Genomic DNA, 55,958 nt, shown 5'->3' on the forward strand with positions numbered 1-55,958 from the left:
AAGCGCGTTCCGCGGTGATATCTCGAACGGTCCCGACGTAGGCGTCGCGATCGCTGCCGGATTCCTTGACCGCGTTGATGCTCACCTTCACCCAGGCGAGATGCCCGTCGCCATGGCGGATCGGCGTTTCGTAGTCGGCCCTGCCGTGGTTCAGCACCAGGCCGATCTGCTCGGCCGCCGTCTTGGTGTCGACCAGCCACGGGTGCGGCCACCGGTAGGGCAAACCCTCGCTGGGAAACCCGATGATGTCGATGAAAGCGCTGTTCATCTCGATCACGGAGCCCTCGTGGTCGGCGACGAAGAACCCCTCCTGCAGCGAATTCACCAGCGCGTTGCGGAATTTGTCGCGATCGGCCAGCCCCTCGGCGCGAGCCCGCTGTTCCGCGTAGCGCCTGTTGCCGTCGATGAAGCCGCGCATGGCCACGTCGAGGGGAGCCAGCAGCTGCAGCAGGAACTCCAGCGCGATCGGCCCGTCGATGCGCACGTCCTTCGCGATCTCGAAAACCAGGCGGACGTGGTTCTCGACGATTTCGAGCAGGCTGACCTGATTCTGCAGGGCCGTGCGGCCGAGCTCATTGCCGATCGACAAGTTGGCGTCATCGGGTGAGTCCAGATAGTTGCGCAACGCGGCGGCGTAGCGATCGTGGAAGTCGTCGTTGCCGCTCATGTCGAGATCCCCCTGTGCCGCGCCGTCAGCACCATCGCGTCATCGGTTTCCTTGGCGCCCTTACCGAGAATCTCTTCCGCGATGGCGACAGCGTGGGCCGAGAAGTCGACGTGATCCAGGTAATCTTCCCCGATCCCGTCGGTGCTCATCACGAGGAGGTCACCGGGGCGGATCGAAACCGCCTGTGCCGGGCGGATTTCCGGGATCCGGTAGCCGACGATGCCCGCGGTGAGACGGGCACTGGACCGGACATGGATGCCGCTGGGTGCCTTGGCCACCAGATCGGCGGTGACGTTGCCGACCCCCGTCCACGTCAGCGTGTTCGCGGCGAAATCCACCCGCACCAACGTCATCGCGACCCCTCTGGTTCCTGTGAGCAGCCGGTGGCAAAGCTGGATCAGGACTTCGAGCCGCTCGGAACTGTTGTTCTTGACCGCATCGATCGCGCGCAGTGCAGCCTCCGCGGCGGCCGGCCCGTGGCCGAGGCCATCCACCAGACCGAACAGCGCGGCCTCGCCGCCGATGTCGACTGAGATACCCCGGTCGCCGGAGGTGTACTCGCTGGGCAAGGGCCGGCCCGCCCTGGCCCACTCGATGGGTCCGAACCGGCCGCTTTCATGCACGGGGAGGGACCCATTTCCACATCTCGATGACGGTCCCCTGACCGACCGTGGACTCGACGACCAACCGGTCCATCAGGCGGCGCGCGCCCGGCAATCCCATCCCCAGCCCGCGGCCGGTCGAATATCCGTCTTCCATCGCGCGTTCGATGTCGGCGATCCCGGGCCCCTGATCCTCCGCGCGCACCACCAGGGCCTTGCGCCCCTCCCGGTCGGCCACCCCGACCCGGACGGAGCCGCGGCCGGCGTAGCTGGTGATGTTGCGCGCTATTTCGGAGATCGCGGTGGCGATCATGGTGACGTCCGTCAGCGAGAATCCCAGATCAAGGGCGAGCTGGTGTCCCGCCTTGCGGGCGTCGACGATGTCGTCGGGATGGTCGATGGCGACGACGATATCAGCCGCCACCATCGCGCCCGATCGTCGGTTTCCGCTGCGCCAGTTGACGATTCAGAAGGGAAAGGCCCTCTTCCAGGTCCAGCGCGGTGTTCATGTCGTCGAACGCCAGACCAAGCTGGACCATCGCGAACGCCACCTCGGGCTGCAGGCCGACGATCACCGTGTCCGCGCCACGCAGCCGGGTCATGTGCGCGATCGTGCGCAGCGAGCGGGCCGCAAAGGAATCCATGACGTCGATGGCGGTGACGTCGACGATGATGCCCTGCGCGCGGAACCGGCTGACGCGCTCCATGAGGTCGTAGCGCAGCCGTTCGGCGTCGGAGTCTGAGAGCGCGGCCTGCACCGAGGCGATGAGGATCGAACCCTGTTTCAGGATCGGTACTGGCATGCGGCGCTCGCGTTCCTCACTGTCACCCGGTCTGCTCGCCGGTGCGAGTCACCTCGTAACCCAGCAGCCGCTCGGCTTCCTCGATGCCGCCCTGCAGGTCGCCGACCGCGTTCATCTTCGACAGGTCCAGGCCGATCGTCACCAGCGTCAGCGCGATCTCCGAGGACAGGCCGGTGATGATCACGCTGGCACCCATCAGCCCCGACGCGTCGACGGTCTGCACCAGGTGGTTGGCCACGGTCGAGTCGATGGTCGGCACACCGGTGATGTCGATGACCACCACTTTCGCGCGGTTGGCGCGGATGGCGCGCAACAGCTGTTCGGTGACCTGGCGGGCGCGCTGGCTGTCCAGCACACCGATGATCGGCAGGATCAGCAACTGCTCACGCACCTGCAGCACCGGCGTCGAGAGCTCCCGGATCGCCTCCTGCTGCTGGCGGATGATGCGCTCACGTTCCTGCACGAAGCTGACCGCCACGGTGTTCGCGATCCGGTTGGCCGCCGGCTCGTAGGCGTCCAGCACCCGGTTGAGCATCTCGAACTCGGTCTGGTACTTCTCGAACAGCGAGCGGGCCAGCACGTCGCGGAGCAGCAGGACGATGCCGACGACCTCGTCGGTTTCCACGCCCCGCGGGATGATGCGTTCGGACAGGTCGCGGGCGTAGGCCTGCAGCGCCTCGACGCTACCGGTCTCGAGCACCTCGACGTAGTTGTCGTAGACGGCCGTGGCCTCGGAGAAGAGCTCCTCGGGGGTCATCGCGGTGAGCAGCTCGGCCTCGGTGATGCGGCGGGCCCATTCCTCCCGCAAAACGGTCCGATTCTGCCGCAGGTGCTGAACGAGCTGAGGCAACAGCCCCTCGCTGGAAATGCCGACGACTTGCGCTGCGGTGCCGGTACTGCTGAAATCCGACGTCGAATCTGACATATGGCCTCCCCAGGCCTCCCGAGTACATGTCACGCACTGCGGTCTGCAGTTCCTTTTTGCGAGACTAGCCTGGGTTGTCGCGGGCCACGTGTAGAGGGCATATTCTTCTCGCAGTTCATAACGCAGGCTAGGGTTGAACCACGCTTAAGGCACTCGAGGCCCAGGACAAAGGATTGCCATTGTCAGCTCCTGATTCGATTACCACGTTGGTTGAGGACCACGACGGCGTTTCCGTGGTCAGTGTCAGCGGCGAAATCGATTTGGTCACGGCTCCTGCCCTGGAACAGGCCATCGGCGCGGTCGTCGCGGAGAGTCCCACCGCACTGGTCATCGATCTCTCGGCGGTGGAGTTCCTGGGCTCGGTGGGGCTGAAGATCCTGGCCGCGACGTACGAGAAGCTGGGCAAGGACACCGGGTTCGGCGTGGTCGCGCGCGGCCCGGCCACCAGGCGGCCGATTCATCTGACCGGTCTGGACAAGACCTTCCCGCTGTATCCGACGCTCGACGACGCGCTGACCGCGGTGCGGGACGGCAAACTCAACGGCTAGCAACCGGGGCGCCGGCAGCCATGGGTGTCGATCATCCGGAAGACGACCAGCAATGGGACCGCAGCCAGCGCGGTGAAACCGAAATCGAACGGCTGGACCGCAATTGGAACAGCCTGCTGCAGGAGTTGCGCGTGGTGCAGACCGGCGTGCAGCTGCTCACCGGGTTCTTGTTGACGCTGCCGTTCCAGCAGCGCTTCGACGTGCTCAGCGGACCGATGCGGATCGTGTACCTGGTGACGGTGGGGTGTTCGGTGGGCGCAACGGTGCTGCTGATCGCGCCGGTCGCCATTCACCGGCTGCTGTTCCGGCGACACCGCCTCCAGGCGCTGGTGTCGGCCGCGCACCGGTGTGCCTACGCCGGGCTGGCGTTGCTGGGCGCGGCGCTGACCGGGGTGACGGTCATAATCTTTGTGGCGGTGGCCGGGGCGACGGTGGGGTTCATCGCCGGAGCGTGCGCCCTGGCGCTGTTTGCCATCTTCTGGTGGGCGTTACCCCTGACGCTGCGCACGCACGGAATGTAGTCAGCGGCCGGGCGACAACTCCGCGATCCGGGTGGTTTGCAGATGGTCGAGCAGGTCCTGCGGATCGGCGAAGATCGGGGCGGCCCCGGCCCCCTGCAACTCCGCGCGGGAGATGCCGCCGCTGAGCAGCCCGATGCACGGCACTCCGGCGGCCGCCGCGGCGTGCGCGTCCCAGACGGCGTCCCCGACGAAGACGGCGTGCCGGGCATCCACCCGGGCCCGGTCCAGCGCCACGTGCACGATGCCCGGTTCGGGTTTGGCGGTGTCGACGTCACGGGACGAGGTCGTCTCGGAGATGACGTCATCGCAATCGAGCACCTTGCGCAAGATCGCCAATTCGTCCTCGGGCGCCGAGCTGGCGAGCACGACCTGCAGTCCCAGGTCCGCGACGCGGCGCAGCAGGGCGCGGGCTCCGGGCAGCGGTTCTGACAGGGCGGTGATCTCGCGGTAGTAGTGGCTGTGCTTGTCGCTGAGCCGCTCCTGCACGTCGTCGGGCGCGTCGTCGGACAGCGTCCGCACCAGCGCTGAGCCGTCCATGCCGATGCGGCGGTGGATCTGCCACGACGCCACCACGATGCCTTCGGCGTCGAACGCGCGCCGCCACGCGTGGACGTGCAGGTAGTTGGAATCCACCAGGGTGCCGTCGACGTCGAACAGGACGGCGGGGGCGCCCGCATCGGGTCGCAACGTCATGTGGTGGGCATACCCACGCCGGGCCGGGCTGACACCGGCCGGCGGCTGAGCGGCGTGGCGGCGGCGACCCGAGCCGCCGCTCCGTTGCGAATAACGCTGGCATTCAACGGATCTCGCGAGCGACCGCGTTGGGTTGCCCCGGCGGCGTCCGGTCGGCGACGCCGGGACGCCGGGGGGACCCGCTGGCGCGTAAGCGGATGCGTGCGGCGGCCGAAATTCTTGCCCCAGATCGGTGTAGGGCGCGCGTGAACGGGGTACTGCCTGCGCCACGGGTGAGTACAGCAAAGTGCGTCAGCCCGTCTGAGAGCAGGGAGGAACTCCGATGGCGACCACCACTGACTACGACGCACGCCGTGTATCCGACAACGACACCCAGGACAAGTCCTCGCTGCGCGAGCTGGCACCGACCCTGCGCGGGGCCGGCACCACCGTGGCCGACGAGGATCCCAACGATGTCCACTTCTTCGAGCTGCCCGGCGCCGACCTGTCCGGGGAGGAGCTGACGGTGACCGTGATCCCCCAGCGGGCCGACGAGTTCACCTGCTCGAGTTGCTTTTTGGTGCAGCACCGCAGCCGGTTGCGTCGCTCCAGCTCCGGCCTGCCGGTCTGCGCCGACTGCGCGTAACGCGCCGATAGCGCCCCGGCCGCGGCGTGGCGCCGTCTCGCGCCTGCGCCGAAATGTCACAGGCTTGAACTAGGTTCATCGGACAAGTCTGCGTCGGCGCGAACGGCACGTTGAGGAGTCATGGAGAAGGTTCTCGGGTTGCTCCTCCTGCTGGGGTTAGCTCTCCCTTGGTATTTCACGCAGCAGGCCACCGGCAGCCCGCCGGCGGGGTTTTTGGCCGGCCTCGGCGGGCTCGCGCTCGCGGTCGCCGTGCTGTGGTGGCTTTCGGTGCAGCGGGACCGCCGTCAGGCCGACGCCCACCGCCGCCGCGACCTCAAACACGCGAAATCCCGGCTGCGGGCCATCGACCGCATGTCCGGTACCGAATTCGAGGAATTCGTCGCCGCCCAGCTGCGCGTCGCGGGTTACACCGTCACGCCGACCGCGAGCACCGGCGACTACGGGGTGGACCTCATCGCCAAAAGGGGCGGCGTCCGCATGGCGGTGCAGTGCAAAAGGCTGGCCAAGGCCGTCGGCGTCGCCGCGGTGCAACAGGTCGTTTCCGGGTCGCGCCACCACGGCTGCAATCGGGCGGTCGTGGTGACCAACCAGACGTTCACGAAGGCGGCCCGCCAATTGGCCGGCACCCATCAATGCCGGCTGGTCGGGCGCACCCAGCTGCAGAACTGGACGCGGGTGGCGCCCCTTCCCGTGCGGGGGAACTAACGGCCGCGAGATGCCCTGGGCCGCAGCGCGTTCGGACGGCGCGCCTCAGCGCCGGGTGGTGTCCTCGATGACCCGGCGCGCGATCTCGCGCAGCGGGGTGTTCGTGCTCTGCGACAGTTTGATCAGCGTGTTGAACGCCGTGTGGTCATCGAGGTCGTAGCGCTCCATCAGAATGCCTTTGGCCTGCCCGATGGTGTCGCGGGTGCTCAGGGCCTCCCTGAACTGTTGGGTGCGGACGACGTTGCTCCACGCCAGGGCGCCCAGCGCGGCGAAGACGGCGGCCACCCGGCGGGAATCGTCGGAAAAGGCGTGCGGGCGTTCGGCATAGAAATTCAGCGCCCCCATGCTGAGCTCGTCGGCGTACATCGGCAGTGACAGGACGCTGCGCACCGGCGTGTACGCGAGGGCGTCGGCCTGATACTTCGGCCAGCGCGAGTCGCTCCCGAGGTCGTCGATGACGACGACTTTGCGGGTCCACGCGGCGTGCACGCACGGCCCCTCGAGGTGGCGTTGCTGGAACTCGTCGAGCAACCTGGCGCAGTCGTCGGTGACCGAGGGGGTGCTGACGTCGTTCTGCCGGCTGGTGACCGTGATCCCCGCCTCCTGCGCCCCGGGCACCCAGCGCGCCGCCGCCCTGGTCAGCTCGTCCAGCACCTGAGGGAAGTCGGCCGCGTCCGCCGAATAGATGGCCCGCAGAACGTCGGTGAGCAGGGTGAGATCGTCGAAATTGGTCACTGAATGTCGCCTTCGTGCGTCGAGACCGGTTCCAGGCAAAAACCCGCGCCGTTTTCTCCCAGCCTGCGGTCTCGCGAGGCGATCATTTGTCAGTTATGACGGCGACGAATGTCAATGCTGTCTGCTCAGCATTACGGTGAGATCCACTATATCGGCCGGGTTTTGGGTGATTGCGACCGACACCGGACGAGCAAAACCTAAGTGGTCGGGGTGGCGGGATTCGAACCCACGGCCTCTTCGTCCCGAACGAAGCGCGCTACCAAGCTGCGCCACACCCCGCCTGAAGCTCCGACAGCCTATCGCACCGGGCTAGCGGCTCGCCAAACCGCGGTGCGCCACGTCACTCCCACGAGCACGAACGCTCGAACTTGACCAGCGCCCGGGCCGGGCCCGTCGGGTCCAGTCCCTGCGCCGCGACCCACTCGTCGCTGAAGTAGGTGTCGCGGTAGCGGTCGCCGCTGTCGGCGAGCAGGGTCACCACCGAACCGCTGCGGCCTTCGGCGACCATCTCGGCGAGCAGCCCGAACGCGCCCCACACGTTGGTGCCGGTGGACGGCCCCACCCGGCGCCCCAACACGGCGCTGACGTGGCGCGCGGCCGCGATCGAGGCCGCGTCCGGGACGGCCACCATGCGGTCGACCACGCCGGGGAGAAACGACGGCTCCACCCGCGGGCGGCCGATGCCCTCGATGCGCGACGAGGTGGGCATCAGAACGTCGTCGCGGTCCTCGGCGTAGGCGGGAAAGAAGGCGGAGTTCTCCGGGTCGACGACGCACAACCGGGTGGCGTGGCGGCGATAGCGGATGTAGCGCCCGATCGTGGCGCTGGTCCCGCCGGTGCCGGCGCCGACCACGATCCATTCCGGGACGGGGAAGCGCTCCTCGCCCATCTGCTCGAAGATCGACTCGGCGATGTTGTTGTTCCCCCGCCAGTCGGTGGCGCGTTCGGCGTTGGTGAACTGGTCCAGGTAGTGCCCGCCGGTTTCGCGGGCGACGCGCTCGGCTTCGGCATACACCTCGCTGGAACTCTGCACGAAATGGCAACGGCCGCCGTGGGCTTCGATCAGCGCGACCTTCGATGCGCTCGTCGCCGCCGGCATCACCGCGACGAAAGGTAGCCCCAGCAGGGCCGCGAAATAGGCCTCCGACACCGCCGTCGAACCCGACGACGCCTCGACCACCGTGGTGCCCTCGTCGATCCAGCCGTTGCACAGGGCGTAGAGGAACAACGAGCGGGCCAGCCGGTGCTTGAGGCTGCCGGTGATGTGGGTGGTCTCGTCCTTGAGGTACAGCGCTACGTCGACGTCGGTGCTCCACGCCGACGGCAGCGGATAGCGCAGCAGGTGGGTGTCGGCGCTGCGGCGGGCGTCGGCGTGGATCAGCCGGATCGCGTTGTCGGTCCAGCATCGTGAGCGGCTGCGGACCGCGATCCGGGTCCGGTCGGTCAACGCACCGAAGCTGTTGGCTGCGAACGGCTCAGGTCGCTGGCCGCGTCGCGGTCGCCCATCGGGGTGGAGATCAGCGTCAGCATGGTCGCCTCGGGCCGGCAGCAGAATCGCACCGGCGCGAACGGCGAGGTGCCCATCCCCGCGGAGACGTGCAACTGCATGTGCGCGCCCCACCGCGACGGCCCCTTCGCGCGCGAGCGGTCCAGGCCGCAGTTGGTCACCAGGGCGCCGTAGAACGGCAGGCAGACCTGTCCGCCGTGGGTGTGCCCGGCCATCACCAGTTGATAGCCGTCGGCGGCGAAGCGGTCCAGCACCCTGGGCTCCGGGGAGTGGGTCAGTCCCAGCCGCAGGTTCGCCGCGGGGCTGGCCGGGCCCGCGATGGTGTCGTAGCGGTCCCGGTCGAGGTGCGGGTCGTCCACGCCCGCGGCGGCGACGTGCAGACCCGCCACCTCGAACTCGCGCCGGGTGTGGGTGAGGTCGAGCCAGCCGCGCTCGGTGAACGCCGCCCGCAGGTCCTGCCAGGGCAGCGGCTCGCCGCGGACCCGGTGCGACGGGTTGGTCACGTAGTTCAGCGGGTTCTTCAGGCGCGGCCCGAAGTAGTCGTTGCTGCCGAACACGAAGACACCCGGCCGCGACAGCAGGTCGCCCAGGGCCTGGACGACCGCCGGGACGGCCTTCGGGTGGGCCAGGTTGTCGCCGGTGTTGACCACCAGGTCCGGCTCCCAGCCGGCCAGCTCCCGCAGCCACGCCTGCTTGCGCCGCTGGCCGGGCGTCATGTGGAGATCGCTGATGTGGAGCACGCGCAACGGTGTGGAACCCGGGCTCAACACGGGCATGGTGATCTCGCGCAGGACGAAGGCGTTGCGCTCGATGATCGCGGCATAGCCGAGGCCGGCGACGCTCGAACCGAGCGCCGCGGCACCGGCACGTATCAGGACGGGCATAACGTTCGCCATGATGGCAGCCTACTGCCGGTCGCGGACGGGCAGCGTATCTCGTGCGTCACGACGCAATCAGATTTACGGGGGCGGCGCACCGGGCGGGGCCGGCGGTGGCGGCGCCATCAACGGGATGGTGATCGGCGGCAGCCCCGGAATCTCGACGACCTGCGAGCCGACCGGCACCGGCGCCCCTTCGGGCGGCGGCGGCGGGGCGGGCGGGATGCCGTTGCTGACCTGAATGGTGATGATCGAGCCCGGAATCGTCGCGCCGCTCGGTGTCGTGCCGACCACCTCGCCCTGCTTCGCGCTGCTGTTGACGAAGTTGTTCTGGTCGGCGACCTGGAAGCCGGCCTCCTTGATGCGCGCGCGTGCCGCGTCGATGTCCAGGCCCGCCACGCTCGGCACCCGCGACCCGGGGGAGCCGTCGACGTAGCGCGGGTCGGTGGGCGGCAGTTGCACCGGGCCGAAGTTGGTGGCGATCGGTTTCATCGCGGTGAACCACGTGCGCGCGGGCTCGTTACCGCCGTAGAGGTCGCCCTCGCCGCAGTGCCGCAACGGGGACGAACACAAGTCCGTGGGGTTGGTGGAGTCATCGTAGATGTAGTTGGCCGCCGCGTAGTGGTTGGTGAATCCGACGAAGCCCGAGGAGCGGTGGGCTTCGGTGGTGCCCGTCTTACCGGACATCGGCAGGTCCCAGCCCGCCGCGCCGGCCGAACCGGACGCCGTGCCGCCGCCCAACGCGTCCTTGCTCATCGCGTTGGCCAGTGTGTTGGCCAGCCCCTCGGGGACCACCTGATCGCAGGTCTCGGTCGTCACCGCGACTTCGTTGCCCTTGCGGTCGACCACCTTGTCGATCGGGTTCGGCGGGCACCAGGTGCCCCCCGAGGCGAGCGTGGCCGCGACGTTGGACAGCTCCAGCGCGTTCACCTCGATCGGGCCCAGGGTGAACGATCCGATGTTCTGCCGTTTGACGAAGTCGGCGAGGCTCTCGTTGCTGTCGGGGTTGTAGTCGCGGGCGGTGCCGGGGTCGGCGTAGGACCGCAGCCCGAGTTTGATCGCCATGTCCACCGTGCGCGTCACCCCGACCTGCTGGATCAGCTTGGCGAACGCGGTGTTGGGTGAGGTGGCCAACGCGTCGGTCACGTTCATCGACCCGCGGTAGTTACCGGCGTTGACCACGCACCAGTTGTCCTTCGGGCAGCCCTTGGCCCCGCCGCTACCCATGCCCTTGGCCTGGAACCGGCCGGGCACCTCGAGGGTGGCGTTGATGCCCATCCCCATGTCCAGGGCCGCGGCCGTGGTGAAGATCTTGAAGACGGATCCCGCGCCGTCGCCGACCAGGGAGAAGGGTTGCGGGCGCATGGTCTGACCGGCGTCGACGTCCAGCCCGTAGGTGCGGTTGCTGGCCATCGCCATCACCTTGTGCGACGTCTTGCCGGGCTGGATCACGCTCATCACGCTCGAGATGCCCGGCAGCGTCGGGCTGGCGAACTTGTCGATCGCCGCCTTGACCGGCAGCTGCACGTCCGGGTCCAACGTCGTCTTGATCAGGTAGCCGCCCCGGGCCACCTGTTCCTTGCTGATCCCGGCCCGGGAGAGGTACTCCTGCACGTAGTCGCAGAAGAACGCCCGATCGCCCGCCGCGATGCAGCCGCGGGGCAACTCGTTGGGCTGCGGCAGGATGCCCAGCGGCGCGGCCTTGGCGGCCTGCAGCGCCTCGGCCTCCTGCGGGATGTTCTCGATCATGGTGTCCAGCACCAGGTTCCGCCGCGCGAGAGCGCCCTCGGGGTTGGTGTACGGGTTGAGCGCGCTGGTCGATTGCACCATGCCCGCCAGCAGCGCCGCCTGCTGCCAGTTCAGGTCGGAGGCGTTGATGCCGAAGTAGGTCTGGGCGGCGTCCTGCACGCCGAACGAGTTGTTGCCGAACGAGACCAGGTTCAAATACCGCGTCAGGATCTCGGGCTTGGTGAAGGTCTTGTCCAGCGTCAGCGCCATCCGGATCTCGCGCAGCTTGCGCGCCGGGGTGGTTTCCACCGCCGCGCGCTTCTCCGCGTCGGTCTTCGCGGTGACCAGCAGCTGGTAGTTCTTGATGTACTGCTGCTCGATGGTCGACCCGCCGCGCGTGTCCACGTCACCGCGCGCGTAGCCCGCCAGCCCGGTCAGGGTGCCCTTCCAGTCCACCCCGTTGTGGTCGGCGAACCGCTTGTCCTCGATGGAGACGATCGCCAGCTTCATCGTGTTGGCGATCTTGTCGCTGGGCACCTCGAACCGGCGCTGCGAATACAGCCACGCGATGGTGTTGCCCTTGGCGTCGACCATCGTCGTCACCGCCGGCACCTCGCCCTCGAGCAGCTGCGCGGAGCCGTTGGCGACCACTTCGGAGGCCCGATTGGACACCAGCCCTATGCCGCCGGCGACGGGAAACAGGAGTGCGGTGGCGACGACGCTGGCCAACAAACAGAACCCCGCGAGCTTCAAGATCGTGAGCGCGGCCGGGGGGCGGTCTGACATGGCTACTACAGTAGCGGCCCCCAGTCACGCCGCCACGCTGCAACTTCGCCCAAAAATTTCGGCGCCCGGGCCCCTCGGGTGCGCACCCAGAATTTGCGATTGCGTCACAGGTCAGACGGGTAGCCCAGTGTGCAAGATCACTTTCCCGCCGGATTTTTTGGACGAGACGGCACGCTCGTCCCAAAAAAAGCGTTATCGGACTGTTGCGCAATTGGCACCTGACCACCTAACTTAGACACACGGTGAGATTCAGGTAACACCGATGTACATGGTGAGGCGTAGATCGCAGGGTTGGATCTGCACCCAAGGAGGGCGGCCGTGACGGGCGGCCGGTAGGGAAAGGGAACGATTCGTGTCACCAATACGGCCGGCGGCGCGTAGGACAAACATCGCAGCCGCACAAGGTGTACTCCGCAGCGTCGATGCTGAAGAACGGATCGCTTGGGTCTCGAAGGCGCTCTGCCGCACGACCGATCCCGACGAACTGTTTGTCCGTGGCGCGGCCCAGCGCAAGGCGGCAGTGATCTGCCGGCACTGCCCGGTGATGCAGGAATGCGCGGCAGACGCGCTGGACAACAAGGTCGAGTTCGGGGTGTGGGGCGGCATGACCGAGCGGCAACGCCGCGCGCTGCTCAAGCAGCACCCCGAGGTGGTGTCCTGGGCGGACTTCTTCGACAAGAGCAGAAGCCGCACCGCGGGCTGACCGAGTGGGGCCCTAGGCGACCGACGTGATCTGGTCGGCGAGGGCCCGCAGCGCTTCCAGATCCGACACGTCAAACGGCAGCGAAGGAACGCCGATGACCGGCACGTGCGGATTGGCTCCGGTGAATCGGGAGAGCAATCTGACTTCCCGCTTGGCGGTCTGCGCGCGGTCGGCATGAATCCGCAGCACGGCCGCGGCCAGCGACGCGGCTTCGGAATCGGTGTCGTGCTCCAGCATCTCGGTGGCGTCGATCGCCCGCTCGGCCGGTAGCGAGCACAACGTCGGATGCGTGCGGTTCAAGACCAGCCCGGCGAGCGGCATGCCTTCCTGCGACAGCCGGTCGACGAAGAAGGACGCCTCGCGCAACGCGTCGGGCTCGGCCGCCGACACCACGACGAATTGCGTGCCACGCCTTTTCAGCAGCGCGTACGTGCGGTCCGCCTTTTCCCGGAAGCCGCCGAAGGTGGCGTCCAGCGATTGCACGAACGCGGCGGCGTCGCCGAGCATCTGTGAGCCCAGGATGGTCGACATTGCCTTCATGGCCAAACCCATTGCGCCGGTGACCAACCGGCCGATGCCGCGGCCCGGCGCCAGCAGCAGCCGCCACAACCGGCTGTCCATGAAGCTGCCCAGCCGCTTCGGCGCGTCCAGGAAGTCCAGCGCGTTGCGCGACGGCGGGGTGTCGACGACCACCAGGTCCCAGCGATCCTCGGCCAGCAGCTGGCCCAGCTTCTCCATCGCCATGTATTCCTGCGTGCCCGCAAGCGAACTGGCGACGGTCTGATAGAACTGGTTGTCCAGAATCGCTTGTGCGCGACCGGGTCCGGAGTATTGGACCACCATTTCGTCGAAGGTGCGACGCATGTCGAGCATCATCGCGTGCAGCTCGCCTTCAACCTCCGCCGCCAGCGGGACGCGCTGCGGCGTGTTGCCGAGGTCGTTGACCCCCAGCGCCTGGGCCAGCCGCTTGGCCGGATCGATCGTCAAGACGCAGACGTTGCGGCCGTATTCGGCGGCGCGCAGGGCGATCGCGGCCGCGGTGGTCGTCTTGCCCACGCCGCCCGCGCCGCAGCACACCACCACCCGGTTCGACGTGTCGGCCAGGATAGCGGCCATATCAAGCGGTTTCGGCGTGGTGCTCATCGAACTCCTTGCTGTGCAAGCGATTCCGACAGTTCGTAAAGGCTGCCCAAATCGACCCCGTCGGAGATCGCCGGAAGTTGTAGCCGCGGGACTTTCAGCGCGTCGAGCTGTTGCGCGATCTCGGAGCGGGTGGCGATCACGGTCGCGTGCTCGATGGTCTCGGTCAACAGGCCGGCGAAGTCGTTGTCGTTCAACGTGATTCCGGACTTTTCCAGCCCGGCCCGCACCGAGTCGGCGTCGACGTCCCCCTCGGCGGCCTTCGCCAGATCGGCCGGTTGCAGGTAGGAGGGGATGTTGCGGTTGACGATCACGCTGCCGATCGGCAGCTGCATGTCGGCGAGCTCCTCGATGGCCTCGAGCGTTTCCTGGACGGGCAGCGCCTCCAGCAGGGTGACCAGGTGAATGGCGGTCTGCTCGGAGTGCAGCAGCTTCACGACGCCGTCGGCCTGCGAGTGCACGGGGCCGCCCTTGGCCAGATCGGAGACGGCCTTGGTGACATCGAGAAACCGCGCGATCCGTCCCGTCGGGGGCGCGTCGACGACGATCGCGTCATACACCGGGAGCCGGTTCTTGTCGACGCGGATCACCGTCTCTTTGATCTTCCCGGTGAGCAGCACGTCGCGCAGGCCGGGCGCGATGGTCGTCGCGAACTCGATCGCACCGATGCGGCGCATCGCGCGGCCGGCGATGCCCAAGTTGTAGAACATGTCGAGGTATTCCAGGAATGCGGCCTCGATGTCGATCGCCAGGGCGTTGACCTGGCCGCCGCGTTCGGCGGTCGCGATCTTCACCTCCTGATAGGGCAGGGGTGGGACGTCGAAGAGTTGCGCAATCCCTTGGCGGCCCTCGACTTCCACGAGGAGGACTTTGCGGCCGCCGGCCGCCAGCGTGAGCGCCAGCGCCGCCGCGATCGTCGACTTGCCGGTACCGCCTTTGCCGGTCACAAAATGCAAGCGGGCCTTGGTCAGGCGCGCCGGCCAGCCGACGGCGCTGCCGCCGCTCGAAGTGGTTGCCACCTTCGCATGCTAGCCCGGCCGGGCTGGCCGGAGCGGTTCACCTCCGACCGATAAGCTCGCCGCATGAGCCAACCGACCGCCTGGGAGTACGTCACCGTCCCGTTGCTGACGCACGCCACCAAACAGATCCTCGACCAGTGGGGCGCCGACGGCTGGGAGCTGGTGTCCGTGCTGAACGGCCCGACCGGCGAACAGCACGTCGCCTACCTCAAGCGCCCCAAGTAGAGATGAGCGCCCAGCCTTCCTGGAAGGCCCGACTGGCCGAGCTCGATCTCGCGCTGCCGGAGGTGGTCGCGCCCCTGGCCTCTTATGTGCCGGCGGTGCGCACGGGCGACCTGGTCTACACCGCCGGCCAGCTGCCGATGCGGGCCGGGAAGCTGGCGGGCACCGGCAAGCTCGGCGCGGAGGTCACCCCGGACGAGGGCAAGGCGCTGGCGCGGATCTGCGCGCTCAACGCGTTGGCGGCGGTCGATTCCCTGGTGGGCATCGACTCGGTGACCCGAGTGGTGAAGGTGGTCGGCTTCGTCGCATCGGCTCCCGGGTTCAACGGCCAGCCCAGCGTCATCAACGGCGCCTCCGACCTGCTCGGCGAGGTCTTCGGCGACCGGGGCGCGCACGCGCGCTCGGCGGTCGGCGTCTCCGAGCTGCCACTGGACGCGCCGGTGGAAGTGGAGCTGATCGTCGAGGTCGGCTGACGGTCGTGACCGAGGTTGCCGAGCCGCCGACTCACCCCGCATACGGCAGGTTGCGGGCAGTCACCGACACGGTCTCGGTCCTGTTGGCCGACAACCCGGGCCTGATGACGCTGGAGGGCACCAACACCTGGGTGCTGCGCGGGCCGCGGAGCGACGAGCTGGTCATCGTGGATCCCGGCCCCGACGACGACGAGCACATCGCGCGGGTCGCCGCGCTGGGGCGCATCGGTTTGGTGCTGATCAGCCACCGGCACGGCGACCACACCGACGGCATCGACAAGCTCGTCGAGCGCACCGGCGCGACGGTCCGGTCGGCGGGCAGTGGCTTTCTGCGTGGGCTGGGCGGCGAGCTGGTCGACGGCGAGGTCATCGATGCGGCCGGACTCAGGATCAAGGTCATGGCCACCCCCGGCCACACCGCCGATTCGCTGTCCTTCGTCCTCGACGATGCCGTGCTGACCGCCGATACGATCCTGGGCCGCGGCACCACGGTGATGGACTCCGAAGACGGCAGTCTCACCGACTATTTGGAATCGCTGCACCGGTTGCGGGGGCTGGGCCGCCGCGCCGTGCTGCCCGGGCACGGGCCGGAGCTGTCCGACCTGGAGGCCGTCGCGCGCGGATACATTGCGCACCGGCATGAGCGGCTGGAGCAGGTGCGATCCGCGCTGCGCGAGCTCGGCGAGGACGCGGGGGCCCGCCAGATCGTCGAGCACGTCTACGTCGACGTCGACGAGAAGCTGTGGGATGCCGCCGAATGGTCGGTGCAGGTGCAGCTGAACCACCTGCGCGGCTAGCGCGGAGTCGCCCCGGCGAGCGTTCGCGAGCGTAACGCCATTGCGAAATTGAGCGCCGCAAATTGCAGCCACGAAGCGCTCGCAGACCAGGATTGCGCGCGCGCTTCGCGCGCGCTTACCTCGCTCGGGGTGGGATTCTCGCTCGGTTGCGCCCGCGCTTCGCGCGCGCTTACCTCGCTCGGCGCGCGAGCCTCTCGGAGTCGGAGATCAGCACGCTCTTGCCCTCGAGGCGGATCCAGCCGCGGTGGGCGAAGTCGGCCAGCGCCTTGTTCACCGTCTCGCGGGAAGCCCCCACCAGCTGGGCGATCTCCTCCTGCGTCAGGTCGTGGGTGACCCGCATGGCGCCACCTTCCTGGGTGCCGAAACGCTGGGCGAGCTGCAGCAGCTGCTTGGCCACCCGGCCGGGCACGTCGGTGAAGATGAGGTCGGCCAGGTTGTTGTTGGTGCGGCGCAGCCGTCGGGCCAGCACCCGCAACAACTGCTCGGCGATCTCGGGGCGATCGGCGATCCACGCCCGCAGCGCGTCGCGGTCCATCGACACCGCACGCACCTCGGTGATGGTGGTGGCGCTGGAAGTCCGCGGACCCGGGTCGAAGATCGACAATTCGCCGAACATGTCCGACGGGCCCATGATCGTCAGCAGGTTCTCGCGTCCATCGGGCGAGCGGCGACCGATCTTCACCTTCCCCGCGACGATGATGTAGAGCCGATCCCCCGGTTCCCCCTCAGCGAAGACTGTGTGTCCGCGGGGGAAGTCGACGGGTTGCAGCTGCTTGGTCAGCGCCGTGACCGCGCCGGGCTCAACCCCTTGGAAGATTCCTGCCCTTGCCAGGATCTCGTCCACGTTGCCTCTTCAACTTTCCCAGAAAATTAATGTATACGGGCAGGCTGATCCCTTGCTCGCGTGACGAGTCTAGAGGAACGCCATTGTGTCTAACGTGCCAACGCTACACACGATTGGCGTGTCGAGGTGCCCTAAATTGCGGATTGACGTGCGAATGGCCGTGGATTCGCGTCGGCAGAGTCATCTCGTCGCGGTCGACGAAGCCGACGGCGAATGACGGCGCGGCGTGGCGCGGCCCGTCGTTGCGCGCCGTCAACGCGGGGCCGGGCAGCTGCCTTGCCTCGCGTCGATGCAGGTATTCGAGCGCCTCGGGCATGCCCTCGGAGGCCAGCGTCCGCATGTCGACACCGCCCGCGCGCTCGAGAAACTCGTCGACATCGGCCACCGCCAGGGGGGCACGGGTGAGCTCGGATTCGAGCCGCCCCAGACCCAGCGCCGCGAGCATCAGCAGCACCGGAACCCCGGCCACCAGCAACCATGACACACGAAGAGTAAACATGGCCTTGCATCAACACGAGGTCTCGGCGAGATCACGAAATCAGTACTCTGTCGTAGGTGACAGTGGCAAAGTCGTCCGGGCGTTCGAAGTCGACGCCGGCCCAGCCCGATGGCGTCGACGCGGGGCGCTGGTCGCAGGAATCCCGAGTGGCCCTGGTGCGGCGGGCGCGGCGGATGAATCGTGCGCTGGCACAAGCGTTTCCCGATGCGCACTGCGAGCTTGACTTCACCACGCCGCTGGAACTGACCGTCGCCACCATCCTGTCCGCGCAGAGCACCGACAAGCGGGTCAATCTGACGACGCCGGCGCTGTTCAAGCGGTATCCGTCGGCGCTGGATTACGCCCAAGCCGACCGCGCCGAACTGGAAAACCTGATCCGCCCGACCGGGTTCTTCCGCAATAAGGCGTCCTCGCTGATCGGGCTGGGGCAGGCCCTGGTCGAACGGTTCGACGGCGAGGTGCCGCCGACGATGGCCGAACTGGTCACCCTGCCCGGCGTGGGCCGCAAGACCGCCAACGTCATCCTGGGCAACGCCTTCGGGATCCCCGGCATCACCGTCGACACCCACTTCGCGCGGCTCGTGCACCGGTGGCGCTGGACCACGGACAAGGACCCGGTCAAAATCGAGCACTCGGTCGGCGAGCTCATCGAGCGCAGCGAGTGGACGATGCTGAGCCACCGGGTGATCTTCCACGGCCGCCGGGTGTGCCACGCGCGCAAACCCGCATGCGGCGTCTGCCTGATCGCCAAGGATTGCCCCTCCTTCGGGCTGGGTCCCACCGAGGCGCCGCTGGCCGCGCCGCTGGTGAAGGGCCCGGAAACCGAGCACCTGCTGGCGCTGGCCGGGCTCTAAGCACCCGGGGCAGGAGACGTTGAGCCGGACGACCCGCTGGACCATCGCGATTCTGGCGGTGGTGGTGGCGCTGATCGCGGCGCTGGTGGCCCAGCTGCGCGACAACTCCGCCACGCCGGGGACGCCGGCGACCGATCGTGCGGCGGCGAACCGGGAACACCGCGACGCCGACACCCCCGCCGCGCTGGCGGGTCCGCGGCAACGCGCCGGCCTGGCGCCCTGTCCTGCCGCCGCAAGCGGTCCCGGTCCCGAGGCGCTGCGCGGCGTGACCGCCGAATGCGCCGCCGACGGTTCGGTTGTCGACGTCGCGCGCGCGGTCGCCGGGCGCCGGGTGGTCCTCAACTTGTGGGCATATTGGTGCGCGCCGTGCGCCGCCGAACTGCCCGCGATGGCCGAGTATCAACGACGGGTCGGTTCGGACGTGACGGTGGTGACGGTGCATCAAGACGAGAACGAGACCGCCGCGTTGCTGCGGCTGGCCGAGCTCGGCGTTCGGCTGCCGACCCTGCAGGACGGCCGGCGCCGGGTCGCGGCCGCGCTGCGGGTGGTAAATGTGATGCCCGCGACGGTGGTCCTGCGGCCGGACGGTAGCGTTGCGCAGACGCTGCCGCGCGCTTTCACCACTGCCGACGAGATCGCCGCGGCGATCGGAACCGACAGGGGATAAGCGGAAAAATTGAACCGACTGGAGGGGCCGTGAGTGCTGGGGGTTCGCCCCTGCGGAATGGGGACCCCGCCCCCGCGCGCGGGACCGTTCCGCTGACACCTGACGCCTGCCCGTCCTGGCTGCGTCCGCTGGTCGACCACGTCGACGACGTCCCCGACGCGGCCCGGCGCCGCCTGCCGGCCGACGTGCTGGCGATGATCACCACCAAGGCCGCGTCGGCGGTCACCACCCTGCGCGGAGCCGCCCGCGACGCCGCGGTCCTGGTGTTGTTCTCCGGCCCGCAATCCGGCCCGCCCGGTGGCGGCCCGCCCGACGACGCCGACCTGTTGCTCACCGTGCGGGCGTCGACCTTGCGCCACCACGCCGGCCAGGCGGCATTCCCCGGCGGCGCCGCCGATCCCACCGACGACGGCCCCGTGGCCACCGCCCTGCGCGAGGCCCATGAGGAAACCGGAATCGACGTCAGCAGGCTTCATCCCCTGGCCACCATGGAGCGGATGTTCATCGCGCCCTCGCAGTTTCACGTCGTGCCGGTGTTGGCGTACTCGCCGGACCCCGGTTCGGTGGCCGTCGTCAACGAGGCCGAGACGGCGATCGTCGCGCGAGTTCCGGTGCGCGCCTTCATCAATCCGGAAAACCGGTTGATGGTGTACCGCGGCGACCTCGGCCGCCGATGGGCCGGCCCGGCGTTTCTGCTGAACGAGATGCTGGTCTGGGGATTCACTGGCCAGGTGATCTCCGCACTGCTCGACGTCGCCGGCTGGGCGCAGCCATGGGACACCGCCGACGAGCGGGAGTTGGACGCGGCGATGGCGCTGGTCGGTGACCGGGGTGAGCCCCGCCGATGAACATGAATTCGATGACCCCGTCGCAGTGGTTGGATATCGCCGTGCTGGCGGTCGCCTTCATCGCGGCGGTCTCGGGCTGGCGGTCCGGGGCGTTGGGGTCGCTGCTGTCGTTCGTGGGGGTGTTGCTCGGTGCCATCGCGGGGGTGTTGCTGGCGCCCCACCTCGTCAGCCACATCGCCGCGCCGCGCGCGAAATTGTTTGCGGCACTGTTCTTGATCCTCGCGCTGGTCGTCATCGGCGAGGTCGCCGGCGTGGTGTTGGGACGCGCCGTCCGGGGCGCGATCCGCAGCCGCTCGATCCGAACCCTCGACTCGGTGATCGGCGTTGGGGTGCAGCTCGTCGTGGTGCTGACGGCCGCGTGGCTGTTGGCGACGCCGCTGACCCAGTCGAAGGACCAGCCCGAGCTGGCCGCAGCGGTCCGGGGTTCGCGAGTGTTGGCTCAGGTCAACGAGGTAGCGCCGCCGTGGCTCAAGACGGTGCCCAAGCGGCTGTCCGCGCTGCTGAACACCTCCGGGTTGCCCGCGGTGTTGGAGCCGTTCAGCCGCACTCCGGTCATCCCGGTCGCCTCGCCCGACCCCGAGCTGGCCCGCAACCCGGTGGTGCAGGCCACCGCTCCGAGCGTGGTCAAGGTGCGCAGCCTGGCCCCCAGCTGCCAGAAGGTGTTGGAGGGCAGCGGATTCGTGATCGCGCCCGACCGGGTGATGACCAATGCGCACGTGGTGGCCGGCTCCAACAGCGTTCAGATCTACGCCAGCGGCAATCCCCTCGACGCCACCGTGGTGTCCTACGATCCGTCGGTCGACGTCGCGATCCTGGCGGTTCCCAACCTGCCGCCGCCACCGTTGCCGTTCGCGCAGACCGAGGCGAAGACGGGTGCCAGCGTCGTCGTGCTGGGTTATCCGGGCGGGGGCAACTTCACCGCGACCCCGGCCAGGATCCGGGAGCTGATCAAGTTGAGCGGGCCCGACATCTACCGGGACCCGGCGCCGGTCACCCGCGACGTCTACACGATCAGAGCCGGTGTGGAGCAAGGCAATTCGGGCGGACCGTTGATCGACCTCGACGGCCACGTGCTCGGGGTGGTGTTCGGCGCGGCCGTCGACGACCCCGACACCGGCTTTGTGCTGACCGCCGATGAGGTGGCCGGTCAGCTCGCCAAAATCGGTGACACGCAGACGGTGGGCACCGGGTCCTGCGTCAGTTGATGCCGGCCCGGGAGCCGTGCACCTGTTCGAGGAACCTCATCAGGTGCCTGTTGACTTCCTCGGGGGCCTCTTCGTGGCTGAAATGCCCTGCGCCCGCGATGGATACATAGCGCCCCTGCGGCGCGTAACGTCGCGTCCGATCGACCGGGTCGGCCAGCACATAGGGATCCGCCTCACCGCGTAGGTGCAACAGCGGCACACTGAGCCGCTGGCACATCGATTTCATGAACCGCCTGCCTTCGTCGCGCAGCTGGCTGCGCGCCGCCCAGCGCTGGTATTCCAGCGCGCAGTGCGCGGCGCCCGGGATCTGTATCACCGTCCGCAGGTGGCCGATGGTCTCGGAAAAGTCCTCGGATGCAAGCCATTTCGCGCAGCTGCGGCTTCGGACCAGGCGTTCGATCTCGGCCGCGTCGTCGCGGGTCAGCAGGCGCTCGGGCCACAACGGCACCTGGTAGGGGAGCAGGGTCTGCAACAGCGCATAACCCTGGTCGCGGCGCGTCAACGTGGAGCGCCGCAATGCCGCCGGGTGCGGCGAGCTGATCAGCGCGATGGCCGACACCAGCCGCGAATGCAGCAGCGCGGTGGCCCAGCAGGCCAATCCGCCGTCGGCGTGGCCCACCAACGTCGCCGAGGAGTGCCCCAGCGCCCGGATGAGCCCGGCCGTGTCCCCGGCCAGCGTCCACCCGTCGTAGCCACGGGGCGGCTTGTCGCTGCCGCCGTAGCCGCGCAGGTCGACGGCCACCACGCGGGCGCCGGTCAGGCCGCGCAGCTGATGACGCCAGGACCACCAGAACGAGCCGAATCCGTGCAAGAGCATCACCAACGGCCGCGCCGTCGGCGGCAGTCCACCGGCGTCGCGGGCGCTGACAGCCTCGACGACGTGAAAGCGGATGCCGTTGGCGTGCACATCCAGGTGGCGCCACGGCCCGTCGATGCGGGTTACCGACGGATCGGGCGGCGGCATCTACCCACCCGAGGGATCGCCGGCGGCGTCGCGCTTCGCGTGCCTGCCGTGGCTCCCGGTGAGTTGCTTGTCATGGCCCGGGGTGAGCGCGGTGCGGGTCTCCTTGACCGATTCGATCGTCTCGCGCGGCCCCCGAATCCGGCGGACCTTGAGGAAGCCCAGCAGGGCCAGCACGGCGCCGACCACCACCATGATCCCGAAGACGATCAGATACGCCACCCAGCGCCACAGCCAGGTGTCGAGCAGTTCGGCGACGAAGAAGAAGAAAAAGAAGGTGGAGTAAAACAGCACCGCCAGCGCGGCGATGAAGAAGACGCTACCGGTGAGGCCCTTTTTGACGTCGCGGGTAATTTCGGCGCGGGCCAGTTCGACTTCGGCGCGCACCAGCGTGGAGACCTGGGTCGTCGCGTCCTTGATCAGGTCGCCGATCGACGACTCGGCGGGCTTGGCGTGCGGGTCGGTCAACGGGATCGTGGTCAGCGTGCTGGGCACGCCGTTCTTGCCATCGGCTTTGCTCACAGACCGTCCTCTTTCGTCGTCGCCAGGCTCGCTGTCGTCGCGGTTTATGTTGCCATGTGGCGCCTGGACAGGAGAAGGCAGACGAGGCCGGCCGAACCCCGTGACCGCCCGGTGGCCAGTTGGGTTCGGCCAGAACGCGGTCCGCACAGACGCGCGGCAGGAGCGAACCTGGCTGCCCGGCCGATTACACTCGTCCACGCCGGTCGCGATGTCCGGCCGACCGATGGGAGTGAGGCTGTGCGGAGGGCGCACCGGTGCTTCTTGGTGGCGATGGTTTCCCTGCTGGTGGCCGTGCTCGGTTCACATGCCCACGCCGCCGCCGCTGATGTCAGGATCCCGCTGGGGGGCGGCGCGGGCATCGTCGTCAACGGCGACACCATGTGCACGCTGACCACCATCGGCGGGGACGCCGCGGGTGAGCTCATCGGTTTCACCTCCGCGCACTGCGGGGGTCCGGGCGCTCAGGTCGCCGCCGAGGGCGCGGAAAACGCGGGCGTCTTGGGCACCATGGTCGCCGGCAACGACAACCTCGACTACGCGGTGATCAAGTTCGATCCGGCCAAGGTGACCCCGGTGGCGAACTTCAACGGCTTTTTGATCAGCGGCATCGGTCCGGACCCGGCCTTCGGTGAGATCGCCTGCAAACAGGGCCGCACCACCGGCAATTCGTGCGGCGTCACCTGGGGGGCGGGCCAGACGCCGGGCACCATCGTGATGCAGGTCTGCGGCCAGCCCGGCGATTCCGGCGCGCCGGTGACCGTCAACAACGAACTGGTCGGGATGATCCACGGCGCGTTCAGCGACAACTTGCCGACGTGCATCGTCAAGTACATCCCGTTGCACACCCCGGCGGTGGTCCAGTCCTTCAACGCGATCCTGGGCGACATCAACGCCAAGCACCGCCCCGGTGCGGGGTTCAGCCCGCTGCCGGCCTGATCGTCACCGGCTACTTCGCCGCCCTGATCGCGTCGAACACGCCGGGATCGAGCAGCGTTGACGTGTCGCCCAATTCGCGGTTTTCGGCGATGTCCCGCAACAGCCTGCGCATGATCTTGCCGCTGCGGGTCTTGGGTAGCTCGGGCACCACGTGCACCTCGCGCGGGCGGGCGATGGGGGAGATCTCCCGGGCCACCTCGACGCGCAGGTCGTCGACGATCCCGTCATGCACCTCGAAATCCGCGCACAAGACGACGAACGCGCAGATGGCCTGGCCTGTCGTCTCGTCGGTCGCGCCGACCACCGCCGCCTCGGCCACCGCGGCGTGGCCGACCAGCGCCGACTCCACCTCGGCCGTGGAGAGCCGATGCCCCGACACGTTCATCACGTCGTCGATGCGGCCGACCACCCAGATGTCGCCCTCGGTGTCGTAATAGGCGCTGTCACCGGCGAAATACCAGCCTTGCTCGGCGAATCGGGACCAGTAGGTCTCGACATAACGTTGCGGATCGCCCCAAATGCCGCGCAGCATCGACGGCCACGGCTGGTCCAGCACCAGGTAGCCGGTGACGTGCTCGCCCTTGTCCTCGCCCGGTGGGGGCAGCTCCTCGCCGTGGTCGTCGACGATCTTCGCCGAGACACCCGGCAGCGGCCGCATCGCCGAACCCGGTTTGGCCGCAGCGATTCCGGGCAACGGGGAGATCATCGTGGCGCCGGTCTCGGTCTGCCACCAGGTGTCGACGATCGGAAGGCTGTCGGCGCCGATCACCTTGCGGTACCAGCGCCATGCTTCGGGGTTGATCGGCTCGCCGACCGATCCCAGCAGCCGCAGGCTGGTCAGGTCGTGGGCGTCGGGAATCTCGCGGCCCCACTTCATGAACGTGCGGATCAGCGTGGGCGCGGTGTAATAGATTGTCACGCCGTATTTTTCGATGATCTCGAAATGCCGGTGCTGCGACGGGCTGTCGGGTGTGCCTTCGTAGAGAACCTCGGTGACGCCGTTGGCCAGCGGGCCGTAGACGCCGTAGGTGTGTCCGGTGACCCAGCCGATGTCGGCGGTGCACCAGAACACGTCGCTGTCGGCCTTGATGTCGAAGACGTAGTGGTGCGTGTAGGCGGCGTGGGTCAGGTAGCCGCCGCTGGTGTGCACGATGCCCTTGGGCTTGCCGGTGGTTCCCGAGGTGTACAGCAGGAACAACGGTTGTTCGGCGTCGAACGGTTGCGGGGTGTGTTCGGGGGAGGCTGCGTCGACGACGTCGTGCCACCACAGATCGCGGTCGTCGTTCCAGGACACGTCAATTCCGGTGCGCCGCACCACAACAACGTGCTCGATGGGGCTGTCCGGGTCCGAGACCGCCTCGTCGGCGGCGTCCTTGAGGGGCGCGGGCTTGCCGCGGCGGAACTGCCCGTCGCTGGTGATCAGCAGCTTGGCATCGGCGTCGGCGATGCGGGCCTGCAGCGCTTTGGCGGTGAAGCCGGCGAACACCACGCTGTGCATGATGCCGAGGCGCGCGCAGGCCAGCATCGCGATCACGGCCTCCGGGATCAGCGGCAGGTAGATGGCGACGCGGTCACCGGCCACCAGGCCGAGATCGGTCAGCGCGTTGGCGGCCTTGCAGACCTCGGTTTGCAGCTGCGAGTAGGTCAGGCTGCGGTGGTCACCGACGGGCTCGCCCTCCCAATGGATTGCGACCCGATCCCCGTGGCCCGCCTCCACGTGGCGGTCCACGCAGTTGTATGCGACGTTGAGCTTGCCGTCGCCGAACCATTTGGCGAACGGCGCGTCAGACCAGTCCAGCACCTCGGTGAACGGCGTCGCCCAGGACAACCGGTTGGCCTGCTCGGCCCAAAAGGCCAGCCGGTCCCGCTCGGCGTCGCGGTACAGCTCCTCGCCCGCATTGGCTTGTTCGGCGAATCGCGCCGACGGGGGATACGACGAGGGGCCCGCAGAGTTGGTGGCGGTCACTGGCTTCTCTCCTGTGTCGAGGCTGCGCCGTTCGGTGGCGAGCCTAGCCCGGCGACGGCGAGCGCCGCATGGCGCGAGTGAGGAGCCGGGCAATCGGGCCTAGCCGGGCGACGGCGAGCGCCGCATGGCGCGAGTGAGGAGCCGGGCAATCAGGGCTAGCGGTGTGCGGCCCGGCCGTCTGCGGCGTAGCTGTGCGAGCGGGAATTGCGCGGCCGAATCCGGGGTCAAAGGGTGCCCTCGGGGCGGATAATCACCGTGTGCCGGGTCATGGGCGGAGCATCCGCCGACTAGCCCCCAGCTTTGCCGCGGCCGCAACGACTTACGCCGCCGCCACAGTGCTGGGGTGGCCCGCGTCGGCCATGCCGGCCGACACCGTCGACGCGCCGACACCGTGCTGGTCGGACCAGATCGCCGTATCCGCCTCCCCGACGGAGGGTGCGGTGGGGCACCGCGCGGTGACCCTGATCTTCACCCTCGCCGGCGGCGCGGAGCCCTGCACCATCGCCGGATACGCCGGGGTCGACTCCGGCGCCGGCGGCCCATTGGTGCACGCCCGGCCCACCCCGCGCGGATATCTGGGCGGCCTGCCGGCCGGCGTCAACGTCGCGCCCGCCGTCATCCTGTCCATCTCGACCCAGGGCCAGGCGATCGTCGAGGGCATCGCCGTCGACGGCGAGGGAAAGCCGTGCCCCACCTACACGGACCTGCTCGTCAATCCGCCCGGCACCACCAACGTCGTGACGGTGTCGGCCACCATCGAGGCCTGCGAGTTGCAGGTGCATCCCGTCACCGCGGTCTGAGCGACTCAGCCGGCCCTGGCCAGGCAGTAGACCCGCGCGGGGCTGGGGTAGGAATTCGCCTTAGTCCCTGCAGGGCACTGGGTTTCGTCCACGCTGCCGTCGATGCGCTTGAAAACCTTGAACGTGGCTAAGCGCGGGTTGTCACAGTCGGCCGGCGTCCAGGTGGCCGTCGTGGTGGGATCCGTCTGCAGGTAACAGTGCCCTTCGATGAGGTTGGCGATGAAACACAACGTGTGGGCGTTGTTGGCGAGGCGTGAATAGACGGAGCCATCGCGCTTGCCGTCCGGGCAGGTCGCCGTCGGTCCCTCGCCGGCGGCGAGCTCGAACGTCGCCACGGGGTTGGCGCAGTCAGACGGTGACTTCAACGAACCCATGCGCACCTCGAACTCCGAGAAGCACTGGCCGATCTTGGGCACCGCGGCCGAGCCCGACGTTGATGCCTGGCCGATGGTGTGCGATCCCCGCCGGTCGTCGTGCGACGCGAACCGGGCGATTTTCCCCAGAATGGCCAGGCCGCTCAGCGCCAGCAGGACGGCGCCGACGGCGATCAGCGCGGTGCCCGACTTCCCCGCCGCCGGCCGTGGCGGGTAGCCCGGATACGGCGGCGGGGTCGGGTACGGGCCCGGATATCCGGGCGGGGGCGGCGGATAGGGATAGCCGGGGTGATAGGGCGGCGGGAGCTGCGGGGTCTGCCGACGGGCGCGGGAGCGCCGCCCAAGTCCGATGATGAGAAGCGTCAAGCCCGTCGCGGGAAGCCCGAGCAAGAACATCAGCCGGCCGACCAGCACGGCGGGGGATTCGTCGAGGGCCAGGTACGCGACGACCACCCGAGGATTCTAGGTCGCAGACGCGGCCACGGCACTTCACCGCCCGCACGACTTCAGGCCCTAGGGTCGGGTGTCATGCGTGCGATGCGGACCCCGCCGGCCTTGCTGGCCCCGGTCGTCGCCGCGATGCTCGTGGTCGCTTCGCTTGCCGGATGCGGCGGCGGTGTGCTGAGCCCGGATCTGGTGGTGGTCAACGGCGGCGAACCGCCCAACCCGCTGATCCCCACCGGCACCAATGACAGCCAAGGCGGGCGAATCCTCGACCGGCTCTTCGCCGGGCTGATGTCCTACGATGCCACCGGCCATCCGTCGCCCGAGGTCGCCCAGTCGATCGACACCACCGACAACGTCAACTACCGCGTCGTCCTCAAACCCGGCTGGACGTTCACCGACGGATCGCCGGTGACGGCCCATTCGTTCGTCGACGCCTGGAACTATGGGGCGCTGAGCACCAATGGCCAACTGCAGCAAAGCTTCTTCAGCCCGATCGACGGATTCGACGCGGTCGCCGGCCTCACCGGCGACGGCAAGCCGACCGCCACCACGATGTCGGGGCTGCGGGTGATCAACGACCTGGAGTTCACCGTCCGGCTCAAGGCGCCGACCATCGACTTCAGGATGCGGTTGGGACACAGCGCCTTCTATCCGCTGCCGCGGGCCGCCTTTCGGGACAGGAGCGCGTTCGGGCAGCACCCGATCGGCAACGGGCCGTACCAGCTCGCCGAGGGCCCCGACGGGCCGGCGTGGGAGCACAACGTCCGAATCGACTTGCGGCCCAACCCCGGATATCGCGGCAACCGCCGACCACACAACAAGGGCTTGAGGTTCGAGTTCTACGCCAACCTGGACACCGCCTACGCCGACCTGCTGTCGGGCAACCTCGACGTGCTGGACACCATCCCGCCCAGCGCCCTTCCGGTCTACAAGCGCGACCTCGGCGACAAGGTCACCAGCGGTCCGGCCGCGATAAACCTGAGCCTGGACACCCCGTTGCGGCTACCGCACTTCGGCGGTGAGGAAGGACGGCTGCGCCGTCTGGCGCTATCGGCCGCCATCAACCGGGCGCAGATCTCGCGGCAGATCTTCGTCGACACCCGCAGTCCCGCACGCGATTTCACCGCCCGATCGCTCCCGGGTTTCGACCCGAACATCGCCGGTAACGACGCGTTGGACTTCAATCCCGGGCGAGCGCGGCAGCTCTGGGCGCAAGCCGATGCGATCTCGGCGTGGAGCGGACGCTACGCGATCGCCTACAACGCCGATGCGGGACACCAGGACTGGGTGGACGCGGTGGCCAACAGCATCAAGAACGTGCTGGGCATCGACGCGGCCGGAGCGCCGCAGCCCACCTTCGCGGGCTTTCGCACCCAGATCACCAACCGCAGCATCGCCACCGCCTTCCGCGCCGGATGGCAGGGGGACTACCCGTCGATGATCGAATTCCTCGCGCCCCTTTTCGCCACCGGCGCGGGATCCAACGACGTCGGCTACTCCAGCCGGGAGTTCGACGCCGCGCTGGCGACCGCCGAAGCCGCGCCCGACATTGCGCAGGCCACCAGGCTGGCCAACGACGCCCAGCGAATCCTGTTCCACGACATGCCCGTTGTTCCGCTGTGGAACTACATCAGTGTCCTCGGATGGTCGGCTGAGGTCAGCAACGTCACGGTCACCTGGAACGGGCTGCCCGACTACGAGAACATCGTGAAGGCTTGAGATGGGTTGGTATATCGCGCGCCGGATCGCCGTCATAGTGCCCGTGTTCCTGGGCGCCACGTTGCTGATCTACGGCATGGTCTTCCTGCTGCCCGGCGACCCGTTGGCCGCGATCGCCGGCGATCGCCCGCTGACGCCGGCGGTCGCCGCGCAGCTGCGGGCCCGCTATCAACTCGACGACCCGTTCATCGTGCAGTATCTGCACTACCTCGGCGGCGTTCTGCATGGCGACCTGGGCCGCGCCTATTCCGGGCTACCTGTCAGCGACGTTCTCGCACATGCGTTTCCGGTCACCCTGCGGTTGTCGTTGATCGCGCTCGCGGTCGAGGCGGTGCTGGGCATCGGATTCGGGCTGATCGCGGGCCTGCGCGCGGGTGGCCTCTTCGATTCCACGGTGTTGATCACCGGCCTGGTCATCATCGCGATCCCCATCTTCGTGCTGGGATTCCTGGCGCAGTTCGTGTTCGGGGTCCGGCTCGGCATCGCCCCGGTGACCGTGGGGCAAAGAGCCACCTTCACCCGCCTCCTGTTACCCGGAATCGTGCTGGGCTCGGTGTCTTTCGCCTACGTGGTGCGGCTGACCCGGTCGGCGGTGGCCGCCAACGCGCACGCCGACTACGTGCGCACCGCCACCGCCAAGGGATTGTCGCGACCCCGCGTCGTGACGGTGCACATCCTGCGCAACTCGCTCATCCCGGTGGTGACGTTTCTGGGAGCGGACCTGGGTGCGCTGATGGGCGGGGCCATCGTGACCGAAGGCATCTTCAACATTCACGGGATCGGCGGTGTGCTCTATCAAGCCGTCACCCGGCAAGAGGCTCCCACCGTGGTCTCGATCGTGACCGTCCTGGTGCTGATCTACCTGCTCACCAATCTGATGGTCGACCTGCTGTACGCCGCGCTGGATCCCCGGATCCGTTATGGCTGAGCGGATCCCCGGACGGGGCGGATTCTGGCGCGACACCTGGCGGCGGCTGCACCGGCGCCCGAAGTTCATCGGTGCGGCCCTGCTGATCGCGTTCATCGTCGCCGTCGCGATGTTTCCGGCGCTGTTCACCACCGTCGACCCGACCTACGCCGACCCCGGTCAGAGCCTGCTGCCCGCGTCGCGCGCGCACTGGTTCGGAACCGACTTGCAGGGCCACGACGTGTACGCCCGCACGGTGTACGGCGCGCGCGCCTCGGTCACGGTGGGCCTGGGGGCCGCCGCGATCGTGTTCGTCGTGGGCGGTGCGCTGGGTGCGCTGGCCGGCTTCTACGGCGGCTGGATCGACGCGGTGGTCTCCCGCGTCACCGACGTGTTCTTCGGGCTGCCGTTGCTGCTGGCCGCCATCGTCCTCATGCAGGTCCTGCACCATCGCACCGTCTGGACGGTCATCGCGATCCTCGCGTTGTTCGGGTGGCCGCAGGTGGCCAGGATCGCGCGTGGTGCGGTGCTCGCGGTGCGCGCCAGCGACTACGTGCTCGCCGCTAAAGCGTTGGGGATGAGCAGGTTTCAGATCCTCCTGCGGCACGCGCTGCCCAACGCCTTGGGACCGGTCATCGCGGTGGCCACCATCGCCCTCGGCCTCTTCATCGTCACCGAGGCCACGTTGTCGTACCTCGGTGTGGGATTGCCGACGTCGGTGGTGTCGTGGGGCGGCGACATCAATCTCGCCCAGACGCGGCTGCGGGCGGGCTCACCCATCCTGTTCTATCCCGCCGGCGCCCTGGCCATGACCGTGCTGGCCTTCATGATGATGGGCGACGCGCTTCGCGATGCGCTGGATCCGGCGTCGAGGGCGTGGCGGGCATGAGCGCGGACGCCTCGCCACTGTTGTCGGTGGACGGCCTGGACGTCAGTTTCGGCGGCCAGGCCGCGGTGCGCGGCCTGGACCTGTCGGTGTTGCCGGGGCAGACCGTCGCCGTCGTGGGCGAATCGGGATCGGGGAAATCCACCACCGCCGCCGCGATCCTCGGACTCCTTCCCCCCGGCGGGCGAATCACCGGCGGGCGCATCGTGTTCGACGGCGTCGACATCTCGGCCGCCGACCGCCGAGCGATGCGTGCGATCCGGGGCCGGCAGATCGGCTACATTCCGCAGGACCCGATGACCAACCTGAACCCGGTGTGGAAGGTCGGCTTTCAGATCCGGGAAGCGTTGCGGGCCAACACCTCCGACTCGCGCACCCGGCAGCGCGCGGTGGAGCTGCTCGCCGCGGCGGGGATGCCGGACCCGGCGAAACAAGCCGGGCGCTACCCGCATCAGCTGTCCGGCGGCATGTGCCAGCGTGCGCTGATCGCGATCGGGTTGGCGGGCCGGCCGCGGTTGTTGATCGCCGACGAGCCGACCTCCGCGCTGGATGTCACGGTGCAGCGGCAGGTGCTCGATCACTTGCAGCGGCTCACCGCCGAACTGGGCACCGCGCTACTGCTCATCACGCACGATCTGGCGCTGGCCGCCGAGCGCGCCGAGTCCGTCGTCGTCGTCCACCGGGGGACCGTCGTGGAATCCGGTGCGGCACGGGCGATCTTGCGGAGCCCGCAACACGAATACACGCGGAGGCTGGTCGCCGCCGCGCCGGCGCTGACGGTCCGGGGTGGCGCGCGGTCGCGTCCCGCAGCGGTGCGTCCGGACGAGGCGGCCGACGACATCCTCGTCGCCTCCGGGTTGACCAAGATCTACCGCGAGCCCCGCGGTGTTCCGTGGCGGCGCAGCGAATTTCGCGCGGTCGACGCGGTGTCGTTTCGGCTGCGCCGGGGAAGCACACTGGCGATCGCCGGGGAGTCGGGGTCGGGTAAGTCCACCCTGGCGCGGATGGTGCTCGGCCTCCTGGCTCCCACGGCGGGCACGGTGGCGTTCGACGGCACCCGGATCGACGACGCGATGCCCCGGGACGCGCAGCTGGCTTTCCGCCGGCGGGTGCAGCCGGTGTTTCAAAACCCTTACAGCAGCCTGGATCCCATGTATTCGGTGTTTCGCGCCATCGAGGAGCCGTTGCGGATTCATCGGGTCGGCGACCGCAGGCAGCGCGCACAAGCGGTGCGCCGGCTGGTCGACCAGGTGGCGCTGCCGTCGTCGGTGTTGGACCGCCTGCCCCGCGAACTGTCCGGCGGTCAACGCCAGCGCGTGGCGATCGCTCGAGCGCTGGCGTTGCGTCCCGCGGTGCTGGTCTGCGACGAGGCGGTCTCAGCCCTCGACGTCCTGGTCCAGGCGCAGATCCTCGATCTGCTGGCCGACCTGCAGACCGAACTGGGCCTGGCCTACCTGTTCATCAGCCATGACCTCGCGGTGATCCGGCAGATCGCGGACGACGTCTTGGTCATGCGCGCGGGCCGCGTGGTGGAGCAGGCGCCCACCGAGGAACTGTTCACTCGCCCCGGCCACGAGTACACGCGGCAGCTGTTGGATGCCATCCCGCACGCGCGGTGAATCCGGCGGAGATAGGTTGTCAAGCTGTGACGGCTGATCCTCTGGCGCCCCTGATGGAACTGCCCGGCGTCGCCGAGGCAAGCGACCGCGCCCGCGAGGCGCTGGGGCGCGCCCATCGCCACCGGGCCAACTTGCGCGGTTGGCCCGTGACCGCCGCCGAGGCCGCGCTGCGGGCGGCCCGCGCGTCGTCGGTCCTCGACGGTGGTCCCATCCGGCTCGAGGACCTCGCCGACGCCGGCAAGGTCAGCGATCCGGTGTTCGCGGGCGCGCTTCGGGTGGCGCAGGCGCTCGAGGGCGGCGAAGGCCCCGTCGTCGGCATCTGGCGGCGAGCACCCCTGCAGGCGCTTGCCCGCCTGCACATGCTGGCCGCGGCCGACCAGGTCGACGCCGAGCATCTGGGTCGCCCGCGCGGCGATTCCGGCGTGGGTCCGCGGCTCGAGTTGTTGGCGGAGCTGGTGAACGGCCGCACCCAGGCGCCGGCCCCGGTGATCGCCGCGGTCGCGCACGGTGAGTTGTTGACGTTGAAGCCATTCGGCAGTTCCGACGGCGTGGTCGCGCGCGCGGTGTCGAGGTTGGTGACCATCGCCAGCGGGCTGGACCCGCACGGGTTGGGCGTGCCCGAGGTCAGCTGGATGCGCCAACCCGCGGCGTATCGCGACGCGGCACAGGGTTTCGCCGAGGGCACGCGCGAGGGCGTGGGCGCGTGGCTGGTGCTGTGCTGCCGGGCGATGCAAGCCGGGGCGAAAGAGGCTCTGGCGATCGCCGACTCGATGTCGAATCGGTAGCTGGCGCAGTAGCCCGAACGCGGGGAAATCGGGCCCGGAAACGTGTAGAGCGGGCGACGTTCCGAATGATCGGTCCGCCGCCCGCTAGCACGGGACTCGGTTACCAAGCGTGCATTTCTGGGCTGCGTGGGTTGGCCTCGGCGATCTCGCGACGCTTCTGGCTGCAGCCCCACCCAAAGGGCCGTCGACGCTTCCGCTCTTCGCAATTACGCAGGCTCGCAACACTTCTGCCATTTTCGCGGCTATGACTCCGCGTGGGTGCCGGGCACCGTGCTGGGCGCCCGGGTCGGGAGATCGAACCTTCTCTTCCGGATCGACCTAGGCCTCACCGGGCTTCCGTGGTTCCTTTGTACTACTAGACCCCTAGCACAGCAAGAGCCAATTCGCGAAATGGCGCCGAATACGTTTTGTATTGCGCGTGTAACGCGTTTGCTGCCGCCGCCGGCTCAGAACGCGTAGCGGCGCAGCAGCGAATAGGTGACCGCGCCGGCGGCCAGCGCGCTGATGCCCACCGCGGCGGTGGTGGCGATCGCCGCGCCCGACGGGGCCGGGATGCGGTCGCGCAAGGACACCGGGCGGGAGAACGACATGACCGGCCAACCGCGCTCGAGGGCTTCCCTGCGCAACCCGCGGTCGGGATTGACGACGCTGGGGTGGCCGACCGACTCGAGCATCGGCAGGTCGGTGATCGAGTCGGAGTAGGCGTAGCAGTGTTCCAACGGATAGCCCTCGCGAGCGGCCAGCTCGCGGATCGCTTGGACCTTGCCCTCGCCGTAGCAGTAGAACGCGATCTCGCCGGTGTACCGGCCGTCCTCGACGACCATGCGGGTCGCCATCGCGTGGGTGGCGCCCAGGGCGCGGGCGATCGGCGCGACGATCTCCTCGCCAGAGGCCGACACGACCACGACGTCGCGCCCGCACAATTTGTGGGCGGCGATCAGATCGGCGGCCTCGGCGAACACCAACGGGGTCACGATGTCGTGCAGCGTCTCGTTGACGATCGACTTGACCTGTTCCACGTCCCAGCCGGTGCACATGTTGGTCATGTGCGCCCGCATCCGATCCATCTGGTCATGATCGGCACCGGAGAGCAGGTAGATGAACTGGGCGTAGCTGGACTTGAGCACGGCGCGGCGATTGAGCAGGCCCTGGGCGAAAAACGGTTTGCTGAAAGCCAGCGTGCTGGACTTCGCAATGATCGTCTTGTCCAGATCGAAGAAGGCCGCCGTGCGGGCGTGGGTAGTGGTGCCTGCCGCTGATTGCCCCGCGGCTGACTGCTCCGCAGCCGGGTCGAAGACGGTCACGGACCCAGCATAGGTCGGCGGTGACGTCGGGCCGCGATCCCGCACCGGAAATGGCCGCTCAGGGCCGTGCGAGGGTCGGGTGACGCCGTGTTTACGCGGCTCAAGGTCATTTTTCAGTAAATGATCTATTGCGTTATTGCGGACTGTCATGTGTATAGTAAGCATTACTCGGCCTGAGCCGAGGGTGTATCAGCCCGACCCCCCGGGGCTGATGCACGACGACCCTCGCCTCCTCCCCCCCTGGCGGGGGTCGTCCCTTTTCTCGGGTCTTTTTGGGCGGTTTCCCCCCGATTTCGGGCGCGTGGGCCGGCCCTCGACGCGTTGCGGGGAATCCGTCCGTCGTCGCTGGCGCACCGCCGCCGCACGTGGTTTGTGCACACTCGCGTCTCTATCCCCAAATCCGCGTTTGGGACTGGTGTGCCAGGTTGGGGCGCTGCACAGTGGGCGGATGACTGGCACTTCCGGAGCACAAGGCGCCCATCACGCGGGTGTGTTGGCGATGCTGGCGGAGCCCGAACTGCGCGCCGAGGTGGAGCGGGTGGCGGCCGCGGCCGGGGTGCGGTTGGTGCATGCCGGCGGCGCGGCGCCGGTGAGTCGCAAGACCTGGACGGCGGCGGCGGCCGTCGTGCTGGACGCGCGGGCGGCCGCGCGGTGTGAGCGCTGGGCGCTGCCACGCCGCGATCACGTGACCGTGCTGACGGTGGGCGAGCCCGAGTCGACGACGTGGGCGGCCGCCGTGGGCGTCGGCGCCGAGCACGTGCTGCGACTGCCCGGGCAAGCGGCCGACCTGGTTGGCGCGTTCGCCGAAGCCGCCGAGTCGTCGCGCGACGACGGGTCGCGCGGCCACGCCGTGGCCGTCATCGGAGGCTGCGGCGGGGCCGGCGCCTCGTCGCTCGCGGTCGCCCTTGCTCAGGCCGCCGCCGACGCGCTGCTGGTGGACCTCGACCCGTGGGGTGGCGGCATCGAATTGTTGCTCGGCGGCGAAAACGCGCCGGGCTTGCGCTGGCCGGACCTGGCCCTGCAGGCTGGGCGGCTCACCTGGTCGGCGGTGCGCGATGCGTTGCCGCGACACCGCGGCATCAGCGTGCTGTCCGGAACGCGGCGCGGGTACGAGGTGGACGCCGGGCCGGTGCACGCCATCGTCGAGGCCGGGCGTCGCGGGGCGGTCACCGTGATCTGCGACCTGCCCCGCCGCTTCACCGACGCGACCCAGGCCGCCCTGAGCGCCGCCGATCTGGTCGTGGTCGTCAGCCGCTGTGACGTGCGTGCGTGCGCGGCGACCACCGCGATGGCGCCGGTCCTGGCCGCCACCAATCCCAACGTCGGCCTGGTGGTGCGGGGCCCGTCGCCGGGCGGACTGCGCGCGGTCGAGATCGCCGAGATCGCGGGAATGCCGCTGCTGGCGGCGATCAAGGCGCAGCCGCAACTCGGCGAGCAGGTCGAACGCGGCGGCCTGCGGTATCGGCGTCGGTCCGCGCTGGCGGTGGCGGCCCGCGAGGTGCTCGGGGTGCTGCCGCCCGCGCGGGCGGCGCGGAACGGGCGGGCGGCGTGAGCGGTTCACTGATCGAACGCGTCCGCGAGCGGCTGGCCGGCGAAGCCGGCCCGCTGGGTCCGTCGGTGGTGGCCGCCGCGATCCGGGCCGAGTCCGGCGGGATGCTCGGCGACACCGAGGTGCTGGCCAATCTCCGCGTGCTGCAGACCGAACTCACCGGCGCGGGCATTCTCGAACCGCTGCTCTGCGCGGACGGTACGACCGACGTCTTGGTGACGGCACCGGACGCGGTATGGGTCGACGACGGCAACGGTTTGCGGCGCACCGGGATTCGCTTCCCCGACGAGCCCGCGGTGCGGCGCTTGGCGCAGCGGCTGGCGCTGGCCGCCGGCCGGCGGCTGGACGACGCGCAGCCCTGGGTCGACGGCGAGCTGTCCGGCATCGGAGCCGGGGGATTCGCGGTGCGGCTACACGCGGTGCTGCCGCCCGTGGCCGCCGCGGGCACCTGTTTGTCGCTGCGGGTGCTGCGGCCGGCCAGCCAGGACTTGGCGGCCCTGACCGCCGCGGGCGCGATCGACCCCGTGGCCGCCGCGCTGGTCGCCGACATCATCGCCGCCCGCCTGGCGTTTCTGGTGAGCGGCGGAACCGGCGCGGGCAAGACGACATTGCTGGCCGCGATGTTGGGCGCCGTACCGCCGGCCGAACGGATCGTCTGCGTCGAGGACGCCGCCGAATTGGCGCCGCGGCACCCGCATCTGGTGAAGCTCGTCGCGCGGTGCGCCAACGTCGAGGGCGTCGGCGAAGTCCCGGTGCGCCAACTGGTCCGGCAAGCGCTCCGGATGCGGCCCGACCGCATCGTGGTCGGCGAGGTCAGGGGCGCCGAAGTGGTGGACCTGCTGGCCGCGCTGAACACCGGGCACGACGGCGGCGCGGGCACCGTGCACGCCAACAGCCCCGGCGAGGTTCCCGCCCGCCTGGAGGCGCTGGGCGCGCTCGGCGGCCTCGATCGTGCGGCGCTGCACAGCCAACTCGCCGCGGCCGTGCAGGTGCTGCTGCATGTCGAACGCGATCGCACCGGCCGGCGGCGACTCGGCGAGATCGCCGTGCTGCAACCGGTTCAGGGGCAGGTCCGGGCGGTCACGGTGTGGCACGCGGATCGGGGGATGACGGACGACGCGCCCCGGCTGCGGCGCGTCCTGCAAAGCCGGATGCCGGCGTGAACGGCCCGCAGGCCGGCGCGCTGCTCTTGGCGCTCGCGCTGGTCATCGGCCGGCCCTCGCCGCGGCGACGGCTGCGCGCGACGGCGCAACCGAGGTGGCGGCTCCCCTCGCGCGGGCTCCGCGGGGTGGCGTGGCTGGCCGTGGGCCTCGGCTGCGCGGGCGTGGCCCTGCTGCCGCCGACGACCGTTCTGTGCGGCGCGGTCGTGGGCGCGACCGTGAGCGTGCGTTACCTCCGTCGGCGCCGCATTCGGCGCGCGACCCGCGAGGGCCACGCGCTGGAAACCGCGCTCGACGTGCTCGTCGGTGAACTGCGGGCCGGCTCCCACCCGGTGCGCGCGTTCGGCGTGGCCGCCGACGAGACCGCCGGCGCGGTCGCGGCGTCACTGCGATCGGTGGCGGCGCGGGCCCGGCTGGGAGCCGATGTCGCCGCCGGGCTGGCCGCCGCGTCGCGCTCCTCGGCACTGCCCGCGCAGTGGGAGCGGCTCGCGCTGTGCTGGCGGCTGGCCAGTGACAACGGGTTGGGGGTTGCGACCCTGATGCGGGCGGCCCAGTGCGATATCGCTGAGCGGCAACGGTTCTCGGCGCGTGTCGCGTCGAGCCTGGCGGGTGCGCGCGCGACCGCGACGATACTGGCCGCCCTGCCGGTGCTGGGCGTGCTACTCGGCCAACTGGTCGGGGCCCGCCCGCTGACCTTCCTGCTGGGCGGGCAGGTGGGCGGGTGGCTCTTGCTGATCGGGTCAACGCTGGCCTGCGGCGGGCTGCTGTGGTCGGACCGCATCGCCGATCGGGTGGCGTGAGGTGGAGACGCGCGAGTGGGTGTAGCGGCAATGTTGCTGGCCACGGCGCTGTGGATGGCTCCCGGTCCGTCGCTGACGCGACTGCGTGCCGGCATGCCGTCGCGTGGCGGCCGGGCGCTCGCGACGGCCCGGCGAACGGATGGCCCGGATCCGTTGGCGGTCGCGTCCTGTCTCGACGTGCTGGCCGTGTGCCTGCGGGCCGGGATGGCGGTGTCGGCCGCCGCGGCCGCCGCTGCGCCATCCGCCCCGCCGCACCTGGCCCGCGTCCTGCGCCGCGCCGCCGACCTGCTGGCGCTGGGCGCCGATCCCGCTGTGGCATGGGCGATTCCGTCGGACCACTCCGCGCGGCCGGACGACACGCACATCGAAGCGCTGCTGCGGTTGGCCCGGCGTTCGGCGTCCTCGGGCGCGGCGCTGGCCGATGGCGTCGCCGAGTTGGCCGACCAGTCCCGTCACGACGCCGCACACGCGGCCACGGCCGCCGCCGAGCGGGCGGGGGTGCTCATCGCCGGGCCGCTGGGCCTATGTTTCTTGCCGGCATTCGTCTGCCTGGGCATCGTCCCGGTGGTGGCCGGCTTGGCCGGTGACGTGCTGCAGTCGGGTCTACTGTGAAACGAAAGGAAGTCCTTGATGATCAACAAGTTTCGCGAATTCGCCGCGCGCGTGGCCGTGCTGGCGGCCGACGAGTCGGGCATGTCGACGGTCGAGTACGCCATCGGCACCATCGCGGCGGCGGCGTTCGGCGCGGTGCTGTACGCGGTGGTCACCGGCGATTCCATCGTGTCGGCGCTGACCAACATCATCGGCCGTGCGCTCAACACCAAGGTGTAGCCGGCAGTGCCGGCGCGAGCACCGTTGAGGCGGCGCTGGGCATCGCCTCGCTCGTCGTCGTGCTGGTGCTGTGCCTGGCCGGTGTCAGCGCCGTCTCGATGCAGGTGCGCTGCATCGACGCCGCCCGCGAGGCCGCCCGGCTGGCCGCCCGCGGCGACGAACGCTCCGCGGTGGCCGCCGCGGTCCGGCTCGCCCCCGCCGGCGCCCGGGTCGACCTGCACCGCGACGGCGACTTCCTGGTCGCCACCGTCGCCGCGCATTCGAAGTTCCTGCCCGCCTTGGATATCGGCGCGAACGCGGTCGCCGCGGCCGAGCGGCCATGACGATCGGGGGTCGGCCACGGTGGTCGCCGCCTGGATGGTCGTGGTGCTGCTCTGGGCGACCGGCGTCGCCGGCTACCTGGGCTCGGCGGTGGTGGCGCGTCACCGCGCACAGGCGGTGGCCGACCTGGCCGCCCTGGCCGCTGCGGCGCGGCTGACGTCGGGATCCGCCGCGGCCTGCATCCAGGCCGCGGCCGTCGCCCGCGCGATGCGGGTCGACGACATCGGCTGCGTGGTCGACGGTCTCGATGTCGTCATCACGGCGCGGGTGCCGGTCGTCGTCGCCGGTACGGCACGTGCCACCGCGCGGGCGGGGCCCGCCGGCGGGCGAAATGGCTAGGGCGTCTGCGGCAGCCCCGCGGCCGCCAGCTCGTCGTCGGTGGGCAATCGCAGGGAGACCAGCCCCGCGTATGTATCCGGCTCCAGTTCGACCCGGTTGACGGTGACGTGCACGGGCACCCAATCCGCGTCGTGGCCGGGCAACCGCAACACCCGACTGGTGGCGCCCCCGCCGAATTCCCTTGTCATGGTGGACATCACGTCCTGATCGTCGGGATGGACCCGCGGTTTTCCGGTCTCGCTGCTGCGCCAGTCATAAAACGTGCAGGGCTCGTCGAGCCATTTCAACAGGGTCCAGTTGTTGAGGTCGATCAGCGCGCGGTGCACCCCGGCCTGGGCGAGGCCGCTGAGGATCCGTTGGGCCAGATCATCGGTCGACACCGCCGGGCCCTTGAGTTCGGATTGCCAATTGATCGCCCGCGCCACCAGGTGCTCCCGGCCGTCGGGCCCCGGCTCCAAGATCGTGCGCGCGACGAAACCTATCCGGATGGCCTTGCCCCGCCAGTCGGTGAGATCCCAGGTGCTGCACAGCGTTTGGTCGGGCTTAGCCTTGACCGCCATGGCGAGCACCTTGGTTTCGTTCGGGTTGAGCTCGCGGGACGGCAGGTCCTCGGCGAAAGCCCTGCCGAAGGTGACTTCGACTTCGGGATTCTTGCCGCTGTTGATCAGCGATTCGCGGGTGTCGGTCGCCACCCCCATGGTCAGGTCCCACTTCAGCGGCCCCGGAATCGGGCGCTCGGGTGGGTCGATGTCCGACGGCCCGGTCCACACGTGCACGCCGTGGATGAGCCCGTCGGACATCACCACGGGTTCGGTGCGAATGATGCGATCGCGCTTGGGCGCGATGCTGGTCAGGGCCTGTCCGGTCTGGACCGATTCGGCGATCGCCGTTCGCACCGCGGCGAGATAGGGGCTGCGGCGCAGGAAGGTGGTGATCGGGACGAGATTCTTCAGTTGGCGCCCCTGCGCCACGACGGTGGGATCACCCCCGAGTGTCTCCACGAGCAACCAGTCGTGGGCCATGCGGCTGAGTTTACGGCGACGGGACGGATCCGGGGGAGCGGGTGAACCGGCGGGCGACCTCGCCGCTGTGCTCAGCGTGACTCCCGCGGCAGCTCCGCGAGTACCAGCCGCAGCACCTGCACCGCGCCGGCCTTGTCGAGCGGGTCGTTGCCGTTGCCGCACTTGGGGGACTGCACGCACGACGGGCACCCGCGGGGGCATTCGCACGCCTCGATGGCGGCGGCCGTCGCGGCGAGCCACGTGCGGGCCCGGCGGAAGCCCCGTTCGGCGAATCCCGCGCCGCCCGGATACCCGTCGTAGACGAAGACGCTGGGCAGCCCGTCGGGACCCGGTCCCACCGCGGTGGACAAGCCGCCGATGTCGCCGCGGTCGCAGCTGGCGACCAACGGCAGCAGCCCGATGGCGGCATGCTCGGCCGCATGCAATGACCCGGGAATCCGCGTGCCGTCAATACCCTTGCGCAGCAACGCATCCTCGGTGATGGTGTACATCACCGAGGTGGTGGCCAACGTGTGCTCCGGCATGTCCAACTCGATGAAGTCGATCACCTCCCCGGAGAGCAGGCGGCGCAGGTAGCCCACCACCCGGTGGGTGACCCGGACCGGGACCAGCCCGAGCGTGACCGGCCCGAAGGCCAGACGCTCACCGCTGCCGGTGACGACGATGTCGGTGATCTCCCGCGCGAACGTCGCATAACCGGGGTCCTCGGCGTGGACGAAGGCGATGCCCTCCTCGGTGTCCAGCGAATCCACCACGTAGCTCTCGCCCTGATGCAGGTACACCGCGCCCGGGTGCACCGAAGCCGGTGCCCGGCCGACGTCGGCGCTGCCCAACAGCCGCCCGGTGTCGGCCTCGACGATGACGATCTGCCCGCCCGTCGAGCCCCGGATGTCCACCGCGGCATGCGGTTCCAGGCCGGGCGCCGGAAAGTACTTTCCGCTTCGCCGCCGCAGCAGCCCGTCATCGACCAGGCCGTCCGCCACGTCGGTGGCGCCGAGTTCGCGCACCTCCGCGTCGTCCAGCGGCAGTTCGGTTGCCGCGCAGAGCAGTTGCGGCCCCAGGATGTACGGGTTCGTCGGGTCGATGACGACCCGCTCGACCGGCTTGTCCAGCAGCGCGGCCGGATTGTGCACCAGATACGTGTCCAGCGGATCGTCCCGGGCGATCAACACCACCAGCGCGCCCTGCCCGCGCCGACCGGAGCGGCCGGCCTGCTGCCAGAACGAGGCGACGGTGCCCGGAAAACCGGCGAGCACCACCGCGTCCAGCCCGGCGATGTCGACGCCCAACTCCAGCGCATTGGTGGTGGCCAACCCGCGCAACCGGCCCTCGGCCAGGGCGCGCTCCAGCGCGGTGCGGTCCTCGGCGAGATACCCGGCCCGATACGACGCCACCGTCCGGGACAGCTCGGGGGCGATGTCCTCCAGCCGCGCCTGGGCGCCCAGCGCGGTCAATTCCGCGGCGCGGCGCGACCGCACGAAGGTCAGGGTCTGCGCTCCCTCGGCGATCAGGTCGGCCATGACGCGCGCCGCCTCCGCGCCCGCCGAGCGGCGCACCGGTGCACCGTTCTCGCCGACCAGGTCGGTCCGCAGCGCGGGTTCCCACAGGGCCACGGTCCGCGCCCCCTGGGGTGAACCGTCTTTGGTGACCTCCTGCACCGGCAGCCCGATGAGCTCGGTGGCCGTCGCACCCGGGGAATCCGTTGTCGCGCTGGCGAAGATCACCGTCGGCGCACTCGAATAGCGGGCGCACAACCGCAACAAGCGGCGCAGCACCATCGCCACATTGGAGCCGAACACCCCACGGTAGTAATGACATTCGTCGACCACCACGAAGCGAAGACCCCGCAACAGCACCGCCCAGCGGGCGTGGTTGCGCAGGATCGACAAGTGGATCATGTCGGGGTTGGAGAACAACCAGCGGGAGCGCTCCCGCGCGAAGCGGCGCACCTCGGCGGGACTGTCGCCGTCGTAGGCGGTGGGAGCCACCGCAAAACCGGGTTCATGCAGCCGCGGAATCGCCGCGGTCAGGGCGTGCGCTGCCCGCAGCTGGTCATGCCCCAGCGCCTTGGTCGGCGACAGGTAGAGCACCCGGGCCCGCGGATCGGTCGCCAGCGCGTTGAGGACGGGAAGCTGATAGGCCAGCGACTTGCCCGAGGCGGTGCCGGTGCTCACCACCACGTGGCGGCCCGCGTAGGCCAAATCCGCGGCCGCGAACTGATGCGACCAGGGCGCGGCGATCCCGCGGTCGGCGAATGCCTTGACCACGTCGGGCTCGGCCCACGCCGGCCAATCGTGCGGCCGGCCACTGCGCGGTGGCAGTTCGGCGACGTGGCGCAGCGGCCGTTCGTCCGTCGCGGTTCCGGCGAGCGCGGCGGCAAGCAGCTCACTGCCGAAGCTCGCCATCTCACCCCGCTCGGAATCGCTGTTCGAATCGGGCAAACACACAAGTCTGTCGCCGACGCGATGAACATGGTTGACTAATTGCGGTCGCAGCTTCTGTGTTCGTGTCAAACTTTCGCAGGATCGACGTTGCGGCCGCGGTTCCTGCGAGGTTAATCGGTCGGGTGAAGTTCCGGCGACTCAGCGAGGTATGGCGGTCGTACCAGGCCCGGGGCATCGAAAGGCGATGCCCCGCACCCAGAAGAAAAGGAAAGATCGAGAGATGCCACAGGGAACTGTGAAGTGGTTCAACGCGGAGAAGGGCTTCGGGTTCATTGCCCCCGAAGACGGCTCCGCGGATGTGTTTGTCCACTACACGGAGATCCAGGGTTCGGGCTTCCGCACCCTCGAAGAGAACCAGAAGGTCGAGTTCGAAATCGGCCACAGCCCGAAGGGCCCCCAGGCCACCGGAGTCCGCTCCCTGTAGGGAAGAGCAGACCTAACGGACACCCCCCGTGCAGCCCCGCCCAGCGGGCCCAGCCGGGGGGTTTCCTTTTTCTATCAGTTCTATCGGTTTCTATCGGCACGGCGCCGCCGCGCCGATTACCTCAAGACGCGGATGGGCGAGAGGGCCTACTGTCGGATGGCGTGAGCCAGCTTTCCTTCTTTACCGCCGAGTCGGTGCCGCCCGCGGTCGCCGATCTTTCGGGGGTGCTGGCGGCGTCCGGGCAGATCGTCACCGTCGGCGGTGCGGAGGCCCAGGGCGCTCGGCTTTCGGTGGTCGTGGACGCGCCCTGGCGGGCCGCCGCGCTGGCGGACATGATCCGCGAGGCCGGTCTGGCCGCCGAGATCGGCCGGACCGACGAAGACACCCCGCTGGTGCGGACGGCGGTGGACCCGTCGTTGAGCACGCTGGCGGCCGAATGGACGCGCGGCGCGGTCAAGACCGTGCCGCCGCGCTGGCTGCCCGGACCGCGCGAGCTGCGGGCGTGGACGCTGGCGGCCGGCAACCCCGAGGGCGAGCACTACCTGCTGGCGCTGGACCCCCACGCGCCCGACACCCACTCGCCGCTGGCGTCGGCGTTGATGCGCGTCGGGATCGCGCCCACGCTGATCGGCACCCGCGGCGGCCGGCCGGCGCTGCGCATCAGCGGCCGCCGCAGGCTATCGCGCCTGGTAGAGAACGTGGGGGAGCCGCCCGACGGCGCCGAGGCGCTGTCCCGGTGGCCGCGGGTCTAGCCACCGGACGACGCGCGAATTCGCGCCGCGTTCTCGGGCGTCGGTTTGCGTAGGCCCGCCCGAGGGTGCGAAATTGTCAGGTGCCGCAGGGCGAAGGAACGGTCGCGTACCTGAATTTCACCGGAATTTTCGAAGCCGACCTGTCATTCTTCCTGCAGGTGGTCTCGCAGGGGGGACCAATCAGGGATGGAGCGTAAGGGCAGTTGGCTGACCCGAAACTGAAGGACAGCGCCGGCGGCGGCAACGGAAGCCGCCGGCGACTCGTGATTGTCGAGTCGCCCACCAAGGCGCGCAAACTGGCCGGGTACCTGGGCTCCAGCTACATCGTCGAGTCGTCGCGCGGCCACATCCGCGACCTGCCCCGGGCGGCCGCCGACGTGCCCGCCAAGTACAAGTCGGAGCCGTGGGCCAGGCTGGGCGTGAACGTCGACCACGACTTCGAACCGCTATACATCATCAGCCCGGAGAAGAAGAGCACCGTCACCGAGCTCAAGGGGTTGCTCAAGGACGTCGACGAGCTCTATCTCGCCACGGATGGCGACCGCGAGGGCGAAGCCATCGCCTGGCACCTGCTGGAGACCCTCAAGCCCAACATCCCGGTCAAGCGGATGGTGTTCCACGAGATCACCGAGCCGGCGATCCTGGAGGCCGCCGAAAATCCCCGCGACCTCGACATCGATCTGGTCGACGCGCAGGAGACCCGCCGCATCCTGGACCGCCTGTACGGCTACGAGGTCAGCCCGGTGCTGTGGAAGAAGGTCGCGCCCAAGCTGTCGGCGGGCCGCGTCCAGTCGGTGGCCACCCGGATCATCGTGCAGCGCGAGCGCGACCGCATGGCGTTTCGCAGCGCGTCCTACTGGGACATCGTGGCCCAGCTCGACGCCAGCGTGTCCGACCCGCAGGCGTCGCCTCCCACCTTCTCCGCCCGGCTGACCAACGTCGACGGCCTGCGCGTCGCCACCGGACGCGACTTCGACTCGCTGGGACAGCTGCGCAAGGCCGACGAGGTCACCATCCTCGACCAAGCAAGCGCGACCGAGTTGGCCGCCGGGCTGCGCGGCGCCCAGCTGTCCGTCGCCTCGGTCGAGGAGAAGCCCTACACGCGCCGGCCGTACGCGCCGTTCATGACATCGACGCTGCAGCAGGAGGCCGGCCGCAAGCTGCGGTTCTCCTCCGAGCGCACCATGAGCATCGCCCAGCGGCTCTACGAAAACGGCTACATCACGTATATGCGTACCGACTCGACCACGCTGTCGCAGTCGGCGATCAACGCCGCCCGCAACCAGGCGCGTCAGCTCTACGGCGAGGAGTACGTCTCGCCGTCCCCGCGCCAGTACACCCGCAAGGTGAAGAACGCCCAGGAGGCGCACGAGGCGATCCGGCCCGCCGGCGAGACGTTCGCCACCCCGGACGCGGTGCGACGCGAACTCGATGGCGACGAATTCCGGCTCTACGAGCTGATCTGGCAACGCACGGTGGCCTCGCAGATGGCCGACGCGCGCGGCACCACGCTGAGCCTGCGGATCGGGGGCCGCTCCGGCGAGCGTCAGGTGGTGTTCTCCGCCAGCGGTCGGACCATCACGTTCCCCGGCTTCCTGAAGGCCTACGTGGAGACGGTGGACGAGTTGGCCGGCGGCGAGGCCGACGACGCCGAGAGCCGGCTGCCGCAGCTCACCCAGGGCCAGCGGCTGGACGCCATCGAACTCACGCCCGACGGCCACGCCACCAACCCGCCGGCCCGCTACACCGAGGCGTCGTTGGTCAAGGCGCTCGAGGAACTGGGCATCGGCCGCCCATCGACGTATTCGTCGATCATCAAGACCATCCAGGACCGTGGCTACGTGCACAAGAAGGGCAGCGCCCTGGTGCCCTCCTGGGTCGCGTTCGCCGTAACCGGTTTGCTGGAGCAGCATTTCGGCCGGCTGGTCGACTACGACTTCACCGCCGCGATGGAGGACGAGCTCGACGCGATTGCCTCGGGTCAGGAGCGGCGCACCGACTGGCTCAACAACTTCTACTTCGGCGGCGAGCACGGGGTGGCCGATTCGGTGGCCCGGTCCGGCGGCCTGAAGAAGCTCGTCGGCGTCAACCTGGAAGGCATCGACGCCCGAGAAGTCAACTCCATCAAGCTCTTTGACGACGAGCAGGGCCGTCCCGTCTACGTCCGGGTGGGCAAGAACGGGCCGTACCTGGAGCGCATGGTGACCGGCGACCCCGATGATCCCAGCGGCGAGCCGAAGCCGCAGCGGGCCAACCTCAACGACTCGCTGACCCCCGACGAATTGACCCTCGAGCTGGCCGAGCAGCTGTTCGCCACGCCGCAGGAGGGACGGGTGCTGGGCGTGGACCCGGCGACGGGCCACGAAATCGTCGCCAAGGACGGCAGATACGGCCCGTACGTGGCCGAGGTCCTGCCGGAGCCGCCACCCGGCGACGACGGGCCCGGTCCAGATGGCGGCGCCGCACCGGCGAAGAAGGGCAAGAAGCCCACCGGTCCCAAACCCCGTACCGGGTCGCTGCTGCGCACCATGGATTTGCAGACGGTCACGCTCGAGGACGCGCTGCGGCTGCTCTCGCTGCCCCGGGTGGTCGGTGTCGACCCCGAATCCGGCGAGGAGATCACCGCGCAGAACGGCCGCTACGGCCCATACCTGAAGCGCGGCACCGATTCTCGCTCGCTGGCCACCGAGGAGCAGATGTTCGACATCACCCTCGAGGAAGCGTTGAAGATCTACGCCGAGCCCAAACGCCGCGGCCGCCAGGGCGCCGCCGCTCCGCCGCTGCGTGAGCTGGGCGCCGACCCCGCGACCGGCAAGCCGATGGTGATCAAGGACGGCCGGTTCGGGCCGTACGTCACCGACGGCGAGACCAACGCGAGCCTGCGCAAGGGCGACGACGTGCTGTCGATCACCGACGAGCGGGCCGCCGAACTGCTGGCCGACCGCCGGGCCCGCGGCCCGGCGAAGCGTCCCGCCAAGAAGGCCGCCCGCAAGTCACCGGCCAAGAAGTCGGCTGCCAAAAAGACCGCCAAGCGCAGCTAGCCGCGAGCGTCGCTGGAAACCTCTTGCGGCGCAACCTCTTCCGGGGCGGCCAGCTTCACCGGCCGGGCCAGCTGGGTGGGCGCCCTGCGGCCGCGCAGCTCGACCACCTCGCCGACATCCCAGCACAGGGCCTCGGCATCCAGCGCCCCGCTGACGGCGATCGCCGACGCGAGCACGTGGCCGGGCTCGAGCTTGGCCAGCTCGGTCAGCCGGGCGGCCTCGTTGACCGGGTCGCCGATCACGGTGTACTCGAAGCGGGCCTGCGCGCCGATGTGGCCGGCGATGGCCCGCCCGGACGACACCCCGATGCCGAACTCCGCCGAACCGATCACCGGGAGCAGCTCGTCGTGCAATTCCCGGGCGGCGGCCAGCGCCCCGCCCGGTGAGTCGGGGTGCTCGATCGGCGCGCCGAAGATGGCCAGCGCGGCGTCGCCCTGGAACTTGTTGACGAAACCGCCGTGGCGGCCAACGGTTTCCACCACTACCCGGAAGAACTCGTTGAGCAGGTGGACCACCTCGGCGGGCGGGCGGGTCGAGGCCAGCTGGGTGGAGCCGACCAGGTCCACGAACAGCACCGCGACGTCGCGCTCCTGCCCACCCAGCTCGGTGCCACGCTCCAGCGCGCGGCGGGCGACGTCCTCTCCGACGTAGCGGCCGAACAGGTCGCGCAGCCGCTGCCGCTCGGACAGGTCGCGCACCATGTCGTTGAAGCCCGCCTGCAGCAGGCCGAGCTCGCTGGCGTCGTAGATCTGCATGTGCGCGTTGTAGTTTCCGCGCTGCACCTCGCTCAACGCCCAGCGCAGCTGGCGCAATGGGTCGGCGATCGACATGGCCACCAGCAGGGTGCTGATCAGCCCGACGCCCAGCGCGGTCAGCGCCAGCAACAGGATGGGGTTGAACAGGCTCTCCGGTGCGGCGTGCAGCAGCGAGGCCTTGTCCGCCACCACGGCCAGCACGATCGCCATCAGCGGCACCGCCGTGGACAGCATCCAGGTCAGGATCTGGCGCAGGATGACGCCGGGCGCCTTGACGTTCTCCGGCACCCCACTGCGCAGGGCGGCGACCGCCACCGGCCGCAACACCCGTTCGGATTGCAGGTAGCCGATGATCGCGGTGGCGGCGGCGCCCAGCGCGGTCGCGACCGAGACGACCGGCGCCGCGAACTTGGCCACCGACCAGCTGGCCACGATGAACACCACGCCGCCGATGCACCAGTACGCGACCGTGCTCAGGGTGCGGTAGTACGGCATGCGCAGCGCGCGGCTGCGGGCGAGTTCGGTGGCGACCGGATCGGTCTCCGCGAGCATGTTGTCGCGGCGCTGCCAGCGGAAGACCGGCATCAGCAGCTTGAGGTTGACCACGACGCCGACGAGGAACAGGACGACCAACGAGCTCGAGAAGATCGCCAGGTTGAGCGTCGGCAGGTCCTGCAATTCGATGCGATCCTGCGGCGGCAACCCGTAGCGCAGGAAGCCGAGCACGAACAGCGCGCCGATGATGTCGGCCTGCAACATGCTCAGCGCGAACAGCGGCCACGGGGTGCGCACCACCCACCGGACGAATGCGCTGATCCGCCCCGGTAGTGCCGCCGCCGTAGTCACCAACCCACCGTATCGGGCGGCGGCGACGTCCCGGAAACTTAATAACGATCTCGGCAGGTCGCGCGGGGGGCCCCGACGACCGCAAAGATCACGGAATGGTCGCGGTACGGTAGCCGATCGGTATCTGTCGGCCTGGCTGTCTACTGTTACCGATGATGTCTGGGGTGTTTGCGCGGCTGGTAGGCCAAGACGCGGTGACGGCCGAGCTGCTCGCCGCCGCCAGAGCCTCCCGCGGTGACCCAGCCCACAGCGAGGCGGGCGCCGGGACTATGACACATGCCTGGCTGATCACCGGTCCGCCGGGCTCGGGGCGCTCGGTGGCCGCGCTGTGCTTCGCGGCCGCGCTGCAGTGCACCGCCACCGTCGAAGACGGGGGCCCGGGCTGCGGGCGCTGCCACGCGTGCACGACGACCATGGCCGGCACGCACGCCGACGTGCGCCGGGTGATCCCCGAGGGCCTGTCCATCGGCGTCGACGAGATGCGCGCGATCGTGCAGATCGCGTCGCGGCGCCCGGCCACCGGGCATCGCCAGATCGTGGTGATCGAAGACGCCGACCGGTTGACCGAGGGCGCCGCCAACGCGCTGCTGAAGGTCGTCGAGGAGCCGCCGCCGTCGACGGTGTTCCTGCTGTGCGCGCCGTCGGTGGATCCCGAGGACATCGCCATCACGCTGCGGTCGCGGTGCCGGCACGTGGCGCTGGTGACACCGTCGACCGAGGCGATCGCCCGCGTGCTGGTGGACAGCGACGGCCTGAGTCCCGAAACCGCGGACTGGGCGGCGTCGGTCAGCGGCGGCCACGTGGGCCGGGCGCGTCGGCTGGCCACCGACCCGGAGGCCCGCGCGCGCCGGGAGCGGGCGCTGGGACTGGTGCGCGACGCCGCGACCCCGTCGCGGGCCTACGCCGCCGCCGAGGAGTTGGTGGCCGCGGCCGAGGCCGAGGCGGTGGTGCTGACCGCGGACCGCGCCGAGGCCGAGACCGAGGAGTTGCGCACGGCCCTCGGCGCCGGCGGCACCGGGAAGGGCACCGCGGGCGCGATGCGCGGCGCGGCCGGGGCGATCAAAGACCTTGAGCGGCGGCAGAAGTCGCGCCAGACGCGGGCCTCGCGCGACGCGCTGGACCGGGCGCTGATCGACCTGGCGACCTATTTCCGGGATGCGCTCCTGGCCGCCGCGAACGGCGGGGCGGTGCGGGCCAACCATCCGGACATGGCCGAGAAGGTCGCGGCGCTGGCCGCGCATGCCCCGCCCGACCGGCTGCTGCGCTGCATCGAGGCGGTCCTCGGGTGCCGGGAGGCGCTGGCGATCAACGTCAAGCCGAAGTTCGCCGTCGGCGCCATGGTCGCCACGATCGGCCAGCAACTGCGCGCCCAGGAACCGCGCGACTGATTTCGTGGTGCCCGCCCGCCTGCCGTAGACTCGTGCCGCCCGGCGCGTGGGCACCAGCCGCCTTAGCTCAGTCGGTAGAGCGATTCACTCGTAATGAATAGGTCAGGAGTTCGATTCTCCTAGGCGGCTCCATTTCTTCCCGGGTCAGGCCGGGGCCAGAAAACCCACCGGGCCCGACGCGATGCACAACGCCAGCGCGGCGGTGTTCGCCCGCACGGTGATCGCGTCCCCGGCGCCCGGCAGGCGCGCGAAGACCCGGTTGAGGCCGGGATGCACCGGCACTTTGACCTCGGGCCCCTGCGTCATCGACAGCGTCATCGACCCGTCGCTGTTGGCCAGGTAGTTCAGCTCGACGGTCCAGTCGGCGGGCAACAGCGGCCCGTCGAGGGCCAGGCGCGCGGGTTTGTCCGGTTGCGCGAAATAGCCGCATCGCGGCATCGGCCCCGGCGCGATGGTTCGGACCCAGGTCACCCGCGCCTTGACCAGGTGGCCGGAGCTGTCCAGCATGCGCAATTGCGTTGTGGCGGGCGCGAATTCGGGCCTGTCCCGCAGCAGGGCGAACATGTGGCTGGCCAGATTCTCCGGTGCGGCCACCCGTTGCAGCACCAGCGGATCGACCTCGGAGTCCAGCAGCGGCGCGTCCGAGGCGGCATGGGCCGCGGCCAGCGACGCCTGGGCGTTGCGCAGATAGGGCTGGGCCGGGTTGTCGCGCCAGCTGGTCAAGAACGTGGCCGTCGAGTACAGGCTGCTGACCGCGAACAACACCGCCAAACCCGCGGTTACCACGGCGCGTTTCGGCGACGCGTCGAGCCAGCCCGGGCCGGCCGGGCGGTTCGGGGCGCACAGCGCGACGGCGGCCAGCAGCGCCAGCACGACCACGAGATCCGGGAAATACCGCAGCGTCTGGGCGAGTTCCAGCGCGGTCTGCTTCGACGAGCGCATCAGATAGATCGGCACCTGGCAGGCCACGGCGTAGCCCGCGGCGGTCGCCCACACCGGCCCGATGCGCCGCTTGCGCGCCAGCGACACCGCCAGCGCGCCGCCCAGCGCCAGCCAGCCCAGCGCCATCACCGACGGCGGGGGCGTGGCCCAGGGCGAGGCCGGCGCCCACCGGTCCCAGTGCCAGGGGCCGCCGGCCAGCCCCGGCACGATGCCGTGCGTGATCGATCGCGCCAGCAGCCGCCCCGTCATCGACAGGTCGGAACTCCACCGCCGCTGATTGACCACGGCCAGATAGAGCACCACCCAGGCCGCGGTGAGCGCCAGCGCCGCGACCCACAACCGCGCGCCGGCCCGCCACACCGCCGCGAGCGCCGATCCCAGCCCCCCGTCACCGGTCACGTGGCGCAGCAGCGCGGCGACCGCGAACGCGACGAACGGGATCACCGCGGCCTTCTCGAAGAACAGCAGCCCGCCGAAGTAGACCAGCACCCCGGTCACCGCGTAGCGCCGGTGGCCGGTGCGCACCAGCAGGACGGCGTCGGCGCACACCCAGGCCAGCGCCGCCAGCATCGGCAGCGAGTTCAGCGCCGCCGCCCACCAGGCGAACCCGGGCACGCCGAGCGGGGTGAACAACGCAAACGTCAACGGGATCAGCAACACCGGCCGCCAGCCCAGGATGACGTGCAGCGCGCGCAGCAACGCCAGCGACGCCAGCAGCTGCAGCGCCACCAGGCTGACCGCCGGCCACGTCCAGTCCAGCGGCGCCAGCCGGATGATGGTGCCCGCGAGCAGAAACGCCGCCGGCATGACGTGGCCGTCGTGATCGTGGAACAGGTACGACGGCGCGAGCAGGTTATGCGTGCCGGCCTTGCCGATCAGAATCAGGTCGTCCCAATAGAAATAGCCCCCGAACGCCAGCGCCGCGCGGACCGCCAGCTGCACCGCGATGAGCGCCGCGGCCGCCGCCGCTATGTATGGTGGGCCGGTGCGTGCACTGGTTACCGGGGCAGCCGGATTCATCGGCTCGACGCTAGTCGACCGCCTGTTGGCCGACGGCCACACGGTCGTGGGGCTGGACAACTTCGCGTCCGGCCGCGCGAGCAACCTCGAGCACCTGGCCGACAACCCGGCACACGTCTTCGTCGAGGCCGACATCGTGACCGCGGACCTGGAGGCCATCCTCGACGAGCACCGCCCGGAGGTGGTGTTTCACCTCGCCGCCCAGATCGACGTGCGGCACTCGGTGGCCGACCCCCAGTTCGACGCCTCGGTCAACGTGATCGGCACGGTGCGCCTGGCCGAGGCCGCGCGCCGAGCGGGGGTGCGCAAGGTCGTGCACACCTCCTCGGGCGGCTCGATCTACGGCGTCCCGCCGCGGTACCCGACGCCCGAGACCGTGCCGACCGATCCCGCATCGCCGTATGCCGCCGGGAAGGTGGCCGGCGAGATCTACCTGAACACCTTCCGCCACCTCTACGGCCTGGACTGCTCACACATCGCGCCGGCCAACGTCTACGGCCCGCGCCAGGACCCGCACGGGGAGGCCGGCGTGGTGGCGATCTTCGCCCAGGCGCTGCTATCGGGTAAGCCCACCAAGGTTTTCGGTGACGGCGGCAACACCCGCGACTACGTATTCGTCGACGACGTGGTGGACGCGTTCGTCAAGGCGTCCGGGGACGCCGGCGGCGGGCAGCGATTCAACATCGGCACCGGCGTCGAAACCTCGGACCGGCAACTGCATACGGCGGTGGCCGCGGCCGTCGGGGGGCCCGACGACCCGGAGTTCGCGCCGCCCAGGCTCGGTGACCTCAAGCGATCCTGCCTCGACATCGGTTCGGCCGCAAAGGTTTTGGGTTGGCGACCGAAGGTCGAGCTGACCGAGGGTGTGCGCCGCACGGTGGATTACTTCCGGCGGACGCACGCCGGCTAACCGGCCTCGGGCGCCTGTGCGGAATCCAGCGCGATCGCCCGGGCCAGCCGCGCGTAGCGCAGCTCCAAGTCCTTGAACCGCATGTAGGTGCTGAGCGTGGTGAAACAGAAGGCCATGACCAGCGCGTAGAGCATCAGGTCGGTGCCGCGGCGCACCCCGAACCACTGCGCCACGACGGTGGTGTCGTCGGGCCGCAGCACGGCGTAGATGCCGGCCAGCACGAACACCACATAGCCGACCTTGACCCAGGCCCGGGACCGCGCGTTGCGGCGCGACCGCAGCAGATAGACCAGCAGCGCGACGATCGATCCGATCAGCAGCACCTGGATCCAGTTCATGGTGTCCTCCCTCGCAGGAACCCGTCGAAGATGATGTTGACGCCGTTGAGCAGCGGCTGCCCCTTCGACTTCGAGTATTCGGTGTAGAGCACCTCGACCGGTTCTTCGGCGACGCGCCAATGGTTTTCGTCGATCAGCATGATGAACTCGTTGGCGTGGCTCATGCCGCTCATCGTGATGTCCAGCCTGTCGGCGACTTTCTTGTTGAACACCCGCAGGCCGTTGTTGGTGTCGGTCAGGTTGAGCCGGCGACCGCGCCGGCTCAACCGCGCGGCGGTCTGCAGCACGATCCGTTTCAACAGCGGCGGCCGCGCGACCTGCTGGGTGCCGAACCGGGTCCCGATGACCACGTCGACGTCCCCGACGCGCAGCCGGTCCACCATGGCGGCGAGGTCCTTGACGCGATGCTGGCCGTCGGCGTCGAACGTGGCGAAAACCTCGGCGCCGGGCTGCTTGCGGGCGTACTCGACGCCGGTCTGGATGGCCGCGCCCTGCCCGAGGTTGATGGGATGGCGAACCAGGTGAGCGCCCGCGCGCAGGGCGATCTCACCGGTGCCGTCGGCGCTGCCGTCGTCCACGCAGACGACGTGGTCGAATACCGAGCGCACGTCGGCTATCACCTCGGAGATGACAGCTGCTTCGTTGAAGGCGGGAATGACGACCCAGACGACCGAATATTGCGTTTCCGTACCCATCTAAGCCCACAAGGTACACGCTGGTGCAGGCCAGATCAGCCCGTTGCGCGTCCGGCGCGCGACAGCGCCACCAGATGGACTCCGATGCCCACCAGTGGCCCGCACAGCAATCCGACCACGGTGCGGGTCTGCAGGGACAGCGGCAGCAACAGCAGCAAACCCGACGCGACCGTGGCGCCGACCCAGCCCACCGAGTAGGCGCGGTGCAGCGCGGCGGCCACCGCGGCGGCGCCGGTCAGCGTCAGCATGGCGATCGCCACCGCGGCCGCGGTCAGCCACGCCAGCAGGGCGCTGCTGGCGTGGTACTGCGGCCCGAAGGCGAATCGCAACAGCCAGGGGCCCACGGCGCCCGCGGCCAGCACCCCGACCGCGCCGATGCCCGCGACGATGCCGGCCGGGGCGATCAGCGCGCGCACCCGGTCGCTGCGCTCGTCGACAAAATGCGCAATCAGGTTGCCCTGCATGGCCGTCAGCGGCACCAGCAGCGGCGCGCGGGTCAACGTGACGGCCAGGATGATCACCCCGCCCTCGGCGCCGAGCTCGGCGCTGGTCAGCTTCAGCAGCACGGGAAAACCCATCACCAGGATGGCGCTGGCGCCGGCCGCGGTGATCGAATGCGCGGCGCCCCGCAGGAAGGTCGCGGTGCCGCCCGGGGTGAGCAGCCGCGCGGCCGCGCGGGTGGCCGGCGAGGCCACCAGCAGGATCAGCCAGGCGATCGCGCCGCCGACCGTCGCCCACAGGAAGCCGGTCAGATGCCAGCCCAGCACCACGGTGGCCGCCGCGATCGCGACGCGGATGACCGCGTCGGTCACCATCAGCGCCCCGTACTGGGTCCACTGGTTGATGCCGGCCAACATGCCCAGCAGCGTGGTGTGCACGCAGAAGCCGGCCAGCCCCGCGCACAGCAGCGCCACCGACAACCAGCGCTCCTCGACGAAAACCCGACCGCTCCACAGCGGCGCGGTCCCCGCGATCACGACGGCCGCGGCGACCCCGAGCAGCGCGCCGACCCGCAGCGGGTGGGTGCGTTTGGTCGGCGCGACGTCGAGGTAGGCGCACGCGCGGACCTCGCGGGTGGTCTCTTGGAGCAGCCCGAAGGCGGCGCCGCTGACCAACCCGAAGGCCCCCCAGAAGACCCCGAACACCGAGAAGCCGCTGGGCGCGAGGTCGCGGGCCGCCAGGTAGATCACGCCGTAGCCGCACAGGGCGGTCACGGCGGTGGCGGTGCCGACGCGGGCCATGCTGCCGCGCGCCACCGGCCCCTGCGAGGCGCTGATTTCGGTCATCGGGGCAGCGCTTTCAGCGGACCGCACCGATGTATCGCCACAATTTGAAAATAGTAAGTGTCCGCACCGCTCGCCCGGCGCGGCGCTCGGGTTCGCTAATGTGAGCCGCTGTCGGAAAGGACCCATGGCCGCCTACCGCGTCTTCGGTGTTTCGCTGTTGCTCACCGTGGTGGCCCTCGTGCTGGGGTATGCCCACGGTGGCCTCGAGGATCTCTTCCTGCTGCTGGTGTTGGCCGTCCTCGAGGTGTCGCTGTCGTTCGACAACGCCATCATCAACGCCGCGATCCTGAAGCGGATGAGCCCGTTCTGGCGGCAGATGTTCTTGACCGTCGGGATCGTCATCGCCGTGTTCGGGATGCGTTTGTTGTTCCCGTTGGTCATCGTGTGGGCGACCGCGGGGATCGGCCCCGTGCGGGCGATGGAACTGGCGCTGCATCCGCCGCCGAACGGCGCGCTGGAGTTCGCGGACGGCTCGCCGAGCTACGAGAAGATGATCCTGTCCGCCCATCCGCAGATCGCGGCCTTCGGTGGGATGTTCCTGTTGATGCTGTTCCTGGACTTCGTCTTCCACGACCGGGATATCAAGTGGCTCAAGTGGATTGAGGTTCCGTTCGCCCGTATCGGGCGACTCGGCCAGGTGTCAGTGGTGGTGGCCGGCGCCACGCTGGTGCTCGTCGGCTCGCGGTTGACGCATTCCGCCGACGAGCGTGCCACGGTGCTGACCGCCGGGGTGCTGGGCCTGGTTACCTACCTGGTGGTCAACGGGTTGAGCCGCGCGTTTCGGCCGGCCAACGTCGAGGGCATGACGGTCGGCGAGGCGGTCGGCCGGGCGGGTTTCACCCTGTTCCTCTATCTGGAGGTGCTCGACGCCGCGT

At 69.5% G+C, this 55,958-nt stretch carries 58 protein-coding genes and 2 tRNA genes (2 of these 60 only partly in view); 33 read left to right on the forward strand and 27 right to left on the reverse strand.

The window, feature by feature from the left end:
• The 5 genes in view from W7U_RS23320 to W7U_RS23340 are tightly spaced (at most 22 nt apart) and all read right to left on the reverse strand, a layout consistent with a single transcriptional unit that may run on beyond the window.
• Window positions 1–667, reverse strand: partial view of a SpoIIE family protein phosphatase gene (locus W7U_RS23320; RefSeq protein WP_008263300.1) — the 5' portion only. It extends 1,550 nt beyond the left edge of the window; only the first 667 of its 2,217 coding nucleotides appear in the window; it begins with the start codon at window positions 665–667; its stop codon lies beyond the left edge, outside the window.
• Complete coding sequence (locus W7U_RS23325; protein WP_008263307.1) at window positions 664–1,290, reverse strand: SpoIIE family protein phosphatase; 627 nt, start codon at window positions 1,288–1,290, stop codon at window positions 664–666. Before W7U_RS23325 ends, W7U_RS23320 begins: the two co-directional genes overlap by 4 nt.
• Complete coding sequence (locus W7U_RS23330) at window positions 1,283–1,693, reverse strand: anti-sigma regulatory factor (RefSeq protein ID WP_014378935.1); 411 nt, start codon at window positions 1,691–1,693, stop codon at window positions 1,283–1,285. The genes W7U_RS23325 and W7U_RS23330 overlap by 8 nt, the downstream gene beginning before the upstream one ends.
• Window positions 1,683–2,072, reverse strand: a complete 390-nt coding sequence (locus W7U_RS23335; protein WP_008263312.1) for an STAS domain-containing protein — start codon at window positions 2,070–2,072, stop codon at window positions 1,683–1,685. Before W7U_RS23335 ends, W7U_RS23330 begins: the two co-directional genes overlap by 11 nt.
• A 22-nt stretch (window positions 2,073–2,094) precedes the next feature.
• Complete coding sequence (locus W7U_RS23340; protein WP_008263314.1) at window positions 2,095–2,997, reverse strand: STAS domain-containing protein; 903 nt, start codon at window positions 2,995–2,997, stop codon at window positions 2,095–2,097.
• A 179-nt stretch (window positions 2,998–3,176) separates the two neighbouring features.
• Here W7U_RS23340 and W7U_RS23345 point away from each other — a divergent pair, with 179 nt between their 5' ends.
• Together W7U_RS23345 and W7U_RS23350 are read left to right on the forward strand one after the other, a co-directional pair.
• Window positions 3,177–3,545 carry an STAS domain-containing protein gene (locus tag W7U_RS23345; RefSeq protein WP_008263316.1) on the forward strand — a complete coding sequence of 123 codons (369 nt, stop codon included), beginning with the start codon at window positions 3,177–3,179 and terminating at the stop codon, window positions 3,543–3,545.
• A gap of 20 nt (window positions 3,546–3,565) precedes the next feature.
• Entirely contained in the window at window positions 3,566–4,066 is a 501-nt protein-coding gene (locus W7U_RS23350; protein WP_008263317.1) for a DUF6328 family protein, read from the forward strand.
• Here the strand turns inward: W7U_RS23350 and W7U_RS23355 are convergent, their stop codons facing one another.
• Window positions 4,067–4,759: an HAD family hydrolase gene (locus tag W7U_RS23355; RefSeq protein WP_008263319.1), complete on the reverse strand. Its 693-nt coding sequence runs from the start codon at window positions 4,757–4,759 to the stop codon at window positions 4,067–4,069. It lies immediately after the preceding gene.
• 322 nt (window positions 4,760–5,081) lie between these two features.
• Between W7U_RS23355 and W7U_RS23360 the strand changes: the two genes are divergently transcribed.
• Both W7U_RS23360 and W7U_RS23365 read left to right on the forward strand, forming a co-directional pair.
• A complete protein-coding gene (locus tag W7U_RS23360; protein ID WP_008263321.1) occupies window positions 5,082–5,384 on the forward strand; it encodes a DUF4193 domain-containing protein in 303 nt (100 codons plus the stop codon).
• 120 nt (window positions 5,385–5,504) lie between these two features.
• Complete coding sequence (locus W7U_RS23365) at window positions 5,505–6,089, forward strand: restriction endonuclease (RefSeq protein ID WP_008263324.1); 585 nt, start codon at window positions 5,505–5,507, stop codon at window positions 6,087–6,089.
• A 45-nt stretch (window positions 6,090–6,134) separates the two neighbouring features.
• Here W7U_RS23365 and W7U_RS23370 read toward each other — a convergent pair whose 3' ends face one another.
• The 5 genes from W7U_RS23370 to ponA2 form a co-directional block, all read right to left on the reverse strand.
• Window positions 6,135–6,824, reverse strand: coding sequence for a GAF and ANTAR domain-containing protein (locus W7U_RS23370; protein WP_008263325.1), 690 nt, complete (start codon window positions 6,822–6,824; stop codon window positions 6,135–6,137).
• Between the two features lie 202 nt (window positions 6,825–7,026).
• Window positions 7,027–7,103: transfer RNA gene (locus tag W7U_RS23375), tRNA-Pro, on the reverse strand.
• Window positions 7,104–7,164: 61 nt separating this feature from the next.
• Window positions 7,165–8,271: a PLP-dependent cysteine synthase family protein gene (locus W7U_RS23380; RefSeq protein ID WP_008263327.1), complete on the reverse strand. Its 1,107-nt coding sequence runs from the start codon at window positions 8,269–8,271 to the stop codon at window positions 7,165–7,167.
• Entirely contained in the window at window positions 8,268–9,227 is a 960-nt protein-coding gene (locus tag W7U_RS23385; RefSeq protein ID WP_008263336.1) for a metallophosphoesterase, read from the reverse strand. Before W7U_RS23385 ends, W7U_RS23380 begins: the two co-directional genes overlap by 4 nt.
• Window positions 9,228–9,290: 63 nt before the next feature.
• Window positions 9,291–11,723 carry a transglycosylase/D,D-transpeptidase PonA2 gene (ponA2, locus tag W7U_RS23390; RefSeq protein WP_008263338.1) on the reverse strand — a complete coding sequence of 811 codons (2,433 nt, stop codon included), beginning with the start codon at window positions 11,721–11,723 and terminating at the stop codon, window positions 9,291–9,293.
• Window positions 11,724–12,075: 352 nt separating this feature from the next.
• Here ponA2 and W7U_RS23395 point away from each other — a divergent pair, with 352 nt between their 5' ends.
• Complete coding sequence (locus W7U_RS23395; RefSeq protein ID WP_008263340.1) at window positions 12,076–12,426, forward strand: WhiB family transcriptional regulator; 351 nt, start codon at window positions 12,076–12,078, stop codon at window positions 12,424–12,426.
• 12 nt (window positions 12,427–12,438) lie between these two features.
• Here the strand turns inward: W7U_RS23395 and W7U_RS23400 are convergent, their stop codons facing one another.
• A complete protein-coding gene (locus W7U_RS23400; RefSeq protein WP_008263342.1) occupies window positions 12,439–13,569 on the reverse strand; it encodes an ArsA family ATPase in 1,131 nt (376 codons plus the stop codon).
• The gene (locus tag W7U_RS23405; RefSeq protein WP_008263344.1) at window positions 13,566–14,585 is read right to left on the reverse strand and encodes an ArsA family ATPase; all 1,020 of its coding nucleotides are present in this window, start codon (window positions 14,583–14,585) and stop codon (window positions 13,566–13,568) included. The genes W7U_RS23400 and W7U_RS23405 overlap by 4 nt, the downstream gene beginning before the upstream one ends.
• Before the next feature lie 63 nt (window positions 14,586–14,648).
• On the opposite strand from W7U_RS23405, the gene W7U_RS26005 reads away from it, so the two are divergent.
• From W7U_RS26005 to W7U_RS23415, 3 genes are read left to right on the forward strand one after another with little or no spacing between them, the layout of a single operon-like run.
• The gene (locus tag W7U_RS26005; RefSeq protein WP_008263345.1) at window positions 14,649–14,810 is read left to right on the forward strand and encodes a DUF4177 domain-containing protein; all 162 of its coding nucleotides are present in this window, start codon (window positions 14,649–14,651) and stop codon (window positions 14,808–14,810) included.
• A gap of 2 nt (window positions 14,811–14,812) precedes the next feature.
• Window positions 14,813–15,280: a RidA family protein gene (locus W7U_RS23410; protein ID WP_008263347.1), complete on the forward strand. Its 468-nt coding sequence runs from the start codon at window positions 14,813–14,815 to the stop codon at window positions 15,278–15,280.
• Between the two features lie 5 nt (window positions 15,281–15,285).
• Window positions 15,286–16,077: an MBL fold metallo-hydrolase gene (locus tag W7U_RS23415; RefSeq protein WP_008263349.1), complete on the forward strand. Its 792-nt coding sequence runs from the start codon at window positions 15,286–15,288 to the stop codon at window positions 16,075–16,077.
• Between the two features lie 169 nt (window positions 16,078–16,246).
• Here W7U_RS23415 and crp read toward each other — a convergent pair whose 3' ends face one another.
• Window positions 16,247–16,921, reverse strand: coding sequence for a cAMP-activated global transcriptional regulator CRP (gene crp, locus W7U_RS23420; RefSeq protein ID WP_007772229.1), 675 nt, complete (start codon window positions 16,919–16,921; stop codon window positions 16,247–16,249).
• A gap of 103 nt (window positions 16,922–17,024) precedes the next feature.
• Window positions 17,025–17,420, reverse strand: coding sequence for a hypothetical protein (locus W7U_RS23425; protein WP_026071050.1), 396 nt, complete (start codon window positions 17,418–17,420; stop codon window positions 17,025–17,027).
• 173 nt (window positions 17,421–17,593) lie between these two features.
• Here W7U_RS23425 and nth point away from each other — a divergent pair, with 173 nt between their 5' ends.
• From nth to marP, 4 genes are read left to right on the forward strand one after another with little or no spacing between them, the layout of a single operon-like run.
• A complete protein-coding gene (gene nth / locus W7U_RS23430) occupies window positions 17,594–18,274 on the forward strand; it encodes an endonuclease III (RefSeq protein WP_009954795.1) in 681 nt (226 codons plus the stop codon).
• Between the two features lie 19 nt (window positions 18,275–18,293).
• On the forward strand, window positions 18,294–18,941 hold the full coding sequence (locus W7U_RS23435) for a TlpA disulfide reductase family protein (protein WP_008263360.1): 648 nt from the start codon (window positions 18,294–18,296) through the stop codon (window positions 18,939–18,941).
• Window positions 18,942–18,970: 29 nt separating this feature from the next.
• Complete coding sequence (locus W7U_RS23440; RefSeq protein ID WP_008263366.1) at window positions 18,971–19,789, forward strand: CoA pyrophosphatase; 819 nt, start codon at window positions 18,971–18,973, stop codon at window positions 19,787–19,789.
• 11 nt (window positions 19,790–19,800) lie between these two features.
• Window positions 19,801–20,994: an acid resistance serine protease MarP gene (marP, locus tag W7U_RS23445; RefSeq protein WP_008263368.1), complete on the forward strand. Its 1,194-nt coding sequence runs from the start codon at window positions 19,801–19,803 to the stop codon at window positions 20,992–20,994.
• Here marP and W7U_RS23450 read toward each other — a convergent pair.
• On the reverse strand, window positions 20,987–21,958 hold the full coding sequence (locus W7U_RS23450) for an alpha/beta hydrolase (protein WP_008263370.1): 972 nt from the start codon (window positions 21,956–21,958) through the stop codon (window positions 20,987–20,989). The genes marP and W7U_RS23450 overlap by 8 nt on opposite strands.
• Complete coding sequence (locus tag W7U_RS23455; protein ID WP_008263372.1) at window positions 21,959–22,477, reverse strand: phage holin family protein; 519 nt, start codon at window positions 22,475–22,477, stop codon at window positions 21,959–21,961.
• 237 nt (window positions 22,478–22,714) lie between these two features.
• Between W7U_RS23455 and W7U_RS23460 the strand changes: the two genes are divergently transcribed.
• Window positions 22,715–23,413: a peptidase gene (locus W7U_RS23460; protein ID WP_020188338.1), complete on the forward strand. Its 699-nt coding sequence runs from the start codon at window positions 22,715–22,717 to the stop codon at window positions 23,411–23,413.
• 10 nt (window positions 23,414–23,423) lie between these two features.
• Here W7U_RS23460 and acs read toward each other — a convergent pair whose 3' ends face one another.
• On the reverse strand, window positions 23,424–25,379 hold the full coding sequence (gene acs, locus W7U_RS23465) for an acetate--CoA ligase (protein ID WP_008263376.1): 1,956 nt from the start codon (window positions 25,377–25,379) through the stop codon (window positions 23,424–23,426).
• 257 nt (window positions 25,380–25,636) lie between these two features.
• On the opposite strand from acs, the gene W7U_RS23470 reads away from it, so the two are divergent.
• Complete coding sequence (locus tag W7U_RS23470) at window positions 25,637–26,179, forward strand: DUF4232 domain-containing protein (protein ID WP_170320642.1); 543 nt, start codon at window positions 25,637–25,639, stop codon at window positions 26,177–26,179.
• Window positions 26,180–26,184: 5 nt separating this feature from the next.
• Here the strand turns inward: W7U_RS23470 and W7U_RS23475 are convergent, their stop codons facing one another.
• A complete protein-coding gene (locus W7U_RS23475) occupies window positions 26,185–27,006 on the reverse strand; it encodes a hypothetical protein (protein ID WP_008263385.1) in 822 nt (273 codons plus the stop codon).
• Between the two features lie 84 nt (window positions 27,007–27,090).
• On the opposite strand from W7U_RS23475, the gene W7U_RS23480 reads away from it, so the two are divergent.
• From W7U_RS23480 to W7U_RS23500, 5 genes are read left to right on the forward strand one after another with little or no spacing between them, the layout of a single operon-like run.
• Complete coding sequence (locus tag W7U_RS23480; protein WP_170320652.1) at window positions 27,091–28,719, forward strand: ABC transporter substrate-binding protein; 1,629 nt, start codon at window positions 27,091–27,093, stop codon at window positions 28,717–28,719.
• A 1-nt stretch (window position 28,720) separates the two neighbouring features.
• The gene (locus W7U_RS23485; RefSeq protein WP_008263389.1) at window positions 28,721–29,647 is read left to right on the forward strand and encodes an ABC transporter permease; all 927 of its coding nucleotides are present in this window, start codon (window positions 28,721–28,723) and stop codon (window positions 29,645–29,647) included.
• Entirely contained in the window at window positions 29,640–30,515 is an 876-nt protein-coding gene (locus W7U_RS23490) for an ABC transporter permease (RefSeq protein ID WP_008263391.1), read from the forward strand. Before W7U_RS23485 ends, W7U_RS23490 begins: the two co-directional genes overlap by 8 nt.
• On the forward strand, window positions 30,512–32,131 hold the full coding sequence (locus W7U_RS23495) for an ABC transporter ATP-binding protein (RefSeq protein ID WP_014383708.1): 1,620 nt from the start codon (window positions 30,512–30,514) through the stop codon (window positions 32,129–32,131). Before W7U_RS23490 ends, W7U_RS23495 begins: the two co-directional genes overlap by 4 nt.
• Before the next feature lie 26 nt (window positions 32,132–32,157).
• Window positions 32,158–32,916, forward strand: coding sequence for a hypothetical protein (locus W7U_RS23500; protein ID WP_008263395.1), 759 nt, complete (start codon window positions 32,158–32,160; stop codon window positions 32,914–32,916).
• A 446-nt stretch (window positions 32,917–33,362) separates the two neighbouring features.
• On the opposite strand, the gene W7U_RS23505 is transcribed toward W7U_RS23500, so the two are convergent.
• A complete protein-coding gene (locus tag W7U_RS23505) occupies window positions 33,363–34,220 on the reverse strand; it encodes an HAD-IB family hydrolase (protein ID WP_008263396.1) in 858 nt (285 codons plus the stop codon).
• A 499-nt stretch (window positions 34,221–34,719) separates the two neighbouring features.
• Between W7U_RS23505 and ssd the strand changes: the two genes are divergently transcribed.
• Genes ssd through W7U_RS23540 form a run of 7 tightly spaced genes read left to right on the forward strand, consistent with a single transcriptional unit; the run spans window position 34,720 to window position 39,220 of the window.
• Window positions 34,720–35,772 carry a septum site-determining protein Ssd gene (gene ssd, locus W7U_RS23510; RefSeq protein WP_008263398.1) on the forward strand — a complete coding sequence of 351 codons (1,053 nt, stop codon included), beginning with the start codon at window positions 34,720–34,722 and terminating at the stop codon, window positions 35,770–35,772.
• Window positions 35,769–36,932 (forward strand): TadA family conjugal transfer-associated ATPase, encoded by a 1,164-nt coding sequence (locus W7U_RS23515; RefSeq protein ID WP_014381704.1) that lies wholly within the window; start codon window positions 35,769–35,771, stop codon window positions 36,930–36,932. The genes ssd and W7U_RS23515 overlap by 4 nt, the downstream gene beginning before the upstream one ends.
• Window positions 36,929–37,729 carry a type II secretion system F family protein gene (locus W7U_RS23520; protein ID WP_008263413.1) on the forward strand — a complete coding sequence of 267 codons (801 nt, stop codon included), beginning with the start codon at window positions 36,929–36,931 and terminating at the stop codon, window positions 37,727–37,729. The genes W7U_RS23515 and W7U_RS23520 overlap by 4 nt, the downstream gene beginning before the upstream one ends.
• Window positions 37,730–37,744: 15 nt before the next feature.
• Window positions 37,745–38,341, forward strand: a complete 597-nt coding sequence (locus tag W7U_RS23525) for a type II secretion system F family protein (protein ID WP_179300125.1) — start codon at window positions 37,745–37,747, stop codon at window positions 38,339–38,341.
• 18 nt (window positions 38,342–38,359) lie between these two features.
• The gene (locus W7U_RS23530) at window positions 38,360–38,560 is read left to right on the forward strand and encodes a DUF4244 domain-containing protein (RefSeq protein WP_008263417.1); all 201 of its coding nucleotides are present in this window, start codon (window positions 38,360–38,362) and stop codon (window positions 38,558–38,560) included.
• 35 nt (window positions 38,561–38,595) lie between these two features.
• Entirely contained in the window at window positions 38,596–38,883 is a 288-nt protein-coding gene (locus tag W7U_RS23535) for a TadE family type IV pilus minor pilin (RefSeq protein ID WP_026071053.1), read from the forward strand.
• 19 nt (window positions 38,884–38,902) lie between these two features.
• A complete protein-coding gene (locus tag W7U_RS23540; protein ID WP_008263421.1) occupies window positions 38,903–39,220 on the forward strand; it encodes an Rv3654c family TadE-like protein in 318 nt (105 codons plus the stop codon).
• On the opposite strand, the gene W7U_RS23545 is transcribed toward W7U_RS23540, so the two are convergent.
• Both W7U_RS23545 and W7U_RS23550 read right to left on the reverse strand, forming a co-directional pair.
• A complete protein-coding gene (locus W7U_RS23545) occupies window positions 39,217–40,242 on the reverse strand; it encodes a PAS domain-containing protein (RefSeq protein ID WP_008263424.1) in 1,026 nt (341 codons plus the stop codon). The two genes, W7U_RS23540 and W7U_RS23545, sit on opposite strands and share 4 nt — an antisense overlap.
• 71 nt (window positions 40,243–40,313) lie before the next feature.
• Complete coding sequence (locus W7U_RS23550; RefSeq protein WP_008263427.1) at window positions 40,314–42,647, reverse strand: DEAD/DEAH box helicase; 2,334 nt, start codon at window positions 42,645–42,647, stop codon at window positions 40,314–40,316.
• A 259-nt stretch (window positions 42,648–42,906) separates the two neighbouring features.
• On the opposite strand from W7U_RS23550, the gene cspA reads away from it, so the two are divergent.
• The 3 genes from cspA to topA all read left to right on the forward strand — a co-directional run bounded on the left by cspA (window position 42,907) and on the right by topA (window position 46,903).
• Complete coding sequence (gene cspA, locus W7U_RS23555) at window positions 42,907–43,110, forward strand: cold shock protein CspA (protein ID WP_007772268.1); 204 nt, start codon at window positions 42,907–42,909, stop codon at window positions 43,108–43,110.
• Window positions 43,111–43,271: 161 nt separating this feature from the next.
• Window positions 43,272–43,862, forward strand: coding sequence for a hypothetical protein (locus tag W7U_RS23560; protein WP_008263431.1), 591 nt, complete (start codon window positions 43,272–43,274; stop codon window positions 43,860–43,862).
• Window positions 43,863–44,065: 203 nt separating this feature from the next.
• Window positions 44,066–46,903, forward strand: a complete 2,838-nt coding sequence (topA, locus tag W7U_RS23565) for a type I DNA topoisomerase (protein ID WP_008263435.1) — start codon at window positions 44,066–44,068, stop codon at window positions 46,901–46,903.
• On the opposite strand, the gene W7U_RS23570 is transcribed toward topA, so the two are convergent.
• Window positions 46,900–48,561, reverse strand: a complete 1,662-nt coding sequence (locus W7U_RS23570) for an adenylate/guanylate cyclase domain-containing protein (protein WP_085976420.1) — start codon at window positions 48,559–48,561, stop codon at window positions 46,900–46,902. The genes topA and W7U_RS23570 overlap by 4 nt on opposite strands.
• Window positions 48,562–48,659: 98 nt before the next feature.
• Here W7U_RS23570 and W7U_RS23575 point away from each other — a divergent pair, with 98 nt between their 5' ends.
• Both W7U_RS23575 and W7U_RS23580 read left to right on the forward strand, forming a co-directional pair.
• Window positions 48,660–49,892, forward strand: coding sequence for a DNA polymerase III subunit delta' (locus W7U_RS23575; RefSeq protein WP_085976876.1), 1,233 nt, complete (start codon window positions 48,660–48,662; stop codon window positions 49,890–49,892).
• 56 nt (window positions 49,893–49,948) lie between these two features.
• Window positions 49,949–50,024, forward strand: a tRNA-Thr gene (locus tag W7U_RS23580).
• 12 nt (window positions 50,025–50,036) lie between these two features.
• On the opposite strand, the gene W7U_RS23585 is transcribed toward W7U_RS23580, so the two are convergent.
• The gene (locus tag W7U_RS23585; protein ID WP_241767552.1) at window positions 50,037–51,854 is read right to left on the reverse strand and encodes a hypothetical protein; all 1,818 of its coding nucleotides are present in this window, start codon (window positions 51,852–51,854) and stop codon (window positions 50,037–50,039) included.
• On the opposite strand from W7U_RS23585, the gene W7U_RS23590 reads away from it, so the two are divergent.
• Window positions 51,820–52,764: an NAD-dependent epimerase/dehydratase family protein gene (locus tag W7U_RS23590; protein ID WP_008263441.1), complete on the forward strand. Its 945-nt coding sequence runs from the start codon at window positions 51,820–51,822 to the stop codon at window positions 52,762–52,764. The genes W7U_RS23585 and W7U_RS23590 overlap by 35 nt on opposite strands.
• Here W7U_RS23590 and W7U_RS23595 read toward each other — a convergent pair.
• From W7U_RS23595 to W7U_RS23605, 3 genes are read right to left on the reverse strand one after another with little or no spacing between them, the layout of a single operon-like run.
• Complete coding sequence (locus W7U_RS23595; RefSeq protein WP_008263443.1) at window positions 52,761–53,102, reverse strand: DUF2304 domain-containing protein; 342 nt, start codon at window positions 53,100–53,102, stop codon at window positions 52,761–52,763. The two genes, W7U_RS23590 and W7U_RS23595, sit on opposite strands and share 4 nt — an antisense overlap.
• Entirely contained in the window at window positions 53,099–53,797 is a 699-nt protein-coding gene (locus W7U_RS23600) for a glycosyltransferase family 2 protein (RefSeq protein WP_008263444.1), read from the reverse strand. Before W7U_RS23600 ends, W7U_RS23595 begins: the two co-directional genes overlap by 4 nt.
• 35 nt (window positions 53,798–53,832) lie before the next feature.
• Complete coding sequence (locus tag W7U_RS23605; protein ID WP_008263445.1) at window positions 53,833–55,083, reverse strand: hypothetical protein; 1,251 nt, start codon at window positions 55,081–55,083, stop codon at window positions 53,833–53,835.
• Between the two features lie 124 nt (window positions 55,084–55,207).
• Here W7U_RS23605 and W7U_RS23610 point away from each other — a divergent pair, with 124 nt between their 5' ends.
• On the forward strand, window positions 55,208–55,958 hold the 5' portion of the coding sequence (locus W7U_RS23610) for a DUF475 domain-containing protein (protein WP_008263446.1). It continues 371 nt past the right edge of the window; 751 of the gene's 1,122 nt are visible here — the first part of the coding sequence; it begins with the start codon at window positions 55,208–55,210; its stop codon lies beyond the right edge, outside the window.

Source organism: Mycobacterium sp. H4Y, from assembly GCF_000364405.1.
GTDB classification, from domain to species: Bacteria; Actinomycetota; Actinomycetes; order Mycobacteriales; family Mycobacteriaceae; genus Mycobacterium; species Mycobacterium intracellulare.

Excerpts from the sequence above, each read along its gene's own strand:
- W7U_RS23335 (WP_008263312.1), bottom strand. The coding sequence starts at position 2,072 with ATGCCAGTACCGATCCTGAAACAGGGTTCGATCCTCATCGCCTCGGTG.
- W7U_RS23340 (WP_008263314.1), bottom strand. The coding sequence starts at position 2,997 with ATGTCAGATTCGACGTCGGATTTCAGCAGTACCGGCACCGCAGCGCAA.
- W7U_RS23350 (WP_008263317.1), top strand. The coding sequence starts at position 3,566 with ATGGGTGTCGATCATCCGGAAGACGACCAGCAATGGGACCGCAGCCAG.
- W7U_RS23355 (WP_008263319.1), bottom strand. The coding sequence starts at position 4,759 with ATGACGTTGCGACCCGATGCGGGCGCCCCCGCCGTCCTGTTCGACGTC.
- W7U_RS23360 (WP_008263321.1), top strand. The coding sequence starts at position 5,082 with ATGGCGACCACCACTGACTACGACGCACGCCGTGTATCCGACAACGAC.
- W7U_RS23365 (WP_008263324.1), top strand. The coding sequence starts at position 5,505 with ATGGAGAAGGTTCTCGGGTTGCTCCTCCTGCTGGGGTTAGCTCTCCCT.
- W7U_RS23385 (WP_008263336.1), bottom strand. The coding sequence starts at position 9,227 with ATGGCGAACGTTATGCCCGTCCTGATACGTGCCGGTGCCGCGGCGCTC.
- ponA2 (WP_008263338.1), bottom strand. The coding sequence starts at position 11,723 with ATGTCAGACCGCCCCCCGGCCGCGCTCACGATCTTGAAGCTCGCGGGG.
- W7U_RS23400 (WP_008263342.1), bottom strand. The coding sequence starts at position 13,569 with ATGAGCACCACGCCGAAACCGCTTGATATGGCCGCTATCCTGGCCGAC.
- W7U_RS26005 (WP_008263345.1), top strand. The coding sequence starts at position 14,649 with ATGAGCCAACCGACCGCCTGGGAGTACGTCACCGTCCCGTTGCTGACG.
- W7U_RS23410 (WP_008263347.1), top strand. The coding sequence starts at position 14,813 with ATGAGCGCCCAGCCTTCCTGGAAGGCCCGACTGGCCGAGCTCGATCTC.
- W7U_RS23425 (WP_026071050.1), bottom strand. The coding sequence starts at position 17,420 with ATGTTTACTCTTCGTGTGTCATGGTTGCTGGTGGCCGGGGTTCCGGTG.
- nth (WP_009954795.1), top strand. The coding sequence starts at position 17,594 with ATGAATCGTGCGCTGGCACAAGCGTTTCCCGATGCGCACTGCGAGCTT.
- marP (WP_008263368.1), top strand. The coding sequence starts at position 19,801 with ATGACCCCGTCGCAGTGGTTGGATATCGCCGTGCTGGCGGTCGCCTTC.
- W7U_RS23450 (WP_008263370.1), bottom strand. The coding sequence starts at position 21,958 with ATGCCGCCGCCCGATCCGTCGGTAACCCGCATCGACGGGCCGTGGCGC.
- W7U_RS23480 (WP_170320652.1), top strand. The coding sequence starts at position 27,091 with ATGCGGACCCCGCCGGCCTTGCTGGCCCCGGTCGTCGCCGCGATGCTC.
- W7U_RS23485 (WP_008263389.1), top strand. The coding sequence starts at position 28,721 with ATGGGTTGGTATATCGCGCGCCGGATCGCCGTCATAGTGCCCGTGTTC.
- W7U_RS23490 (WP_008263391.1), top strand. The coding sequence starts at position 29,640 with ATGGCTGAGCGGATCCCCGGACGGGGCGGATTCTGGCGCGACACCTGG.
- W7U_RS23495 (WP_014383708.1), top strand. The coding sequence starts at position 30,512 with ATGAGCGCGGACGCCTCGCCACTGTTGTCGGTGGACGGCCTGGACGTC.
- ssd (WP_008263398.1), top strand. The coding sequence starts at position 34,720 with ATGCTGGCGGAGCCCGAACTGCGCGCCGAGGTGGAGCGGGTGGCGGCC.
- W7U_RS23530 (WP_008263417.1), top strand. The coding sequence starts at position 38,360 with ATGATCAACAAGTTTCGCGAATTCGCCGCGCGCGTGGCCGTGCTGGCG.
- W7U_RS23545 (WP_008263424.1), bottom strand. The coding sequence starts at position 40,242 with ATGGCCCACGACTGGTTGCTCGTGGAGACACTCGGGGGTGATCCCACC.
- W7U_RS23550 (WP_008263427.1), bottom strand. The coding sequence starts at position 42,647 with ATGGCGAGCTTCGGCAGTGAGCTGCTTGCCGCCGCGCTCGCCGGAACC.
- cspA (WP_007772268.1), top strand. The coding sequence starts at position 42,907 with ATGCCACAGGGAACTGTGAAGTGGTTCAACGCGGAGAAGGGCTTCGGG.
- W7U_RS23575 (WP_085976876.1), top strand. The coding sequence starts at position 48,660 with ATGTCTGGGGTGTTTGCGCGGCTGGTAGGCCAAGACGCGGTGACGGCC.
- W7U_RS23585 (WP_241767552.1), bottom strand. The coding sequence starts at position 51,854 with ATGAATCCGGCTGCCCCGGTAACCAGTGCACGCACCGGCCCACCATAC.
- W7U_RS23595 (WP_008263443.1), bottom strand. The coding sequence starts at position 53,102 with ATGAACTGGATCCAGGTGCTGCTGATCGGATCGATCGTCGCGCTGCTG.
- W7U_RS23600 (WP_008263444.1), bottom strand. The coding sequence starts at position 53,797 with ATGGGTACGGAAACGCAATATTCGGTCGTCTGGGTCGTCATTCCCGCC.
- W7U_RS23605 (WP_008263445.1), bottom strand. The coding sequence starts at position 55,083 with ATGACCGAAATCAGCGCCTCGCAGGGGCCGGTGGCGCGCGGCAGCATG.